Origin of the sequence: Agrobacterium sp. CNPSo 2736, assembly GCF_004005385.1 — a bacterium.
Classification (GTDB): Bacteria; Pseudomonadota; Alphaproteobacteria; order Rhizobiales; family Rhizobiaceae; genus Agrobacterium; species Agrobacterium leguminum.
The window spans coordinates 57,672-103,141 of sequence record NZ_RZTX01000019.1 but is presented as its reverse complement, the minus strand read 5'-3'; the positions used below and the strand labels follow the sequence as shown (position 1 = coordinate 103,141).

The following is a 45,470-nucleotide window of genomic DNA, read 5'->3' as shown; positions in this document are numbered from 1 at the left end:
GGATGTTCGCCGAGGGCTCGAATGCGGACGGCGGGAGCGATCCAGCAAGGCGTCTCCCGCCTGCGCCCGCCGCAGCCAGACATAACCCGTCTGCCGACTGATGCCGAAACGCTTGCACAAAGCCGAAATAGTGGCCCCTTCCAGCAACGCAAGCATCACAAATTCTCGTCGCTGATCCACGACAGACAACTCCCGCCAAGCCATCCCGACCTCCTCTGCCACAAAGGCAAAGTTGTCAGGGATGTCTCCGAACATCTGTCAACTATGTATCAGGGCTGCACACTTGTACCGAGGATCTGAACACGTCGAATACAACCAAGCAGGTAGCAGATCCTCGGGACAGGCCCGAGGATGACGTCGGCGCAATTGGCTTGAATTAAAGACTTGCGCCTTTTCGAGAAATCTAAACCAGACAGTAGCGCAGGCTAAGCCGGCACCGCCTGCCAAAAACGCAGCTTCCGCACTTGCATGGCAGCTATTCGGAAAATAAGGTTGTCTGACAAGGTACGGCCGTAACATATGGCTGTTACCCACCTCAATCACCCCGAATACTCTTTGCCGACGGCAGTCGGATAGCGGTTTTTTCATGCCATCACCCAGGACCGGCTTTCTTTATGCGCTTGTCGCTTTCACGATCTTTGCGGCGCAGGATGGCATATCGAAACATCTGGGCAGCGCCTATCCGCCGGTTTTTATCGCCATGCTGCGATACTGGGCCTTTGCCGTCTTCGTTCTTTTGATGGCCGCAAGGTCGGCGGGCGGCATTCGGGGCGCCGTCATGGCCAACCGTCCCTGGCTGCAGATCGGCCGCGGTGTGCTTCTCGCGGTACAGATCGTCATTTCGATCTTCTCCTTCGCCGTCGTCGGGCTGGCGCACAGCCATTCCATCCTTGCCTCCGCACCGCTGATCGTTGCGGCGCTTTCCATGCCTTTGCTGGGAGAACATGTGGGCTGGCGGCGCTGGAGCGCCATTTTTGTGGGCTTCATCGGCGTTCTCGTCATCCTCAAGCCGGAGGGCGACGGTTTCGACAACCGGCTGATAATCACCTTCGTGGCCACCTTCATGCTGGCGCTCTACAGCGTCCTGACCCGCCTCGGCAGCAAAAGCGATTCGGCGATGACAAGCTTTTTCTACACCGGCGTGGCCGGTGCGGCGGCCCTGACGCTGGTCGGTCCATTTTATTGGGTCAGCATCGAGCCGCAGGATTGGGGCTGGATGCTGGCGCTGTGCATTACCGGCATGAGCGGCCATTATTGCCTGATAAAGGCGTTCGAACTGGCGGATGCAGCCTCCGTGCAGCCCTTTTCCTATTACCAGCTGGTGCTCGTCTCCATCATCGGCGTCACCGTCTATGGCGAAGTGGTGACGTCCAACATGGTCATCGGTGCAGCAATCGTCATTGCCGCCGGCCTATTCACGATCTGGCGGGAGCATGTGGTTGCCCGCAAGAGCCGCCAAACGGCAAATAAGGAAACGGAATAGGCAGCCAGCGCTGGAAATGCCCTAGACGAGCGCCGCCTCACACCGCAGCAGCATCCCGAACAGATCACGCGGCTCATCCGGATCGGCCAGCAGATCAAGCTCCGTATAAAGCCCGGTGGATGGCAGTTTCGAGCGCACGTAACGCAGCGCCGAAAAATCTTCCGTCGCGAAACCGACGCTGTCGAACAGCGTGATCTGCCGCTCGCTTGCCCGCCCCTGCTTTTCACCGGTTATGACCTGCCAAAGCTCGGTGACGGGATAATCCGCCGGCAATTGCTGGATTTCGCCTTCAATGCGCGTCTGTGGCGGATATTCGACGAAAATATCGGATCGAAGCAGAATATCGCGGTGCAACTCCGTCTTGCCGGGGCAATCGCCGCCAACGGCATTGATGTGAATGCCGGGCCCGACCATGTTGTCGGTCAGGATCGTCGCATATTGTTTGTCGGCGGTGACGGTGGTGATGATATCCGCCCCTTCGACCGCTTCCTGTGCGCTCTCACAGATCTTGATGGCAAAACCCTGCCCGGCGAGATTGCGGGCGCATTTTTCGCTGGCGGACGGGTCGATATCGAATAGCCGCAGCGTGTCTATGCCAAGAATCGCCTTGAAGGCGCGCGCCTGGAATTCGCTCTGGGCGCCATTGCCGATGATGGCCATGGAGCGGGAATTCCTGCGGGCGAGATATTTTGCGGCGACGGCGGAGGTAGCGGCGGTGCGCAGCGCCGTCAGGATGGTCATCTCGGTCAGAAGCAGCGGATAGCCGTTGCCGACATCGGAAAGCACGCCGAAAGCCGTCACCGTCTGGCGGCCTTCCTTCATGTTCTTCGGATGGCCGTTGACATATTTGAAGCCGTAAAGCGTGCCATCGCTGGTCGGCATCAGTTCAATGACGCCTTCCTTCGAATGCGAGGCGATGCGCGGCGTCTTGTCGAAGCTTTCCCAGCGGCGAAAATCCTCTTCCACCGCATCGGCAAGCTCACGCAGGAACGTGTCGATGCCCACGCGCAGCACAAGTTTCATCATGTGATCGACGCTGACGAACGGCACGATATTGAGGTTCGGTATCACGGTCATCGCATCACCCCTTTCAGCCGGCCCGTGTCGGGCGGTCCATGACCCGCTTGCCCATCAGGCTGGCGGCGAGATCCACCATCAGCGTCGCGGTTCTGCCGCGCTCGTCGAGAAACGGGTTGAGCTCCACCAGATCGAGGCTGCAGACCAGCCCGCTATCATGCAGCATTTCCATGACCAGATGCGCCTCGCGGAACGTAGCACCTCCCGGAACCGTGGTGCCGACGGCCGGCGCGATGGACGGCTCGAGAAAATCGACATCGAGACTGACATGCAAAAGCCCGTTTGCCGCCTGAACCCGCGCCAGAAACGCCCGCAGCAGAACGGCGACACCATGCTCGTCTATCGAGCGCATGTCGTGCACGGTGATGCCGCTCTTTTCCAGTGCGGCCCTCTCGGCCGGATCCACGCTGCGGATGCCGATCATGCCGATATTGTCTTCCGGAACCGCATGGGAAAGCGGCGGGAAATAACCGGCAAAACCCTCTCGCCCACTGAAATAGGCGACCGGCGTGCCGTGCAGATTGCCGCTGCGCGTCGTCTCAAGCGTATGATAATCGGTATGGGCATCGAGCCAGAGCACAAAAAACGGCCGGCCGGTCTCAGCCACCCGGCGCGCCATGCCGGCAACCGTCCCAGCGGAAATCGCATGGTCGCCGCCGAGAAAGATCGGCACGGCATCCGCGCTTTCACGATAGGCAGCCTCCGTCAGCGCCTCGGTCCAGGCCACGGTTTCGGAGAGATGGTGCACGGCGGGATTGGGATGGTTAAATTCGCGGAAGGTCGCCGGCGTCACATTGCCGGTATCGACAACGCGATGCCCCAGCTCTTCGAGGGCATGCGCAAGCCCCGCGACGCGATAGGCGCTCGGCCCCATTTCGCATCCCAATTGCCCGGCCCCGATCTGCAGCGGCGCACCGATCAACCTGATTTCCATTCCCGTCCTCGCTTTCCTGCCAACAAGCCCAGTTCAACACAGTGATCTGGCGAAATGAACATCAAATATTGGCAATATTATCGAAATAAGCTATCGATCTGGTAAAATTGATTTATCGAATTGGTCATCATGGATAATCTCGACGAACGGCTCATCACCCTTTTGCGACACAATGGCAGGCGAAGCATTTCCGATCTCGCAATCGAGACGGAAACCTCGCGCGCCACGGTGCGCTCACGGATCGAAAGAATGGAGAATGACGGCACGATCATCGGTTACACCGTCATTTTGCGCGCCGACGCGGTTGAGGCGGCGATCCGCGGCATCATGATGATCGAGATCGAAGGCCATGTGACGGACCGCGTCATCCGCACCCTTGGCGGTTTTCCGGAAATATCGGAAATCCACAGCACCAACGGCCGCTGGGATCTTATCGTGGAACTCAACGCTGCCACGCTCAGCGATTTCGACGCGGTGCTCCGCCGCATCCGCCTGGTGCCCGGCATCACCGGCAGCGAGACCAGCCTTTTGCTCTCCACCCCACGCTCCACCCGGGCACGGCTCTGAACCGGGGAGCAAAACGCAAAACAGGGATAAAACGCATTTTTCGATTTTTTCGACTTGCGCCCCGGAATAAATCATCTATATGACGACCCACCAAAGCGAACGCGCCACGCGCTTTCAAGCTTTTGGGGAATAGTTCAATGGTAGAACAGCGGACTCTGACTCCGTCGATCTTGGTTCGAATCCAGGTTCCCCAGCCAACCTTTTTTCAGAAAGAAAAAACAGCGACTTAGGCATAGCCGCGTACCTCAGGATGTACCGCGTTATGTACCTCAGCCTTTAGGTCTCCACTTAAAGGTCGAATCGCCATGCTTACACTCTTCACCATCTGCCCTTGAAATGGCTGGTAGTGGTGAATTTTCTCGAACCCAGCGATATCCAAACTCATGAATTTTGGTTTCGCCACTAGCTCAACAGGCACGGTTGAATATACTGAGCGGGGTATCTTGAGGGTAGTGCAGCACATGAAAACGGCGCCTTGTTTCGCGGTAACTTTTGCGTTCGTTTGTTTCTTGATGAGCAACCCCGCCTCAGCTCTCACATTTTCTGTCGAGCCTGTGGACGCTGGTAAATCTATCATCCTTGTATCGGGGGTGCTCGAGCCTTCCGAGAATTTCGGCCAGTTTTTGCAGTTAGCTAAAAGCGTTGGCGACAAAGCCGCGATAGTCAGCTTCAATTCTCCCGGAGGAAACCCGTCTAAAGCGATGGAACTTGGCCGCCTCATCCGAACCCTTGGCCTGCCCACATTTCAATCGCGGGGCCTTGAGTGCGCTTCCGCGTGCGCTCTGGCATTCATGGGCGGCGTAGTAAGGGCGGCAGAAACTGGATCGATAGGCGTACATAAGTCATCATTCTCGGACGCTGCCGCCATTTCGGTCGATGACGCAGTGTCATACATCCAGCATCAAACAGCCGAGACCATAAGCTATTTGTCTGAGATGGGAGTCGATCCAGCTCTGCTGCAATTGTCTCTTCGGTACGAAAAAGACGATATGCGCTATCTTTCGAAGAGCGAAATGGCTCAGTACCGCGTCACGAACTTGGATTTGGGCAGCGGAACGCCTTCAGACCAAAAGTTGGCGGCGGCCGATAAAGGCGACACGCGGGAAAGCAAGGCGCTGCCTAGCTTTAGGATCGCTGACGACGATGCACGTTTCCAAATCCCCTTGGCTAGAAGCGGTTTTGTGCGCGTTCCTAAAGGTAAAGAGTTCCTGAGGGCAGGAGAGGATCAATCCTCGGAAAAGCTTCTTGGATTGCAGAACCGGGACCGCGTAGAGATTCTGTCGGTTGGTGAGCGTTGGTACAAAGTGAGGACGAAGGGCAAAGAAGGTTATCTGCACCACAATTGGGTTAAGGTGGATCAATTTTTGACCCAGCCCTTTGAGAACCGATACATCCAAATCAAGAGCTTCGATAATTACGCGGAGGCCGCCGCCTTTGTGGCTGCATCTCGCCTCCCTCTAACCGCCTATCTCGCTACGAATAAGTGGTACGCCGTTGCCCTTCAAAAGACCTTACCACCAGATCAGGCGGCGGAATTACTCAAGAAGTTGAAAGAGCAGCAGGCAGTTCCAGATGACGCATTCATGACGGTCGGGAACACGTATGTTAAGAGCGTGTGCTGCGCAGACTAAGGCAACCTCCGCAGATAGTGCAGTCGCCCACTTTATCGTCAAGGGAAAGGCCACGGCGCGCCTCGCCGTGACCCTATTTCTAACCCTCTAGCAAAGGGGCCTCACAGCTAATGGTGTGGGTGTGTGGACGGTAGCTCGCTGCGCTCTATTGTGCAAGATGCTGGTGGTAAGCCCTGCCAGAGATCGGGCCGAGTAGCCCGAGACGAGGATGAGTGTGTCGCGCTTAGGGAGGTAGTGCATCTTCGATGAACGCCTGCCGTTAGACGCCTCAGTCTTTTACTGAAAATCCAGTGAAAGGTCTTCCGCCATCTTCTCGATTTCAGCTCTAACGTTGTTGTGCCGTTTGCCAGTGATCTCCGCGATCTGGCGGTCGTCACCTTCTCCTCATCGTGAGGGAGAAAAAAACCTATCCACGCGTCACAGCGATTTTCAGAACGCTTTCAATCGCCTACCGTCAACCTACTTACATGTGAATTAAGTTATTGAAAAATAATGATTTTAATCTATTGACGGCAGAATCTCGCTGGAGTCTAAGCGTCATCGTTCTGGCCGGAACAGCGCAAATCAACTCCATTTTCGAGACGCCATCACATGAAAATCAAGCTGCCTCTAATCGGTCTTTCCATCGAAATCGTCTGCCGCCTTCCCGGTGCTTTCTACGTCTTCACTCCTAACCACGAATTCGCTTGGGGCCGGGAAGATTGGTACGAGTGGCCGTCTGGGAAATGGAGGCACTGGGTTATCGAGCGTCGAGCGCGGCCTGTTCAAGCGGTAGCGCCAATTGAGAGCGCTACGCCTCCCGCCGCTGTGTGACCACCACGGCCCTGCTCGCGACCAAGCGCGGGGCCTTCTTCCTACCATTCATGGAAACATGCACCATGTCTGAAATCCCTCTTCACATCATCGCGGGAGAGCCGCGTATTCTCGATCTTGATCTAGCCTTTGTCCTCGGCATGCGCCGCCCTATCAATATTCGAACCGGCACCATGAAGCTGCTCCGTAACGTTCTCGCAAATTGTGGCCTCATGCACAGGGACGGCGATGCATACTATCTTAATGAAGATCAGGCTCGCGCTATCTGCCATTTCTCGACAGGCCGTAGAGCTGCGATGGCTGACCGGCTGATGGTCACCATCTTTAGAAAGTATCACCACGAAACACAGCCTCAGACGAGCGTTGCGGAGGCACTGAGGCAAGGCCTTGCGCCTTTCGATGGTAGAGCCGTGGAAGGCAGAGAGGCACTCGTTGTTGATGCTTTGCGGTTGAAGCTTGGGGAGACCGCGAGGCCACGAAAATATGTGTCGAGACGCAGGAGACGTCAGACGCTTCGGCAATTACCACGCATTTACGGGAAGGACCAAAAGCAATCGGCTGTATTGAGATTCAAATACAACCTATAATTACCGCCCACTTTAGGTAGGACGAACGGAATGATACCCCAATTCTGCCCGACCAATTACCCCACCCTTAAGGAGAAGCCCGAAGGGCGGCAGACCAATGAAAGGGAGTAGAGGGGGATTGATGAAATCAGGATGACCCTACATTTCCTTCATGATGGATGATGGTGGAATGACACCCTATAACCACCTCCAATAAAACCTCAGAGACCTTTCTATATAACCTTCAGGTCTCCTTTAATATCCACGCACAGTCTCTTTAGACGCTCAATATCTGAGAGTGCGTTGATCGGCTAGTAGCTGGTCATTGTTCTCGTGGTCGTGGTGGACCTAGGCCCTCTTGTCGCTTCGTTGCTGACGGGAGGGCCTTTCTGTTTCTACCGCCCACAAAACCCAGTCTCCACGACACAATGAGAAATATTTATGCACGATAACGACCTTGACCAAGGCGGCGGCGAAGCTACGCCAACTCCCCCCGCGAGTGGTCCGCACCGCATCAACATCCGGCCCTGCAAACGTGGAATGCGGGGGCAATATTATTCTGTCTCCTTCGCTGGTGCCACGATTATTCCGGCGACCCTAAACCCAACAGGAGCGGCCTGCCGTCATCTTGCCTCTCTCGGATTGAATGGCCCGCTTGAGGTCTGGGACGGTGAGCGGCCATACCCGCGCCTCCTCATCCGTGATCTTGTGAAAGCAGCGGCGATTACCGTTGCTGAGGGAGAAGCCCACGGCCCACGCTTTGTCCGCTACCGCGAGTGGCGCGGATTCTCGCGGAGTGCTGCCTAGTGGGCGCGGGACTGGAAACACGTCACTCCCGCCCCGAGGACGTGACCTATCTAGCCCCCAGACTTCGCCCTGACGATCTTCGAGAGCTGCTTGCCGCTGGTTCCCCCAGTGCCGAGCAGGCTCTTGAGGACGGCCTTAAGCTGTCCCGTCAATGCGTTTCGGTGGTCAATGAAGAGGACAATGCAGTCGCCATGTTTGGCGTCTGTCCCTCCAATGAACCCGAACTGGGCTACATCTGGCTCCTCGGAAGCGATGAGATCAAGACAAACAAAACGAGGTTCCTCAGGCGCTCAAAGCTCTGGGTGGAAACCTTCCATGAAGAATTTCCCGTTCTCGCTAACGCTGTAGACCAGCGCAACACTGTCCACCTCCTGTGGCTTCGTTGGCTTGGCTTCAAGTTTCTGAGAACGATCAACTCGCCCGGGCCGGGAAACCTGCCCTTCTATGAGTTCGCAAGGATTAGGAATGTGTGACCCGCTATCGATGATCGGCTTCGGCATTGCGGCTGCCTCTCAGGTGGTCAATCAGCAAGCGCAAGTCGCAGCCGCCGAGCAACAGAACCAGCTCTACCGCGAGAACGCGGCAAGGGCGAACCAGAATGCCCGCGATCAGATGTTCCAAACGCAACAGCGCATGTTGCAGGAACAGGAGGCAGCAGCCGCCGAGAAGATCGACAACACCCGCGAGGCGAGGGCTGCCAAAGCAACAGCGTCAGCAGCAGCCGGTGAGGCGGGCGTAACCGGCCTGTCGGCCGATGCCCTCCTGAGGGAGTTTGACGGCCGAGCCGCTGAGGCCAACGACCGCATCGACCAGAATACCGAATGGAGCATGACGCAGCTCAACAACGAAATGAAGGGCATCCGCGCCAACACTGAGGACCGCATCAACTCGGTCCAGCGTGCCGCTAAGCCGTCCTTCTGGGACGCTGGCTTGAGGATCGCAGGGCCAGGGCTGAAATCACACAGTGATGCGGCATGGCGTCAGCGCAACGACCCAGACCTTCCCGTCTTACCTCAGTCTTCATTCAGCAAGTTCATGAGCCGTCCGCTTTGGCGTGTCGGTTGATTGCCGCCCTTTAAAATTCCACCAACAACTACGAGAAAAAGCACATGACATACCCACGTATCGTGACCACGACCGTCGATTTCCACAATGGTAAGCCAGCGCTGAAATTCCGCAGCGTCGAAGTTGACGGCATTCCATACATAGTCGCGAAAGACATATGCTCGATTTATGACCTTCCGGCTGATCTAGATGGCGATGCGCGGACAGCGCTAAAGGCACACGGCATTGAGTTCAGGGAAAACGTTATCGACAATCTTGGCGAGATTATCGGCCCCGTTGCCCTCATCACGGAAGCTGACCGAGCAAAGTTACAGGCTGCTGCTATCGAGCGTCTTCAGGGCGACAGGTAACTCTCCGCTCGTTCGGTGGTGCGGTTCCAGAGGCGTTTACGGCTCCCGTGTATGCTTACGCCATCGGGGTATAAACGCTACAAAATCGCACTACCGCTGAACGGGCCGGAGATGCGGCATACTTTGCGGGCGTTGAGCGTACCTCTCCAAACCCTCTTTCTTTCAATAAGCCGGGAATGTTTGGTGAAAAAATCTGAGACCCCAAATCAGATAGGGGGAACCCCACATTCCCCCCTCGGCCCTCGGGCTTTCACAATCAGATGAGGGACTCTTGACCGCGCCGTAAATGGTTGCATCATAACTCCAAATTCAACTGACGGGATTACGTGCCAGATGGAAATGGCTGATAAAGCAGACGCCTTCAGCGTCTTTCAATTGATTGAGACGTTCCGCGAAATACACCCTGAAATGCCGATGCAAATGGCGGCTGTCTTCCTCCTCATTGCAATGAAGCCGGGGATATCACAGGCCGAGCTTTTGCGCGTTATGGACATTAGCCAGCCGGGAATGTCTCGAAACGTCATTGCGCTGACAGCGATCAACCGGCACGGTGCTCCCGGTCTCGATCTTGTCGAACAGCAACCAGCACCGCATGATGCCCGCATAACGGTCCTTCAATTGACCGCGAAAGGGCGCGCATTCCTTGAGCGCTTGCTGGCTGTATGGCGTAGAGGAGACGTCGAGATCAGAGTTTGAGGCGGTGTCATTTAAGTACACCTCACGGGAACCAAACTTTAATTGGTTCGATAAATTCCGTTGACAACTCAAAACGAACCGACAATAAGAGAACCACTTAAAACGAACTCAGGTGGTTTTCATGCATATCCGCGCATACCTTCGAGCCAGCACCAAGGACCAAGACGCCAGCCGCGCAAAGGACGATTTGCTTCGCTTCGTCGAAGAGCGAGGGCTAAAGATCGCAGCGACCTACCTTGAGAATGAAAGTGGGGCATCGCTTAAGCGTCCTGAGCTATTCCGGCTGCTGGGAGATTGTCATCCGGGTGACGTGTTGCTGGTAGAACAGGTTGACCGTTTGAGCCGCTTGAACGCCGAGGACTGGGATAGGCTAAAGACTGAGATACGAACTCGCCGGGTTAGGGTCGTGGCGCTCGATCTGCCTACCTCGTGGATGTTGGCCGATAGCAACAAAGATGACATTCAGAGCCGTATGCTCGACGCCGTCAATGGAATGATGCTCGACATGCTCGCGGCTATTGCCCGCAAAGACTACGAAGACCGTAGGCGGCGGCAGGCTCAGGGCATCGCCAAGGCAAAAGTAGACGGCCTCTATAGAGGTAGACCGGAAGACACTGAACGCAATGCCGCGATTCGGAAGATGCTCGACAGCGGCATGAGCTGGAACAATATCGTGGCAGCTACGGGTTGTTCCCGGTCTACACTGTCTCGGCTTGCAAAAAAATCTTCACCGTCTGTTGCGTGATTTTCATCGTCGCTTTTTGATGGGGTGTATTATGTCTTTTCATCGGTACCGCATTCAGCTTCGAGGCCGTCTTTGATCACAAATGTGCCAACATCGGTTGAGTTCATCGAACGAGCGGACTCACTACTTCATCTTTCTTATTCGATTGTTTCGAAGCTCTACGACAATCAAAGCTCTGATTGGGCGTCCCACGCTGACGATGAACTATTGAGAGACTACTGGGAGAAATGTGCGCCATCTCTCGCCAATGCGTTGGCTCTGCTACAACAAGCACATGAGCTATATCTAAAAGGCAAGATTGCTGAAGTTAGCCCGTATCTCCTGCTTGCACGTGACCCACAGCAATGGCCAAAGGGAAGCATCAGCAAAGATGTAAGCTTTTCAGAGTTTCTAACAGTCGGAGCTTCTGAACTCCCAAGGCTCCATGACATGGTGTGCTCCCCTCGCTTGGACGATGAAACAAAGACATTTCTGAACAGCTTCCGCGAGCGAAGAAACATGTTTGTCCATCAGGGCCATGCCCCTACTTCTAGCGCTGCCGAGCTATTTTTTGCTGTGTTGAAAACGCACAAATGGGCCCACCCATCCATTCATTGGTTCGATGCGCGAGACTCGCATCTTTCTAATGATCACCTATCGACCCTCTTTGACACTGATCACGTCATGAGCAATCTGCACGGTGAGTTCTCCGAGCTAATGAAGGAGCTGACCCCCTCAGCGTTCAAGGACGTTCTCGGATTTAATAAGAAGGGCCGCTGGTACTTTTGCCCGCATTGTAAACTGCAAATGGGCGACTTTAGCGACAGCGCTAGAGCGACAGCGCAACTTGGTATAGACAAGAAAACACCTACCGCAAAATGCTTGGTCTGCTCAAAAGAGATACAGGTGCTACGCCGTAAGTGCCGCGATCCAAATTGCAAATCGACGGTCTATGCAGTTGCTTCGACTGAATGGGACGAACACTGCATGGAGTGCGGGGCAGACGATGATTTTGCAAACCGCGAGAAATCTGAAGGCCCAATTTTTGCTCTCGCTGACCCATTTTCTTGGACCACGAAAGCAGACGATAGTGGTTCAGAAGGGTAGTTTTACGGTTCAAACATAGATGGCAGCAACAGCTTCAAACTTGGTAGAATTGTGTTCGTAATGGCCGCTTCTCCAGCCGCACAGCGGAAAGCCGATGTCGTGAAGCGTCTAAAGGCTGCGGGGAAGACTCCCGAGCAAATAGTTGTGGAATAGGCATCATCCGTTCGAGCATATTTAGGGCGCTCCGGGCGGGATAATCATACGCCCGCTTGGCATGGGGTGATAATGTGTTTTCATCGCGCAAAGGACCTGCCCGCATTTGCCCGCAAGAATCGTAGCGAGACGTTATTGCGCAAGCTGAGCTCTTCATAAAAGGCGCCAGAAGAGCGCGGTCGATGGCGACCTCGCCGCACCAGCAACAATTCCCTTTTCCAACAATTTAGAAGCTGGTCGGCACTCCTGTTTACTTATGGTTGATAAACGTAATGCAATCTATGCGAAACTCAAGCAGTGATTTAGATGTCGATAAAGCCACTTATAGATCCATCAACGGCTTCCAATGCCGGCGGCGTTGCCGGTAGGCGGGGCTTTCGTTTTCAAGACCACGTAGCAGCGCGCTTTTTACTTCAGCTATTGGTGGCCCCTGAACTTCTTCAGGTCGAATGTGAAACCGGCGACGACATCGCCTTGAGGTGGGACTACGGCGCGGGACCAACCGCCGAGTACGTACAAGTCAAAATCACGGACGATGAGTCCAAGTGGTCCATCACTGAACTGTGTAAACGGACGCCCACCAGATCAGTTGGCACATCGATTCTAGAGAAATCTCTCGCCTGCGACGCCTTCCCATTTCAAGCTACGTTTAGGATTATTAGCCAGCGCGATGTGCGTAAGGACCTTCTTTCACTTAAAATGCCCCGTGAGAAGCGTTTCCAGAGCCCCACTGCAGATGACCTAGACGCGCTGGGGCTTCGCCTAGGCAAGAAGCTGACTGGAGCCACATCACCTCAAGGAACCACTGTTGCTGACTGGACACGAGCGACGTTGTGGGAGCATGTGGGAGACATTCAATCCGTCAAGCAAGCGAACATTAACGCGATACTTCGCTTGGCAGAGAACACCGGCGAATGTGTTTTTATCTCCGCTGCCGAAGAAATTTACTCTCAGCTTGTCTGCATAGCGGTGGATGCAGGTGATGCGTGTCGCGTCACCGAACCGGAAAAGAAAACTGTCAGCAAGGATCAACTTAGGACGTGGTGGGAAAACATCGTAATAGAGATTCGCTCCAAAAATAATTCCGTTCTGAAAGTTTACCAGTTCTCGACCCCCAATTTCTTTTCTGAGCTTCACACCGTCGATGAATCTCATATGTCACGAACTTTGGCGGCCTATGATGCCGAATTCGACGGAGGCGAATGGCGCTGTGCCGAGCTAGCCGAATACCTCGTAGATTGGCTTCCCGAGATAACATTGCCGCCACGTGTCCTCGCCAACCACTACAGAATTGTTGGGGCGCGAGCACTTACAAAACAGGCGGTAGAGTCGATCGGAAGCGGCCTCGTAGACTACGAGGCACTCTTGGCGCACCTCCTCCTTCACGTAATTCTCAGGCATTACCACCGCAGCGAACCGATAACCTGCAAGCTCTTCAGTGCATCAAAGACTGATGCTACATTTATGAACTGTCATGTTGTTCCGAAGGCATCCGGCGATCAGTTTTGGCTCGGCCAATCGAAAATCACCGCAACAATGAATTGGAATGACGTGACTAAGGCCATGTCATCTGATCTCGAAAATTTGATTGACCGAGATTTTCTCCGAAAGGAGCGTGACCTAATCTTGCAATATCGCGAGCCTCAGCACCTAAGATCAACGACCCTAGAAAAAGCGCTGTCTCGTCATGCCAAGTTGGACGATTTGACGAAAGTCCTGAACGTCCCTGTCCTTATCGCATACGACAGCGCCATCTTAGCCCGTGGCTATATCGATGACTATGTCCATCAACTGCGCGAGGAGGTTACCGCAGGCTACGAAGCACTGAAAAATCAGCTTTCCAGTGGTCTTAAGGACATAAGGGTTCACGTATTTCTGATTCCTGTACAGGGGGCAGCCAACCTCCTAAACACGTTTAAAAAAAGCATGGGGTGCTGAATGGAAGCCGATCTACTGAGAGAAAAGCTCAAAGGAGGTTTTTCCAGCGACGATGCTGTAACGATACTGTCGGGTATTACCGAACTGGTTAACAACAAGGCTAGCCATGACCTAGGGCGAGAGATGGTGATCCGCAGTCTCGCGGTCAAAAATCAGTTCCCTTCAGGCTTACATGTCTTGTTGGAGGCGCTTGTACAATCGGTAGGCTTATTACCTTACCTCGCTGACAGTCCAGTCCGATCGTTTGAAGATCAACTACTATTAGAGGCGCACAGAATTCCCGTCGAAGGTGATGTGCGCGTATTTCACACCTTACAGCTTCAAATATACAATGAACTGAGAGCGGGCCGAAACGTCGTCCTAAGCGCAACAACCAGCGTCGGCAAGAGTGCGATCGTCGACGCCATCATTGCGTCCGGGGATCATCGACATCTAGCCATTATCGTCCCGACTATTGCCTTGATCGATGAAACCCGGCGTAGAATATCTGGCCTGTTTGGCAGCCAGTTCAAAATTGTCACTCATCCTAGTCAAGAGTCATCATCAGACCAGCCAACTATTTTTGTCCTCACGCAAGAGCGCGCCCTATCACGGCCAGACTTAAAGAATGTAACATTCTTCGTCATCGACGAATTTTACAAACTCGAAATTCGCGATGAAGATGATGATCGCGCAGTCGATTTGAATCTCTGCTTTCACAGACTGGCGTCCAGTGGCGCTCAGTTCTATCTCATCGGCCCTCATGTCGATGCCGTAATAGGCCTGCCCGCGAAGCATGAGTATCTCTTCGTACCGTCACTATTCTCGACAGTCGCGCTTGACATAACGCAATTCCACCTTCCTCGGCACGGCGGTCTGCGAGAACAAAAGCTCGTGGAACTGTGCAACGAGCTCACAACACCGACATTGGTCTATTGTCAGTCACCCGGGACGGCTAGGAAAGCAGCCGAGGCTTTATTGCAGGCACTGTCCACATCTACATCTGCTAAGACCTCAGCTGCAGTAGAGTGGTTAGAGCATGAATTTCCCGAAGACTGGGTTGTTACACGAGCACTCCGAGCTGGCATAGGCATCCATCACGGCAACATGCCGAGAGCACTTCAGCAGTACATGGTGAAAGCGTTTGAGACCGGCGCGATCACGCATCTCATATGCACCTCCACAATAATTGAGGGTGTCAACACGGTGGCAGAAAACGTCATTGTATTTGACAAGCGCATCAATAACGGCGGCATGGACTACTTTACCTTCCGCAACATCGCGGGAAGAGCAGGTCGTATGAGGCGATATTTTGTGGGGAAGGTCTTCGTTCTTGAGGAACAGCCGCAGTCGGAAAATTTTGTGGTTGAGCTAGCAGTAGGCACTCAAACCGAAACAGCCCCACTGTCCTTGCTACTGGATCTAGAAGAAGCTGACCTCTTACCTTCGGCTAAGGAACGCGTCACTGCTACTCGCTCCGAGAGCCCGCTATCGATTGAAACGCTACGCGCTAATCGTCACGTTTCAATCGATGCTCAGCACGAAATCTATTTCGCTATTAAAAGAGACCTGCACTTTTATGAGGACATGCTCTCGTGGACAGGCATGCCACGCAGTCATCAGTTTTTAGGCGTTTGCGACCTAATCGTTCGACACCTCGATGGAACCCTACTCAAGGGATATGGGATATTCTCGGGCGCCGGGCTACAGGCGGCTATCAATCGAATTCAAATGGAGCCTCGCTACCGGAACGTGATCGAGAACTTCGTAGCGCATAGACGCCCGGAACAAAGCGTAAGCGATGCCGTGGAGCTTGGCCTAAGATTCATGCGGAAATATGTGTGCTTTACTTTTCCGAGGCATCTAATGGCAATCTCGAACATCCAGAAAGAGATATTCGAAGCAGTGGGGAGAAAGCCTGGCGACTACAGCTTTTTTGCTGCGAGGTCGGAAAATCTCTTCATGGAGGCCGGACTGTTCGCACTTGACGAATACGGCATCCCTCCGGAGACGTCCCGCCGGCTTGCGAGGGGGCAGTCTGGCTTCGAAACTCTCGAATCTGCGTTGCGCTTTATTTCCTCACCAAACTTAAACACCCAGAGTCTCCTTGATTTCGAACTAGATCTCGTTGCGGACGTTCGCCAGAGCCTGCCGCTCTTCGTGTGAATAGCGACACTGGTGACTAAGAACTGAGCAAGATGGGGCCTACTCGGAACGCTTGAAACTGCTACAGCATATGAAGCATATGGGCTTATAACCTGTTGAAATCGTTTCCCACAGACCGGCTTCCTGACCCCGGCACGGGGCGCTAATTTGTACACTCCAATACCAGACATGAAGGCCTCAAGGTAGCTTCACCGCCTCAACGCATTCAGCCATCTGCTCCATCGTCAGCCCTCCAAGGTAGACGCCCGCAACCACGCTCTGAGGCTTGTGACCGACCACGATCTGGACCGTCAGCTCAGCCTGACCAGCTTGAATGGCCTTAGTTACGAACCACCTTCGGAAGGAATGGAAATTGATCCGATCTCTTCTCTTTCCCTCAACGGCATCCGTAACCCCTATTGTCCTGCGATAGTAAGTAAAGGCCTTGACCGCCGGCATCGAACGCTCCTGCGGCTTGTCAGCGGCGACCGGAGGGCATTCTGGAAAGAGGTCGTCATCTGGCCTCTTTCCATCCATAAGGCGCTCGACGATGGACTTCAGCGCACTGTGTATAGGTACTTCGCGCGATCCCCTTTCTCGCTTCTGAGGTTTAAAGCGGAAGTTCCCGCTATCAGTGATGTCCTTACGTTTCAGGCTGACGATGGCATCAATTCGGGCACCTGTAAGAGCCCCAATGAGCATCACGTCTTTGAGGTAAGACTGGTTAGGCTCACCCGCAAAAAGCTTGATCATCTCTTCGTCGGTAAACGGGCGCTCCTTCTCATCCTCTACAGGCTGAACCTTCGGCAGGGACTGGCGGGACCACGGAGAGCTATCGAGCGCAACATAGCCGCGCTTCTCTAGCCAGAACCAGAATTGGGACAAGCAAGACAGGTATTTGTTGATGGTCCGATTTGTAAGCGGTCTTTCCGTGCTAGCTGCAAGATCTCCGATGAATTGGCCCGCTCTTCTCCGTGTGATGGCCTCGATCACGAACGGTAGACGGCATTTCTTACACCAGTCCTCCAGCGCCGCGATCGCTCTGCTGCTGTCGCTTTTGGTACGAGGCGACCACTTCACCTGAGCATGGAAGAGATCGAGCGGTTCTCGAACTGGCGTTTCCTTTCCGAGAGCTACTCTAAGAAACTGCCCCGCCTTTTCCTCGCTTTGTCGGTCGAAGATCGGGCTGTCTGTCTCCTCGTCTACTGCAACCTCTTTGCCCCTTATCTTCTCGGCAACCTGATAAATGCCCTCGGTTTCCAGTTCGGTTGCCTCGCTGTTTCCTTCCTGCGACTGGAGGCTAGCTCGCAGGTCGAGGGCAAGGCTAGTCAAGTCTTTGCTCGACATGGATGGCGTTGCTGCTATACCGGTGACCACAACCTTCGGAAGCCTCCCAGCTCGGGCCGCTTCGATCATTGCAAGAAACTCTGCCACAACCGCGTGTTTCCGCCGCTCAGCTTCTGCTTGGCTATGGGTCTCAAGAGAACGCTTCAGGCGTGTCTTGCCTATGATCTTGACCATGTCTCGCGGCACAGGGACAGACACCCTCCAACCGCCGTTATTCATCTTCTCAAGGTATGCTGGCGCGCGAGTTCGAGACAAGGAATGTACCTCAAAATGCCCTGTGATATGTACCTTACCCGTATGAAATTGCTTATTCTTTTTCAAGATCAAATCGTTAGGTTCGTACCCCTTGAGGGTCCAGGTTCCCCAGCCAAATTTCTCCAAATGAAATCAGCTTCTTGAGTTTTGAATATTGCACGGCGTGGCGACGTTCCGTGCCTGGCATCGTTCACCCGCGATAAACCACCGCTCCACCCGTCATGCCCGCGCCAGCCGCTGTCAAAAGCAGGGTTTCGTCTTCCGCGAGAGGCCTTTCGGCATTGGTGACGGAGAGCGAAAGCGGAATGGTGGCGGCGGAGGAATTGCCGAAGCTTTCTATGGTGCGCACCGTCTTTTGCCTGTCAATGTCGAGATTGCCGCAGACGGCGTCGAACATGCGGGCATTGGCCTGGTGGGGCACGAAACGGTCGATATCGGCTGCCGTCGTTCCGGCTTCAAGCAGCACCCTTTGCGAGGTCTCGGTCATCAGCGTCACGGCACGGGAGAAGACTTCGCGACCGTCACGCATCGTCATCAGCGCCTCCTCAGTGGATGTATCGGCAGAGAAGGGCTGGCTGCTGCCTCCCGCCGCTATCTGGATCAGATTGTAACCGCCGCCATCCGCAACGAGATCGGCTGACAAAAGCCCGCGTTGCGCCTCGCGGCAAGGCTTGAGTACGACGGCGCCGGCGGCATCGGCGAACAGGACCGCGCTTGCCCTTTCCGCCGGATTGATACGACGGCTCAATATATTGGCGGCAACGATGAGGACAGAGCGCCCGTGGGTGCGGACAAAGCCATCCGCAAGGGTGAGCGCATAAAGAAAGCCGGAACAGGCCCCGGCGAGATCGATCGCGCCGGATCGGGCAAGGCCCAGCCTGTGGGCGAGCAGCGGTGCCGAGGGTGGCAGAAGATGATCCGGCGTGGAAGTCGCAAGCAGCGTCAGCGCGATGTCGTCGGAGCTGATTTCGGCATCTTCCAGCGCCATGTGGCCGGCTCTCGCCGCAAGGCCGCTGAGAGTGTCGCCCTCTTGCGCCCAATAACGCGTGCGGATGCCGGTGCGCCGCTCGATCCAGCCGGCTTCCAGCCCGAGGCTGGCCTCTATCTCGGCATTGTCGACACATCGCGACGGAACGGCATGACCAAAACCGGCCATGCGGGAAGAGCGGGTCTGCATTGTCAGGACTTTCGGAGACGGTTCTGGAACAGGCTGAACATGGCCGCACCCCGTTTTCACGCGATGCCGAGCGCGCGCGATTTTAGCGAAGCGGTTTCGGTGACGATTCCGGCCACCTCATCGATGGCGTCAAAGGCGCTGGCCAGATCTTCCGCCGTCGAACAATAGGGCGGCATCAGGTAAAGCACATTGCCGAGCGGGCGGATGACGAACCCGCGCTCGCGGAACAGTTGCCGCATGCGCGGCCCCGCCTCGGCGAGATACCCGCCGGCGGGCACCACGAGATCGAGGGCCGCGATGGTCCCCATTTGCCGGATGCCGCTGAAACGCCGGTCATCGGCAAATCGCCGGAGATTGTCGCTCAGCACCTGTTGCAATTGCCTGATGCGTTGAAGCACGGGTTCATCCCGCCAGACCTGAAGATTGGCGACGGCCGCAGCGCAGGCAATCGGATTGGCCGTATAGGAACTGGAATGGAAAAAGGTCTTGCGGCGATCCGTTGAAAAATGCGCGTCGAAAATCTCCGCGCTGCACAGCGTTGCCGCCAGCGGCAGGGAGCCGCCGGTCAGGCCCTTGGAGGTGCAGAGAATATCCGGTGAAATGCCGACCTGTTCGCAGGCGAACATGGTTCCGGTTCTGCCCCAGCCCGTCATCACCTCGTCCGCAATGACGAGGCAGCCATGGCGTTCGGCAATCTGTTTCATCCCGGCCAGAACATCCGCGCCGTAAATCCTCATGCCGCCCGCCCCAAGCACCAGCGGCTCGACCAGCAGGGCGGCGACACGGCCTGAACGGCAGAAGTTTTCGAACATGTCCAGCGTGTGCTGTTCGCTGCCCGCTTCTGGAAAAGCCAGCCGGTCGACGCCGAAGAGCAGCGGTTCGTAAGCGGCATTGAAGACACCGCGCTCACCGGTCGACATCGTGCCGATAGTGTCGCCGTGATAGCCATGCTCCATCACCACGATACGGTCGCGCTTTTCTCCGCGATTGTGGAAATATCCCAGCGCCATTTTCAGCGCCACCTCAACCGCCGTTGAGCCACTATCGGAATAAAACACATGGCTTAGCCCAGCGGGCGCAAGCTCGATCAGCCCGCGCGCCAGCGTTTCGGCGGGTTCATGGGAGAACTCGGCGAAAATGACCTGGTCGAAGGCCTCTGTCGCGGCGCGGATGGCTGCCATGATTGCGGGATGCCGGTGCCCGTGGGTGATGACCCACCAGGAGGAAATGGCGTCGAACAGGCGATTGCCGTCCTCATCGACGAGAAATGCGCCTTCCGCTGATACGACGCGTTTCATCGGCGGTTCCAGCCCATGCTGGGTGAAGGGATGCCAGACAGGGGAACGGCTCATGCCGGCGCCTCCAGAAAATCAGCGAGATTGAAGTGTCGGGCAAATGCCCGATGCAGCGCCTCTGATGTCATCTCCGGCAGGCGCGGCAGGCGGCCGAGCGGGCGAACGGCGCCGATATTGGCGATGACGCGCTCATTTTCCCGGTTCTCGTCGCCGATGAAGACCACGCCCTGCACGGGAATGGCGCGGTGCCGCAACGCCTCGAGCGAGAGCAGCGTATGGTTGATGGTGCCGAGAGACGTTCTTGCGCACAGCACAAGCGGAATTTGCCAGCGGGCGAAGATATCGGCGAAGAGCACGGTGTCCGTCAGCGGCACCAGAAGCCCGCCCGCCCCCTCGATCACCAGCGGTCCATCCGTTTGCGGCGGCAGCAGCAGCGTGGGGTCGATCGTTACATTCTCGAGGTGGGCCGATAGATGCGGCGAAGCCGGCATTTTCAGGCGATAGGCCTCCGGCAGGATGCGCGCGGGCGGCACGCCACCCAGCCGTTCCACCGTCTCGCTGTCTGTTTCTTCCTCCAGCCCGGATTGCACGGGTTTCCAGTAACAAGCCTGCAGGGCATGGGTCAGCGCTGCGGAAAAGACCGTCTTGCCGATGCCCGTATCGGTGCCGGAGATGACGAAACGAGGGCTCATCTCCGCTCCTGCGCCAGCGAAAGGGCAAGCAGCCCGATCATATCGGCGATCTGGCTCTCATCCACATTGAGCGTGATGGCGATGCGCAGGCGCGCCGTGCCCTCCGGCACCGTCGGCGGGCGGATCGCGCGTACATCGAAACCGCCCTCCCGCAGATGCGCGGCGATACGAAGCGAGCGGGCGTTGTCACCGATCATCACTGGCAGGATCTGCGAACCGCTGGGCGCAACGCCGAGCCGGGAGCGAAGCTCCTCGCCGGCAAAGTTTGCCAGCTCCGCCAGCCGCAGGCGTCGCCATGGTTCATCGGCAACGATGCGCAGGGCTTCGCGCACCGCCGCCGCCATCAGCGGCGAAGGCGCGGTCGAATAGATGAAACCGCGGGCGCGGTTGACGAGGTAGTCGGCAAGCACCGCCGGCAGGCTCAAAAGCGCACCGGAAAGACCGAGCGCCTTGCCGCAGGTGTGCAACGCCACCACATTGCCCCGGCCTTCCAGCTCCGCGGCAAGGCCGCGCCCGCCGGGGCCGAAAACACCGGTGGCATGGGCCTCATCGACGACAAGGAAGCCTCCGTGTTTCCCGGCAAGATCAGCCAGGGCCGAAAGGGGCGCACGGTCGCCATCCATGGAATAAAGGCTTTCGACGGCGATCCACGGACGGCCCCGGCCACCCTCCTGCCGCCAGCGGATTATTTCCCGTTCGAATGCCTCGACCTGATTATGCGGCACGGCGATCGCCTTCGCCTTGCCGGCCGCGATCCCGTCATGGACGCTGGCATGGATCAGGGCGTCGTGAAGAACGAGGTCTTCCCGCAGCGGCAATGTGGAGAACAGCGCGACATTGGCGGCAAAACCGCTGCCGAAATAGATCGCTTTTTCCGCCCCGAAAAGCGCCGCCGCTTCCGCTTCCAGCGCCTCATGTTCGCGGTGGTTGCCGCGCAGCAGCCGCGAGCCGCCGGCCCCCACCGGCACACCCCTTCCGATAGCGTCGGCAAATGCCGCCTTCAGCCGGGGTGAATCGGCAAGGCCAAGATAGTCATTGGAGGTGAAATCGATCCCCTGTTGAGGAGCGAGCGAGCGCAGCCGCGATTTGCGCTCCAGGCCGGCAAGCTTCGCCTCATAGGGGGAGAACGCCGCGAGGTTCACCGGCACCCTCCCGGCTCCCCAGACTGCAACTCAGTTGGCTGCAGTTCCATCGGCTTCAGCCCCAGACGGCGGAAAAGCGCCGTATCGTGGTCCTCCCCCGGATTATCCGCCGTCAGCAGCGTCTCGCCGATGAAGATGGAATTGGCGCCGGCCAGGAAACAGAGCGCCTGCGTCTCATCGCTCATCTCCGTGCGCCCGGCCGAAAGCCGCACATGCGAACGCGGCATGAGGATGCGCGCCAGCGCGATGGTGCGGATGAAATCGATCGGATCGACGGGATCGGCCTTGGCAAGCTTCGAGCCGGGGATCGGGATCAGCATGTTGATCGGCACGCTTTCCGGCGGCACCGGCAGGTTGGCGAGCGTCACCAGCATCGAGATCCGGTCTTCCACCGTTTCCCCCATGCCGAGAATGCCGCCGGCGCAGACCTTGATGCCAGCATCGCGGACATTGGCGAGCGTTTCCAGCCGGTCCTCGAAGGTGCGGGTGGTGATGATCTGCGAATAGAACCGCTCGGAAGTGTCGACGTTGTGGTTATAGTAGTCGAGACCGGCATCGGCCAGCCGCTCGGATTGCTCCGGCGTCAACATGCCGAGCGTCATGCAGGTTTCCATGCCGAGCGCTTTCACGCCCTCGACCATGGCCACCACGGCCTCCATGTCACGCTCCTTGGGATTGCGCCAGGCAGCACCCATGCAATAACGCGTCGCGCCGCCTTCCTTCGCCTTGCGCGCTTCAGTCAGCACCCGCTCCACTTCCATGAGTTTGGAGGCCTTGAGGCCGGTGGGGTTGCGGGCGGACTGGCTGCAATAACCGCAATCCTCCGGGCAGCCGCCGGTCTTGATGGATAAAAGCCGGCTCATCTGGATGGCATTGGGATCGAAATGACAGCGATGCACCTGCTGGGCGCGGAACAGAAGATCGTTAAACGGCAAATTATAGATAATTTTTGCCTCTTCGAGCGACAAGCCGTCGCCGAAACCCGTAATCTGAGCGGAATTTCTGTCGATTTGCGTGACGATCTGGTCCATCTGTCGATCTTTCCCTCAAAATAAATAGATAGAAGTTCTTTTTATCTATTTTTTTCGAACCGCTTTTTGCAAGCATTTTTTTCGAGAAAAATTTTTCGGAGGGAGAGATGGCGGCATGCGGAGATCGGAATCGCCGGCTTTTGCCGCTGAAATTCATTGAATACGCACGTGCTCACGGAAAAGATCAGGCCGGCCCATGGCGTGAAAAGTCCGCACTTGCTAAGGGTGAGGCATGATCACACTTCGTCCCTCCGAGAGCCGCGACGCTTTCCGCATCCTCGACATATGGAGCAAAGCAGTCGACGCCACCCACGGGTTCCTTCTGCCGGCGGATCGCGCCGCAATCGGGCAGGAAGTCGAAGCTTTTCTGCCGCAGGCGCCGCTCACGCTGGCGGTCGATGTTTCTGACCGCCCCCTCGGTTTCATGTTTCTGCATGAGGGGCATATGGAGGCGCTTTTCATCGATCCTGACCATCATGGCCAGGGAATCGGCAAGGCACTGGTCCAGCGGGCGCTTGCGCTCCACCCCGCCTTGACCACGGACGTCAACGAACAGAACGCCGGGGCCATGGGTTTTTATCGCCGGCTGGGATTCGAACCGACCGGACGCTCCGCCCTCGACGGACAGGGTCGACCCTATCCGCTCGTTCATCTTCGATTTCGCGCAACGGAAAAATAGGCCGCCGGGATCGTCGGGGAGGATCAAGCCACGAACACCATAGTCCGCTTCGCAACCGACGATTTTCTGCCTGAACACCGCTTCGACCAATGGCGCGAAGTGCGTGGCAAAAGCCTGTTTGGTGTGACAATCGAGCTTGCGCGGGACCTTCGCCACAGCTTCAGGGGTTCGTTTCAGGCGCGCGCCGTTGCCGGCGCCGTGGTGACCGAGATGCGCGCCTCCTCTTACCGGGTGAACCGCACCGAAGCCGATATTGCCCGCATTGCCGGCGACAGCCTCTGCATCGGCCTGCAGGTCAAGGGTTCCGGCTTTCTGCATGCTGGCAAAAATCAGGTTCACGCGGTTGGCGGGGGCGATATCACCATCAACTATTCCGACTTGCCCTACGATGCGATACCGGGAAACGAGGCGGATTTTCACTACAGGATGCTAAAGATCCCCGTGGATTACGAGGTCATGCTCGGTCAGGCCACCGATGACCTGTTTGCGACGCGTTATGCGGAAAACAACAGTTTCTCCCTGCCCTTCCGGGCCCTTTTCAACACGCTGAACGCCGACCCCGGCAGGCTCATCGACCCCGCCCGCGATGTCACGCATATCGCCCGGCTCGCCATGACGGCGCGCGGGCGGCTTTCGTCCGCCATGCCGGAGGTGCGCGCCGCGCTAAGGACCGGGCTCTGTTATGCGGCACAGGACATCATGATACGGAAAAAATCCCGGCAGAACCTCACCCCTGCCGCCGTCGCAAGGGAACTGGGCATTTCGCTTCGGCAATTGCATGTGGTTTTCGAGGGTGCGGAACTGTCGTTTTCCCGCACGCTCTCCTCCATGCGGATCGAGGAGGCGAGGCGGTTGCTGCTGGCATTCCCTGCCTTGCCGGTCACGCAGATCGCCTATGGCTGCGGCTTTGACAGCCTCGCTACTTTCTACAGGGTATTTGCCGGCACCTATGGCATGACGCCCGGCGACGCCCGCGCGGCAGATATGCCGCCGGCTTAAAATTTCACCTCTGCGCGCAATGAGAAGACGCGCCATTTCAGCTCCTGTAAGGCCGATTGGATCATCCCATCCCGGAGCGCGGCCCATGACCAATTTTTTCGACTTTGCGATCTCCCGGTTGCCAGCCGCGACAGCCGATTGCCGCAGGCCAGCGCCCGGCGAAATAGAGGCGATGCTGCAAAAAGAGTCCTTCCCGGCGGCGCTGCGTCTGCTGGCGGGAAGTTTCATCGCCCTTTACGAAGGCTCGCCCGAGATGACCGCACTTTTTGCGACGCGCCAGAGCCGGCTTCTGTGTCACGCGCTTCTGGCGCTCTATTTTCAGAAATGCGGCGCCCGTGAAACAGGAGCGGGAGAACCCGCCCTGACGCGGGAAGATTTCGGCAATCTGGCGCTTCGGCATGGGCTCGCCAGCCATAGTGTCGCTTATGCCTTCTTCAAGGAGGCGCTGAAACGCGGAATGACACGCCCGGCAGACCGGTCCGGCGACGGGCCGGACAATGGGCCCGGCAATGGGCCCGGCAAAGGGATCGTGCCGTCAGCCCCGGCGCTGGCGATGCTCGCCCAATGGTACGACGTGCATTTTCAGGCGCTGGATCTGCTGGATGAGGGCTTCAGGGCATCGCGTTTCATCAAGCGGTCGGAGACCATGCTTCCCCATGTCCACCCCCGCGTATCGCAGGCGTTTCTGTCGCATCCGGAGGTGCGCTGCCCCGGCCCGCTTTCCATCATCTTCAACTGGTTCGATGCGGGCGGACTGCTGATGGACCGCCTTATCGCCGGAATCGACTGGGAAAAGCCGACCGAACAGGGCAGGCGCCTGACCGATGTGGAAACCGTGACGCAACTGTCGACATCCCTCTCCCTGTCGCGTATCCACATCGGCCGCAAGCTTGCGGCGGCCGAACTGATCGGCGGCATCGGCTGGAGCGGACGACGCGGCCGTTCCGCGCTCTGGATTTCGCAGGGTTTTTACGAGGAATATGCCCGCATGCAGGCCCGCAAGCTCCTTATTCTCGATGAAGCCTTCATCGACTTCGTGTGAGGTGCGGGCAGGCTGCAGGCCCTGCCATTCCGCTTGCCGGCCCTGCTCCGCGTGAATGCGACATAACGGCTTTCGTCGATGGTTATGAGGGATATCCATTGACAAATCACAGGACTACAGCTTTTCTACGGAACATGCGTGAGATGTTGCGAGCATCGAAATTGCTGGCCCTGTTGTTTAGACTGGTGATGATACTGTCACTGGCTGGCTATAGCGTTTCCACCGTCAATGCCGCAATGCATCCCGCCGAAGCCGGCGGAATGCAGCACGATCAGTCCGCCATGATGGATCACGGCGCGACGATGGACCATGGCGCCTCGGCCATGATGTCCGACAGTCACGATCATAACGATATGGCCGAACAGGACGGCGGCGTCAAAAAGCCCGTCAAGCCGCAATGCTGCGGCGATTTCTGTCTCGGCATGGCGGTTCTGATCAGCCACGACACCATTGGCAGACCCGTCGTCAACAGCATCCGTTCCTTCCTCGACGACAGCAAGGCGCTGGGCCAGACCCCGCTCCTTCACCGCCCCCCGAATATCTGAACAGGCAAAGCCCGCCTTTGGGCAATGACCGTGCGTGAGCGGCTTTAGCGCCGCCGCGCCGTTGCATCTCCTGTTCGGAAAATACCCATGAACCCGATTTACATTGTGGTTGCGGCGCCCCTGCTTCTGGGCGGCTGCACAGCCACATCCCTGATGAACGACGCCGCCTCCTATGACGACGCGGCAAACCCTTCGCTCGGCGCGGCCCCCATCCGCTATCAGACCCCGGTCGCGGGTTACACGCACCGCGCGCCGGCGGACCCGAAGCCCTGGCGTAACCAGAACGATGCGCAGGCTCCGAAAGGAGACGCATCATGACGATACTTACCTTCAAACTCGGAGCGAAACTCGCGACCGCCCTTTGCCTGCCGTTTCTTCTCGGCGGCTGTGTCACGGCCGCCCAATATGCGTCGCGTGACGCCGGTTTCACCAATGTTTCGGCCAGGACATCCGAGGCGATAGGCAAGCAGGCGGTCTGGGTGCAGAACCGGGCCGAGGCGCAGGCGACGCAGACCCGCGTCAAATCGCTGATGGCCGCCGGCAAAAGTCTCGATGTCGAGACGGCGGTGCAGGTTGCGCTCCTGAACAACAAGGGCCTTCAGGCAGCCTATGCCGATCTCGGCGAAGCCGCCGCCACCGCATGGCAATCGACCGTGCTGGTCAATCCCCGGGTCGGCATCGGGCTGACGGGGATCGGCACCCCGGGGCTCAGGGCCTATCAGGCGATTGAGGGTGTCGTCGTCACCAATATTCTGGCGCTGGCTACCCTTAAGAAAAATGTCGAGATCGCCGATACCGGCTTCCGCAAGGCGCAGCTTGGCGCCGCGCTGAAGACGCTGCAACTGGCGGCCGATACCCGCCGCGCCTGGATTACCGCGGTGGCGGCATGGGAAAATGTCGGCCAGCTGGCGCAGGCACAGACCGCGGCGGATGCCGCCTCCGAACTTGCCGTGAAGCTTGGCGAGGCGGGTTCGCTCAACAAGGAGGGCCAGGCCCGCGAGCAGGTCTTTTACGCCGAGTTGACCGGCCAGATCGCTCGGGCGCGGCTTGAGGCCCGTCTTGCCAAGGAGGAACTGACCCGGCTGATGGGACTGTGGGGAGCGGATATCGAATATACCATTCCCAACCGCCTGCCCCCGCTTCCGAAGGCGCTTACCAAACGGGACATGATCGAGGCCGAAGCGCTGCAGCGCCGCGTGGATCTGCAGATGGCGAGGCTCGATCTGGAGGCGACCGCCCGGTCGTTCAAGCTCACCGAAGCCACCCGATACGTGACCGATCTCGAAATCCGTTCCGGCTTCGAGACCGAACGCGAGCTGGAAGACGGCGAAATCCACAAGCAGACCACCGGCAATGCCGAGCTGGAATTCGTCATTCCGATCTTCGATTCCGGTCAGGCACGCATGCGGGAATCCGAACTCGCCTATATGCGCGCGGCGAACCTGCTGGCGGAAAAGGCGGTCAATGTCCGCTCGGAAGCCCGCTCCGCCTATCAGGCCTATCGTTCGAACTACGATATCGCCCGGCATTACCGCAACAGCGTGGTGCCGCTGCGCACCAAAATCGAAGAGCAGTCGCTGCTGACCTATAACGGCATGATCACCAATACCTTCGAGCTTCTGGCCGACAGCCGGGAAAAGGTCAATTCAAGCCTGCTCGCCATCAATGCGAAACGCGACTTCTGGCTCGCCGAGGCCAGCCTCGCTCCTGCCATTTACGGTGGCGGCACGGGTGCTGCGGCAGGCGCGGAGACCGAGGTTGCCGCCGCTGGCGGCGGCGGTGGCGGACACTGAGAAAGGAAACGACCATGTTTAACAGAAGAAACTTTCTGGGTGTCGGCGCTGCAATGGTCTCCTCGGCGGCCTGGGCGAAAACATCCAACACCAGCCTGCCGGAAGCGGCCGTGATGGAAACGGCTGCGACCCAGGCCCCGGTCAAGCCCACCACCGGCCCGGATTACAACCCCGTCGTCACCCTCAACGGCTGGACGCTGCCCTTCCGGATGAACAACGGCGTCAAGGAATTCCACCTTGTCGCCGAACCGGTGGAACGCGAAATGGCGGAGGGCATGACCGCCCGCCTCTGGGGTTATAACGGCCAGTCGCCCGGTCCGACCATCGAGGCCGTCGAAGGCGACCGGGTGCGTATTTTCGTCACCAACAAGCTGCCGGAACATACGACGATCCACTGGCACGGCATGATCCTCCCATCCGGCATGGATGGTGTGGGCGGGTTGTCGCAACCGCATATCCCGGTTGGCAAGACCTTCGTCTACGAGTTCGACCTCGTGAAATCCGGCACCTTCATGTACCACCCGCATTCGGACGAGATGGTGCAGATGGCGATGGGCATGATGGGCTTCTTCGTGATCCATCCGAAGGACCCGGCCTTCATGCCGGTGGACCGCGACTTCGTGTTTCTCATCAACGCCTTCGACATCGATCCCGGCTCCTATGTGCCGAAGATCATGACCATGACCGACTTCAATCTATGGTCATGGAACAGCCGGGTGTTTCCGGGCATCGATCCGCTGGTGGTTTCCAGGGACGACCGGGTGCGCGTGCGCGTCGGCAACCTCACCATGACCAACCATCCGATCCACATGCACGGTTACGATTTCGAAGTGACCTGCACGGACGGCGGCTGGGTGCGGCCCGAGGCGCGCTGGCCGGAGGTGAGCATCGATATCCCCGTGGGTGCGATGCGGGCCTATGAATTCGACGCCAAATATGTCGGCGACTGGGCGATCCATTGCCACAAGTCGCACCACACGATGAATGCGATGGGACATGACGTCCCGACCTTCATCGGCGTCGACAAGAAGACCGTCGCAGAGAAAATCCGCAAGGTGCGGCCGGAATATATGCCGATGGGCACCGCCGGCATGGCCGATATGGGCGCGATGGAAATGGAAATCCCCGAGAATACCGTACCCATGATGACGGGTTGGGGTCCGCACGGCCCCATCGAGATGGGCGGCATGTTCTCCGTGGTGAAGGTTCGCGAAGGCATCTCCGCGGGCGATTACTCAGATCCCGGCTGGTACGAAAACCCGCCCGGAACCCAGGCCTGGGAATGGACCGGCGAGTTGCCGGATACGCCCAAGACCAATGACCCCAAAACGCAGATCACGCCGAAACCGATGAAACACGGCTGATCGCGCAGACCCAACCCCCACAAGAACCCCACCAAAATCAAGGAAATATGGAATGACCAAACTGAAAATTGCACTGCTTCTTGCCGCTCTCGCCACGCCCGCCCTTGCCTCGGGCACCCACGGCGGCGGCCATGAAGCAATGGCGATCGGCGAACCGGGCGACAAGGCCAAGGTGACCCAGACCATTCAGGTGACGATGAAGGAAACGCCTGACGGCAAGATGCTCTTCACCCCCGCCAAGTTCGACTTCAAGAAAGGCAAGACGGTTCGCTTTGTCGTCAAGAATGTCGGCGAACTGGATCATGAATTCATTCTCGACGAACAGAAGGCCAATCTGGAGCACAAGGCCGCCATGGAGAAGGCTCCGGAGATGGAGCACGACAATCCGAACGCGATCAGCCTCGCGCCCGGCGAAGGCGGCGAAATCATCTGGAAATTCACCAATGACGGCATGTTCGAATTCGCCTGCCTGAAACCCGGGCACTACGAGGCCGGCATGCGCGGCGATCTCAAAGTTTCTGCAAAGTAACCCGGCAACAAAGGAATCTGACCATGAATACCATCGTTAAAATCACCGTCGCGGCAGCACTCCTGCTCACCGCTCCCCTCAGTGCATTCGCAGAGGAATTCACCAAGGGAACGGTAAAGAAGGTCGATGCCCCAGCCAGGAAGGTCACCATCATCCATGAAGAACTGAAGAACCTCGACATGCCGGCCATGACGATGGTGTTCCGCGTCAAGGACGATGCGATCCTCGCCAAGCTCAAGGAAGGCGCCAATATCGAGTTCGTCGCCGAACGCGCTGACGGCAAGCTGGTCGTCGCCCAGGTGAAATAAGCCTCCGGTCACTCGGCAGGAAACAGCAAGGGCAGCGGCTTTCCGCTGCCCTTTTGATATTGGGCGGATGGGATTCCCCTCGGCCTTATAGTTCCGCAAATGGCCTTGTTTCCGCGGCGGGCCGCGTCCCGTCGACCCTGCGCGTGAAGGCGGCGTCTATCGCCTGCCGATTGTTCACGAAGGGTCGCTGGAGCAGAAGGAACACCGCGAGCATCAAGGGCCATGCAATCAGGACATCGGAGAGGAAGTGAGCGCCCATTGCCACCCTGTTCAGGGAGACAATCACGATGAATGGCGCCAGTATCGCGATGCCGATCAGGCGAAATTTCTCTGGCAGGAGAATGGTGAAGGCCAGAAGGGCGGCTGCGGAAGCGCTTTCACCGGAAGGAAAAGAGCAATTTCGGGCGCAGCCACCGTCAAGGGAAAAAACCGGTGTAAACAACAGGTCTCCCCCGAACTCGCCAAGATGGCGCGGTCTTGCCCTGCCAAACGCATTTTTCAGTATATGAACCGAGGCGCCCGGTCCCAGAGCAAAAAAGACGCCAATAAGCAGCAGCTTGTGCGGTGGAAAAACCCGGGGCAGGCCGCCAGAAAATGGCATGAGGACAAGCATGCACACCAGCCCGGACAATAAAACCGGCGGAAGCATGCGGTTCAGATCTCGGACGGAAATCAGGAACTCATCCTCGCCAAGGTGGAAACGGTCCGTCCAGAATTGCCGGCTCACCTCAAGATCGATATCCGACCTGATCGTGAAGACGATCATCATCGCAAGAGCGACCAGAAGAGCCAGCAGCGAGGAACTGCCGGAGGCACGTAAAAAAGCCTGACGGGCGACATGGATGGCGCCTGCGCGAAATTTCGACCTCTGGGTCCAATTCCGCTTTTTCCGGTCGGTTTTACTGGCGAGAGGCTGGTGCATGGCCAGTTCTCTTCCGCAGAAATGTCAAGGCTTTGCGGAGAAAGAGACAAGACTGCAAGGAAAGCGGCACCCATAGTGTTTATTCGGGGATGGAGGCTCTTGCCCGATGTTTCGCATCCGCTTAGCGTCCCGGCGTTACCACGGCTTACAGAAGCGGATTTGCGGATCGAGTATGGACAAAGGGCTTATTCTGATCGTCGAAGACGACCCCGATATTATTCAGATTCTGGACGCCTATCTCATTCGCGAAGGATACAGAACCGTCAGGGCGAGCGACGGAGAAATAGCGCTGACGCATTTCTCGATGTTGAGACCGGATCTGGTTCTGCTCGACATTCGCCTGCCGAAGTTCGATGGCATTGAGGTGTTGAACCGCATCCGGCGGGAACGGGATACGCCTGTCATCATGGTCACTTCTCTTGCGGAGGATATGGACAAGCTGACCGGCCTTCGCCTTGGCGCTGACGATTACATCGTCAAACCTTTCAATCCCCACGAATTGATGGCGCGGGTGAATGCCGTGCTGAAACGCACGCGACAGCCGGCCGCCGGTGGGGTCTTGCGCTTCGGGGCCATCGAAGTGGACACCGAAGCCTATGTCGCGGCCGTTTGCGCCGATGGGGGACGGACCGTTCTGCCCCTGACGCTGAGCGAGTTCAGGATACTAGCCCATATGACGCGCCGCCCCACCCACGCCTTTCAGCGCGCCGATATTCTGGATGCCTGCCTGCCGGAAAGCGATGCGCTGGCGCGCACCATCGACACGCACATCGCCAATCTGCGCAAGAAACTGGCGGATCATGGCGCCTGCGGTTATCTGGTCTCGGTGCGCAGCGTCGGTTATCGGCTGGCCGGGGAGCAGAAACCATGAAGCTCCGGCGACTGCGCCTGCGCACGATGACGGCGATCACGATCACCACGATGCTCATCTTTGCCGTTGCATTGGTCTATTTCGGCGTTTCCTGGTATGCGGACAATATTGAAGAACGCATCATCGCCCAGCTTTCGCCCGATGCCTCCAAGGCCTTCTCGGATATCGACCGGGGCGTGATGCCGGATCAGCGCCAGCTTCAGGCCCTTGTCGAGGTTTTGCCGGGCCTGGAAGATGAGGCGGATAACGAGCTTATCAAATCGGTGTTCGTCTTCGGATTGCTTGCCGTCTTCCTGTGCAGCTTGCTCGGTTATTTCATCTCCCGGCGCATTGCGGCACCTCTTGGCGAACTTGCCGATGCGGCGCGGCGCATGGCGACCGGCGACTTTAGCGGAGGCGCGAAGATCAAGGCGAGCCCCATCGCCGAAGTCGCATTTCTGGTCGACAGTTTCGAGAGCCTGACGCGGGAGCTTCAGATGATGGAGCGCCGGCTGAAGTTCAACACGATGGCGGTGGCCCACGAATTGCGCACACCGCTCACAATCCTGCAGGGCCGTTTGCACGGCATCGTGGACGACGTCTTCCCCCTCGACAAGCAGGCCATTCGCCACCTCATCGTCCATGTGGAGGGGCTCGCACGTCTTGTCGATGATTTGCGCACACTTTCCCTGGCGGAAACCAACAGCCTCGTCAAAGACACGCAGCCGCTCGATCTTGCCGCCGAATGCGCGGCCGTGGCTGAAGCGGCGCGGCCGCTGATGGATGAGGCCGGCATCGATATCGATATGTCGCTGGAGCCCGCACCCATTTGCGGCGACCGCCAACGCCTTCGGCAGCTGCTATTGATCCTGATGGACAATGTGCGCCGCTATGCGGCGAGCGGCAAGTTTCTGCGCTGTTCGACCGGGCTTCAGGACGGGCGGCCCTTCGTCACGATCGAGGACAAGGGACCGGGCTTTCCCCCCGGCGTCGAGGCGCACGGCATCGAACTCTTTTGGCGGATGGAACCGTCACGCGCGCGCAAAACCGGTGGCACGGGGCTCGGCCTGTCGATTGCCCGCGCAATCGCACGGGCGCATGACAGCGATCTGCAGATAAAGACACGACCGGACGGCGGAACCATCGTAACGGTTCTATTCGCGCAAACGCCCTGAAAGATTTCCGCGGGCAATCCGTTGCGGCAACGAACCGGTCTTTATGGAAGACAGGCTGTTTCTCGACAGAATCTCGACAATTCCGGCGCATGCCCCGGCTGAACGCTCAATTTCTGCCGGAAGCCCGTGTATGTCGCGCATTCAAGATGCTGCCGTTCTGGCAGAGAAACGCCCGGTCACCGATGAGGTGGTCCAGACGGTTTCGGAAACACCTCATTTTTTGCTGTTCCGGAGAATTATGACCTTTGCCGGACGTGCCCATTGGAAGCGGGCAGTCCTTTTCTGGATGCGTTTTGCAGCCAATCCATTGGTCACCTTTCGGTGGTGGTGGTTTCTGGTCCGGTTTTCAGCGGAGCGAGAATTACCGCTCCCGCATGACGACCTTCTCCAAAAACCGCTGTCGAAATTCCTGATCAATAAAGTTTCCCGGAAGAGACGGCTGGCTTTTCTCATGGACAATTTCGCAATTGCGGACCGGCATTTTCCCAGAAGCACCATGGCCGGGCTGTGGGCGGGAAAAACCATGGACATGGGCACCGTTCGCGGCCGGAACGATGAATATCGGTGCATCCTGGCGTTGGCGGATCGTTGCGGCGGCCGGCACGAGGGCGCTTTGGCTGTCAGGCTCGTGCGCGACCATGACAACGCCGTTTTGTGGACGGCGACTTTTACTTTTCTCGAAGGATGCGAAACGCAGCACCACACGATTGTCGTTGGAGGCATGCAGGGTCCGCGCGCCGCAAAAGAGCAAATGGTGTCGGTGACGCGCGATCTCTCGGGACTTCGCCCCAAGGAAGCAGCGCTGATGGTTCTGCAAGGTCTCGCCTGCGAGGGTGCGCTCAGCTACTTCGCTGTCGCCCAATCCAGACACCCCATCCGCTACCGTCGCGCCCGGCGGCAAAAAATGATGGTTTCAGACATCGATGCTTTCTGGCGGGAACGCTCCGGCGAACCGGACAAGACATTCGGTTTCAAAGTGCCATTCTCCAGCCTTGAGGGGAGAGACAAGCGCAGCCACATGAAATTGTCTTTTTTCAACCTCGGCGAACGCTTCCGCGAGGGTAAGGCAACCGAAAGCGCCTAGCGATATCGCGGAGAAAGTCTTGCGGGGAAGGGTCGGGAGGCTCCGCCCATACCCATATTTTCGCGCCGCGTCGTGGTGCGAAAGTTACAGCTAATAAATATGATAAAAAAAATCATCTTTATCGGCTCGGCCGTCTTGCTGCGCGCGGATGGCCGGTGTTATCCAGAGACCATGCAGCAAATTGACAGCCCGGATCTTCTGGACGCGTTTTTGAATGTGAAGAGCAAGCTTGCCGCGGCGATCTATCACCGCGTGCGTTGCCACGCGACCACCTTCGATCTCGTGCAGGACACGTTCCTGCGATTGTGGGAGCGGCGGAAGCTGCTGGGCCTCACCGGCGATCTTTGCGGTTATGTCATCATCACCGGCAGAAACCTTGCCATAGACCATGAGCGGCGCAAGCGCATCGCCCCGGTCTTTACCGGCATCGAACATCTTGCTTTCGTCGCGGATCCCTCGCCCACGCAGGAAACCTGCATGATCGGGCGGCAGGAGCTGGAACGCCTGCAAATGCTCGTCGACGCCCTGCCGCCGCGCTGCCGGGACGTGTTTCTGCTTTCGCGCATCGAAGGCCTGACCTTCGTGGAAATCGGCCAGCGGCTCCATATTTCGCCAAAAACCGCTTTCGGCCATATGGTCGCCGCTCTTGAAAAGCTGAAGACCGGCATGACGCCGCCGGGCGAGAGATGAAGGTGGCCGCGGGCAAGGATGCGACCGCGGAGACGCCGGCCGGCCGCGAAACCGCAGCCCAGGGTGACGAAGCGGCAATAGCGCATGCGGCGGCAAGCTGGTTTGCGCATTTTCTGGAACCCGGCGCCACCGCAGCCGACGAAAGCGAATTCCGGCGCTGGATCGAGGCGGATGAGCGGCATGCACGCGCCTATGCCGATATCGAGCGCATATGGCTCGGCGCCGGCATGGCGCCGCAGCTTGCACAGGCGCAGCCGCTTGGCCGCCGTCGGTTGCTGAAAAACGGCGCGGCGGGACTTCTGCTAATCGGCGGTGTCGGAGCCGCGGCGTGGCAGGCGACACGCCCGGCGGGTGACTATGAAACCGCGATTGGCGAGACCCGCAGCATCGCACTTTCCGACGGTTCGACCGTCGAGCTTTCCACATCGAGCGCCATTTCCGTGAATTTCACCCCGCAACGGCGGCAGATTACGCTGCTGTCGGGTGAAGCGTTCTTCCGGGTCGCCCCGGATCGGAACCGGCCATTTTCCGTCATTGCGGAAGACCTGGCGACCACGGCGCTCGGCACCGCCTTTTCCGTCTGTCGCGCGGGTTCCTCCGTCTCTGTTTCGGTGGCCGAACATGCCGTCGAGGTGGTCGCCAGACAGTCGCGGCAGGCGGTGGAGGCCGGTTACAGCATCTCCTACCGGGACGGTGTTCTCTCGCGACCCGAAGCAACCGATATCGAGACGCGGCTTGCCTGGCGGCAGGGCAAGCTTGTCTTCATCTCGACGCCCCTCAAAGAGGTCGTCGCGCGACTGGAGCAATGGCGTCGCGGCCGCATGATCGTTCTGGGCGATGCCCTCGGCAGACAGCCGGTGACGATGATCGTCGATGTCAGACGCCGGGAAAAGATCGGGCAGATCCTCGAAGAGGGCCTGCCTGTCACGGTCACCGATTATTCCCCCTGGCTGTCGGTCATCCGCCAGCGCTAGAGCACTTGCAGGAAAAGCGGCGCGCGGTTCTCCGTCTGGAAAAGCGAAAACACTCCAGGGGCATCGCCTGCACACGCGCTTAAAAAAAATTTGTCCGGGGACCGAGGTTTTGCGCAAACGGAATCGTACTCGTGTTTTGAGGCCGTCATTGCGGCAACAGGAGCAGGGGAAGGTATATTACCGTGTCTAAGCGTAAAAATCATTTCAGCAACCGTCATTCAGCAACCGGATCATTTCGTATACTGCTTCTCGCCACCGTCGCCGGCCTTGCCCTGATCGGCCCTCTGCCGGCGGCCGCACAGACGGCGACGCAGGCAAGCGCGCTGCAATTTTCAATCGCGCCGCAGCCGCTCTCGAGCGCGCTGGTGCGTTATTCCTCCATCACCGGTGTCGATGTCGTGTTCAACGGCGAAATTCCGGTAACAGTGAGGACGGCGGGTGTCACAGGCGCGTTCAGCCGCAAGGATGCCCTCACGCGCCTGCTTGCCGGCACCGGCCTTTCCTACACCTTCACCAGCGCCAACACCGTGCGGCTCAGCAGCCCCAGCGCCGCAGCAGCGCCGGTTGCGGGCTCCACCCTGCTCCAGCCCATCGAACTGACAGGCAACAGGGGCGGTGGTGACGACGCCACCGTGGCGGCCAAGAACAGCTCGGGCGCCACCAAGCTCGATACGCCGCTCATCGAGACGCCCCGCTCGGTTGCGGTCGTCACCAAAAAGGAAATGCAGCAGCGCGGCGTGCAGGATATCATCGAGGCCGTGCGCTACTCCGCCGGCGTCACCACCGGCACCGCCGCCGGCTTCGACCCGCGCTTCGACCAGATCTATATTCGCGGTTACGACGCCACCACCATGGGCGATTACAAGGACGGACTGCGTCAGCCCTATTTGAACTACGGCATGTTCCGCACCGATCCCTATTCGCTGGAGCGTGTGGAAATCGTCCGTGGCCCGATCTCGGTGCTTTATGGCGCAGGCACGCCCGCCGGCATCGTCAACAAGACGTCGAAGCTGGCAAACGGCACACGCATCCGCGAGGTCGAGGCGCTTTACGGCACGGAAACCCGCAAGCAGGCCGCCTTCGATATCGGCGACACGATAGACACCGACGGCACATTGTCATATCGCGTGGTCGGACTGGCGCGCGCCGGCGACACCAATTTCGATATTGCCGACGACCGTTATTTCCTTCAGCCGTCCTTTACCTGGAAGCCGTCCGACCAGACCAGCCTCACCGTTTACGGGCTCATCCAGTCTACCGAAACCGACGCTTCGGTCGCGGCACTGACCGATCCCGCCGGCAATGTCCTGCGGCTGCGTGGAAGCGATCCCGACTACGACTATCAGAAGATCCGCCAGCAGCAGGTGGGCTATAATTTCGAGCACGAATTCAACGATACCCTGACCTTCAGGCAGAATCTGCGTTATTCGCATATGGATCTGCGCAGCCGTTATCTCGGCGTATCGAGCTGGACCGGCACCGTCGCCCATCGCGATCCCTGGGCGATCCGCGACGACATGAAGGCCTTCCAGGCCGACAACCAGCTTGAATGGAGCTTCGACACCGGCCCCGTTTCCCATACGCTGCTGACCGGCCTCGATTACAGCAATGTGAAATCTTCATTCGCCTATGGTTATGCATCCGGCGGCTCCGCCTTCGACTTCGATATCGCCAATCCGCGCTACGGTTTCTCAGGACCTACGCCCGCCTATAGCGCCTATCAGTCGGAAGCCGATCTGCGGCAGGTCGGGCTTTATGCCCTCGACCAGATGGAGATCGACAAATGGCGTTTCACCCTCGGCGGACGGCAGACCTGGGTGGACCAGACCCGGCAGGGCCCTGTGACCGAAGACGTGCAGAAGGACGCCTTCACCGTTCAGGCAGGCGCGCTCTATGCCTTTGACAACGGCGTTTCGCCCTTCTTCAGCTACGCCACCTCCTTCGATCCGGTTACCAAGCTTTCCGCCACCGGCGAAACGCTGAAGCCCACCGAAGGCGAACAGTTCGAACTGGGCGTGAAATATCAGCCACCCGGAACCGACATCATGCTTTCGGCGGTCGCCTATCATCTGGCGGAAAAGAACAAGCCCGTGGCGATCGATCCCGCCGGCCTGATATTCCGCTCGCTCGGCGAGGTGACCAACAAGGGCTTCGAACTGGAGGCGAAGGCCAATATCGCCACCGGCTGGGATGTGATCGCCGCCTATAGCTACACCCATTCCAGGATCACGGCGGGCGACGATGCCGGCAATACGCCTTCCTCGGTGCCGACCCATGTGGCCTCTCTCTGGGCGAACTACACCTTCCAGGAAGATACGCCTCTCCATGGCCTCTCGGCCGGAGCGGGTCTGCGCTATGTCGGCGAAAGCTATACCAGCACCAAAAACATCGCGAAGAACGATGCCGCAATCTATCTCGATGCCGCTCTTTCCTACGATTTCGGCGCGCTCGACAAGGATTATGACGGCCTCGTCGCCTCCTTCAACGTCCGCAACATCGCCGACGACCGCAATGTCGCCTGCACGGACGGTTATTGCTATCTCGGTCAGGGCAGGAACATCACGGCGTCCCTGAAATATCGCTGGTAACCGTGGCGACCGCAGGCGGCAACCCGGCGGCGGGGCGCATGGCGAAGACCATGGCGCCCTGCCCGCAATCGGCGCATGAAAGGCTGCCGGACTTCGCGTCCGTCGGCTCTTTCGGCTATTGCACGGACAAGTTCCTGCTTGCACCGTCCTGCGGTGCGGAGGTTCTGCCCTGCCGGCAGCTTGCCTGCGAAGATGTTTTTTGCGACTTGATGACCCGCCACCACGCCGCCCATCCGGACGCCGACCCGAGAGCCACGGCATCGCTCTGGACACTTTATTACTTCAGCCTGCTGACCATCACGCCCACCGTCTGCCGTCTCGTTCACGGCCGCCGCCTGCCTCTGGCTCTCGGCGATCTGAGCGTGATCATCGATCCGGAAAACGCCCTGCCGGTCGCATTCCTGCTCCCCCATGCCGGCGATCAGGCCGGCAAGGCATCCGCGCCCGAAGATCTGCATGGGCTTTTGCGCGATCACCTCGCGGCACTCATTCCCTCCATCGCCAGGGCTGCGAAACTTGCTCCCAAATTGCTGTGGAACAATGCCGCCGTCTATCTGTCGTGGATCATCGGGGAAATCGAGGCGCAGGCCGATCCGGCGCTCGCACGCGCCTGCCGGGCGGTTATCGATGATCCCCTGTGGCCGGATGGCAGCCGCAATCCCATGTCCGGCATGGTGGTCAAGGGCAACAGGCGCGTGTGCTGCCTGCGATACATGATCCCCACCATTGGCGGATGCGGCGCAAGCTGTCCCCTGCCCTGCGGACAAAACCGGGACACGCACGATGCCTGACCATTCGCCCACTCGCCGGCTGCTGATGGCCACGGCACTGACCCTGCCATGGCAGAGCGGGGTGAAAGCGGCGATGCCGAAGGGTGGCATCGTCTCGCTCGATTACGGGCTTGCCTCCACCCTGCTCGCGCTCGGCACCGTGCCGGCTGCAATCGCCGCGCGCGCCGACTGGGACACATGGATGGTGGAGCCTGCCATGCCGGAAGGCGTGGCCGACCTCGGCTTGACCGCCGAAATCAATTTCGAAGTGCTGGCGAGGCTGAAGCCCGACGTCATCCTGTCAACGCCTTTCCTTGCCTCGCTTACCCCGAAATTACAGTCGATCGCTCCGGTGATGGAATTTCCCATCTATACACCGGAGAGCGACGCCCTGACGGCGTCTTACGCCGCGACCCGCAAGCTTGCCGCAGCCCTTAGTAAGGAGCAGCGGGGAGAGGATTTCCTCTCACGGGCCGAAGCCTGCTTTGCCGATTGCCGCCGCCGGCTTGAAAAATTGCAGCCGCCGCCGGTCGCCGTCATCAATTTCATGGATGAGCGCCATGCGCGGGTCTATGGCGGCCCCGGTCTTTATCAGGGCGCCATGGAAAAGATCGGTCTTGCCAATGCCTGGCCGGAAAAGACCAATTATTGGGGGTTCGAAACCATTGCGCTGGAGGCGCTGGCCGTCCTTTCGGCGGATGCCCGGCTCATCGCCTTCGAACCGCTGACGCCGCCCGACATTCTCTCGCGGCTCGATCAAAGCCCGCTCTGGAGCAATCTGCCATTCGTCCGGGCGGGCCGGGTCTCCACCCTTCCCGGCGTGCTGATGTTCGGCATGGTGCAGGAAGCCATGCGGTTTGCCCGTCTGGTGACCGATCATCTGGAAAGCCACGCCTGATGCCGCCGGTCCTCCTGCGCCTCCTCACCCCCGCCGGTGTTGCCGCCAGCCTCTTCCTCCTCGGCGCCATCTTTGCCGTTAGCGATATCTGGCCGGATCTGCATCGATTGAGCGGCGACGGTGCGCAATATGATGTTGAGCGGCTCATGCTGCTCTATTCCACCCTGCCGCGTATGGCGACGGCGCTTCTGGCGGGTGCTGCGCTGGCGCTTGCCGGTGCATTGTTGCAGCAGGCCTTGCGCAACCCCCTCGCCTCGCCCTCGACGCTCGGCATTTCAGCGGGCGCCAATCTTGCCGTTGCCGCAACCATGTTCGCCTTTCCCACCCTGGAAGGCATCAGCCGCGATGTGGTGGCGATGGCGGGCAGCGCATTGGCCGCCCTTGCGGTGTTTTCCATCGGCGCAAGACGCGGATTTTCACCGCTGTCGCTCGTCCTCGCCGGTCTGATGATCGGCATCTGGTGCGCCGCCGCCTCGGCCATTCTGGTCCTCCTCAACGAACGGTATCTGAGCGGCCTGTTCATCTGGGGCGCGGGGTCGCTGTCTCTGCAAAGCTGGGCCGTTCCCGTCACGCTCTTTCCGAAAATTCTGGTCCTGGCCGCCCTTGCCGGGCTGATCATGCGGCCTTTGTCCCTGATGGAACTGGGGGATGTCAGCGCCGGAGCGCTCGGCCTTTCCGTCGTGCGGTTGCGGGTTCTTGCCGTATCGATCGCGGTCTCCTTGGCCGCGCTTGTCACCAGCGCCGTCGGCGTCATCGGTTTCGTCGGCCTTGTCGCGCCCGCCATAGCGCGGCTTGCCGGTGCCCGCCGCATCGCCCAGCAAATCCTCTGGTCGCCGCTCATCGGCGCAGGGCTGCTGTTTCTGACGGATGAAATCGTCAAACGCCTTTCGGATATCACCGGCGGGCTGATACCGACCGGGGCCATGACGGCCCTGTTCGGCGCGCCGCTGGTGCTGTTTCTGCTGCCCCGCCTGAAAGCCATGCAGAGGGAATTGCCCGCTCCGCCGCCGGGCATCGTTAAACAGCGTCGCCTTTCCCCCATCATGGTCCTGTCTTTCGTTGGCCTGCTGGTTGCAGGCGTAACGGCCGCCATTCTTTTCGGCCGTGCGCCGGATGGAAGCTGGGGGTTGCTGCCTGTCGGTGAATGGAGCGAAATCCTGCCCTATCGCTGGCCGCGGGTGGTCGCGGCCTTCGCAGCCGGGAGCCTGCTTGGCGCAGCCGGCGCCATTCTCCAGCGTCTGACCGGCAACGAGATAGCAAGCCCGGAAGTGCTTGGCGTTTCAGCCGGTGCAACGCTGGGCATGGCCGTCGCGCTTTTCGCCTTCACCGCTTCCGGGCCGATGCTGCAACTGGGTTTTGCGAGCGCCGGCGCTGCCGCGGTTCTTTTCGCCATCCTGTCACTCGGCCTCAGGTCAGGCTTCACGCCCGAGCGTGTTCTTCTGACCGGCGTGGTGCTGACGGCCATGCTCGACGCGGTGATCGGCGTGCTGGCCGCCGGCGGCGACCCGCGCGCCATGATGATCATTCGCTGGATGGGAGGCTCGACCTATCTCGTCGATGGTTTCACCGCCCGGATCGCGGTCGTCTTCGCAGTGGTTTTCGCAACCATGGCCATTCTGGCGCATCGGTGGCTTACCCTGCTGCCGCTCGGCGCGGGTGCAGCGCGGGAACTCGGCGTCCATGTTCCGTCGGCACGGGCTGCACTGTTCATTCTGGCGGCCGCCATGACGGCGGCGGCGACGCTCATCATCGGCCCCTTGAGTTTTGCCGGGCTGATGGGGCCGCACCTTGCCCGCGAAATCGGATTTCGGCGCGCCGGCCCGCATCTCATCGTGGCGGCACTCGCCGCCGGCTGCCTGATGGTGCTTGCCGACTGGGTGGGGCGAATGGCAGCCTTTCCCTACCAATTGCCCGCCGGCCTGGTCTCCGCTCTCGTCGGCGCACCGCTGCTCATGGTCCTGCTGGGGCGGAGGAAATAGCCTTCCCTTTTGCAGCCGTCGCCCTAACCTTGGGCAGGCTTTCGCGCCGGGCCGAAGATCGTGAAGCTGATGGCGGCGAGCAGCCAGACGCTGATGCCGGCATAGAGCATGACGAGGCCGAAGCCATCCGCAAGCGCCCGATGGACAAGTTCTTCCGAAACGCCCCGCGCCGAGGCGCCGGCAGTTCCCGCCGCGATCTTTTCCGCCAGCGACTGCAATTCATGCACATCCGCACCGGACAACAGGTTCGCCCGAAGCGAAGCCCGGACGCCCTCCACCAGAATAAAGCCCATGATCGGGATGTTGATGGCGAGCGAAATCATCCGTGCGCTCATGTCGATGCCCGAGGCCATGCCGGAACGGGCGGGGGAAACCGCTCCCGTGGTGGTGTTGGTAACAGGCGTATTGGTCAGCCCGAGCCCGATACCGGCGAGGATGCAGCCGGGCAGCATGGTGAGCCAATTCGCATTTTCGACGTCGCTTCCCAATTTCATCAGCATGAAACCAAGGCCGATGGTGAACAGGCCGGCTGGAATGACGAGGCGCGGCTGATAGCGCAGCGACAGGCGCTCCGCCAGCGGCGGCATCACCAGCGCCGGCAGCGTATAGGCAAGCAGGCCGAGGCCGGCGGTGACGCTGTCATAACCGAGGCCCGCCTGAAACCAGATCGGCAGATAGATCATAAATGGCCAGAAGCTGATATTCATCGCCGCAGAACCGATGATCGCCCCGGAAAAAGGCCGGATGCGAAACACGGAGAAGTCGAACATCGGTCTTGAACTAAGCTTTTCAGCGATCACGAAGGCAATGAAGCTCGCAGCCGCGACGCCAAGGATCAGAAGCGCCGCCGGGCTCACAAAACCGAGCGCGGGTCCCTGCGTGATGAAAAAGGCAAGGCAAAAAACGGCGACCGAAAGGGTGACCATGCCGGCAAGATCGAGACGCGCCGCCTCCGGATCGCGCGATTCTCCGACGCCGCCGGCGGCAAGCAGCCATGTTCCCGCGCCAAGCACGATGTGAACGAGGAACACCCATTCCCAGCTCCACAACGCAACGATGGCGCCGCCGATGATCGGGCCGAAACCCAGCCCCACCCCCGAGACGATGCCCCACCAGCCGAACGCCATGCCGCGTTCGCGGGCCGTGCGGAACTGATGCGACAGGATGGCGATCTGGCACACCAGCATCGCCCCGCCGCTCAGCCCCTGAAGGAAACGGGCGCCGATCAGCACCGAGACGTTTTCCGTCATTCCGCAGGCCAGAGAGGAAAGCGCGAAAGCGACGATACTGGCGATGAAGACACGTTTACGGCCGAAGCGATCTGCAAGCGCGCCCGTCGCCATCAACACCATCGTCACGCCGATGGTATAGGCATTCATGATCCACTGAAGCTGACGGAAATCCGCGTGCAGCACCTGTTCCAGTGTTGGCAGGATCGCCGGAACGCTGGAGATTTCCAGTCCGAACATCAGGGCGGAGAGACAAACGGCAGCGAGCGCCATGGCGCTTCTGCTGCCCGCTGGGGCGGTAACGGCAAGGGTCATTCTTCAGCCTTTCATGGGTCGGTTCGCCACTGCGAAAACCGATCTTTGGAGGAGGCACGCTAGACAAAGCTTGACCATAACTGAATTGGATGATTGGCTATTTCAGAGACAACAAATTGGAATAATCGATATGAGCACGCTGGATGTGGAGGCCGTCGAAGCCTTCGTCACCATCGCCGATATGCAAAGCTTCACCCGTGCTGCCGAAGCGCTCGGCACCACCCAGGGCGCCATCAGCGTCAAGCTCAAACGACTGGAAGACAGGCTCGGCCAGCGGCTGCTCGAACGCACACCGCGTTCGGTGCGGCTTTCAGCGCAGGGTGCGGTGTTTCTGGCGCCCGCCCGCGAGTTTCTCGCCGCGCATGACCGGGCACTGGCGGGCCTTTCCTCCCCACGCCGCCGCTTCGGCCTTGGCATCGCCGCCCATGTGGCGGGACCGGAGGTTCCGACCCTGCTTGCACGCCTCAACGACCACGACCCCGGGCTTACGATCGAAGTGCGCATGGATCATTCCCGATCCCTGCTTGATGCCTTCGACCGTGGGGAGATCGATGCGGCAATCATCCGGCGCGAGGATGATCGGCGCGATGGCGAGGTGCTCGGGCCGGAACATTTCGGCTGGTATGCAACCCCTCAATTCGAACATCGTCAGGGTGAACCGCTGCGGCTGGCGGCACTCTCGCCCGCCTGTGGCGTGCGCGACATCGCCACCCGCGCCCTGGATGCGGCTGCGATTGCGTGGACGGAGGTGTTTCTTGGCGGCACATCGTCGATGGTGACCGCCGCCGTCTCGGCCGGGCTCGCGGTTTCCGCCTTCTCCTCCCGTCTCGCGCCGCCCGGCACAGTGGAGGTCAGCCAGCGTTTTGGCCTGCCGCCCCTGCCCTCCACGGAAATCATCATGTTCTCCACCCTGACAGACAGCAGATCCCGGGAGGCCTTACGCACGCTCGCCGCCGCCTTTCGCGAACATCGGCCGGGATAGTGGCGCAATCCCGCCTGACACCGGCTAAACGCCGAACGCTTCCGGCGTCAGTTTTCCGCCCCTCAGGAGATGTTGCAGCGTATAGGAAACCGAAAGCGCATCATCGAGCGCATCGTGCCCCTGCAATGGCGGATGCTCGACGCCGTAATAATCGGCCAGCCTGTTGCTCGGCGTTTTTGCCAGATCCTCCACCGGCATTCCCGCTGCAAGCAGAAGTTTGACGGCATTGTCGAAACGCCCGGCAGGGATGGGTGGCTGTATGCCGGCGACATAACAGCTGATCGCCACCATATTCAGTTCGTCCTTGCCCCATGACCAGCATTGGGCACCTTCCGAGAAACTGTCGAAGCTTGAAAGGGCCTCCTGCAAGGGAACGCCTTCCGTTTCGATGATCTCCCCGGTGATCCCCGTCAGTCGGGTGAAGAACGGATCGATCACATATCTTCCGCCATGACGGTCGACCGGACATATATAGGCCTTATAGGTCCCCAGAAGCGGAAAATCGCCCTCCAGCCCAAGCCTGACGGCGCCAATCTGCGCAATGACCGGATCGGGATCATGAGCCGCACACCAAAACCTGCGCTGGGAACCTTCCAGGCAGAGGAACTCGCAGTCGAATATGATTGCTTTTTTCATGAACCAACCTCTCAATTCGCGCGGGCCACATCTTGAAAGCACAAATGAAGTGCTTTATATATTTCACATGAGCACGAAACTTTTGTCCAACGTTGTCCTGGCACTGAATCTCTCGGAGGGGAACCGCTCTTCTCTGGAAGAGACG

General features: G+C 58.8%; 44 protein-coding genes and 1 tRNA gene (1 of these 45 only partly in view). 33 read left to right on the top strand and 12 right to left on the bottom strand.

Translation table 11 applies throughout. From position 1 onward, the window contains the following. On the bottom strand, nt 1-204 hold a 204-nt coding region (locus EM858_RS23670; RefSeq protein WP_164865502.1), incomplete at its 3' end, for a helix-turn-helix domain-containing protein. Between the two features lie 382 nt (nt 205-586). On the opposite strand from EM858_RS23670, the gene EM858_RS23665 reads away from it, so the two are divergent. After that, nucleotides 587-1,483: a DMT family transporter gene (locus EM858_RS23665; RefSeq protein WP_127758166.1), complete on the top strand. Its 897-nt coding sequence runs from the start codon at nt 587-589 to the stop codon at nt 1,481-1,483. Between the two features lie 21 nt (nt 1,484-1,504). Here EM858_RS23665 and EM858_RS23660 read toward each other — a convergent pair whose 3' ends face one another. Beyond that, nucleotides 1,505-2,560: an ornithine cyclodeaminase gene (locus EM858_RS23660; RefSeq protein WP_080819874.1), complete on the bottom strand. Its 1,056-nt coding sequence runs from the start codon at nt 2,558-2,560 to the stop codon at nt 1,505-1,507. A gap of 13 nt (nt 2,561-2,573) precedes the next feature. Then, entirely contained in the window at nt 2,574-3,494 is a 921-nt protein-coding gene (gene rocF / locus EM858_RS23655) for an arginase (protein WP_035264543.1), read from the bottom strand. 129 nt (nt 3,495-3,623) lie between these two features. Here rocF and EM858_RS23650 point away from each other — a divergent pair, with 129 nt between their 5' ends. The 12 genes from EM858_RS23650 to EM858_RS23595 all read left to right on the top strand — a co-directional run bounded on the left by EM858_RS23650 (nt 3,624) and on the right by EM858_RS23595 (nt 16,056). Continuing rightward, nucleotides 3,624-4,061 (top strand): Lrp/AsnC family transcriptional regulator, encoded by a 438-nt coding sequence (locus tag EM858_RS23650; RefSeq protein ID WP_003508428.1) that lies wholly within the window; start codon nt 3,624-3,626, stop codon nt 4,059-4,061. 123 nt (nt 4,062-4,184) lie between these two features. After that, nucleotides 4,185-4,258: transfer RNA gene (locus tag EM858_RS23645), tRNA-Gln, on the top strand. A 186-nt stretch (nt 4,259-4,444) separates the two neighbouring features. Continuing rightward, a complete protein-coding gene (locus EM858_RS23640; RefSeq protein ID WP_127758165.1) occupies nt 4,445-5,692 on the top strand; it encodes an SH3 domain-containing protein in 1,248 nt (415 codons plus the stop codon). 878 nt (nt 5,693-6,570) lie between these two features. Then, nucleotides 6,571-7,092 carry a hypothetical protein gene (locus EM858_RS23635; protein ID WP_127758164.1) on the top strand — a complete coding sequence of 174 codons (522 nt, stop codon included), beginning with the start codon at nt 6,571-6,573 and terminating at the stop codon, nt 7,090-7,092. A 785-nt stretch (nt 7,093-7,877) separates the two neighbouring features. Continuing rightward, complete coding sequence (locus tag EM858_RS23630; protein ID WP_127758163.1) at nt 7,878-8,351, top strand: hypothetical protein; 474 nt, start codon at nt 7,878-7,880, stop codon at nt 8,349-8,351. After that, a complete protein-coding gene (locus EM858_RS23625) occupies nt 8,344-8,943 on the top strand; it encodes a hypothetical protein (RefSeq protein WP_127758162.1) in 600 nt (199 codons plus the stop codon). Before EM858_RS23630 ends, EM858_RS23625 begins: the two co-directional genes overlap by 8 nt. Nucleotides 8,944-8,987: 44 nt before the next feature. Further along, nucleotides 8,988-9,293, top strand: coding sequence for a hypothetical protein (locus EM858_RS23620; RefSeq protein ID WP_112752330.1), 306 nt, complete (start codon nt 8,988-8,990; stop codon nt 9,291-9,293). Nucleotides 9,294-9,626: 333 nt separating this feature from the next. Further along, on the top strand, nt 9,627-9,989 hold the full coding sequence (locus EM858_RS23615) for a MarR family winged helix-turn-helix transcriptional regulator (RefSeq protein WP_127758161.1): 363 nt from the start codon (nt 9,627-9,629) through the stop codon (nt 9,987-9,989). A 121-nt stretch (nt 9,990-10,110) separates the two neighbouring features. Beyond that, on the top strand, nt 10,111-10,734 hold the full coding sequence (locus EM858_RS23610) for a recombinase family protein (protein ID WP_127758160.1): 624 nt from the start codon (nt 10,111-10,113) through the stop codon (nt 10,732-10,734). 72 nt (nt 10,735-10,806) lie between these two features. Then, nucleotides 10,807-11,820 carry a hypothetical protein gene (locus EM858_RS23605; protein WP_127758159.1) on the top strand — a complete coding sequence of 338 codons (1,014 nt, stop codon included), beginning with the start codon at nt 10,807-10,809 and terminating at the stop codon, nt 11,818-11,820. 459 nt (nt 11,821-12,279) lie between these two features. After that, complete coding sequence (locus EM858_RS23600) at nt 12,280-13,911, top strand: Hachiman antiphage defense system protein HamA (protein ID WP_127758158.1); 1,632 nt, start codon at nt 12,280-12,282, stop codon at nt 13,909-13,911. Next, a complete protein-coding gene (locus EM858_RS23595; RefSeq protein WP_127758157.1) occupies nt 13,912-16,056 on the top strand; it encodes a DEAD/DEAH box helicase in 2,145 nt (714 codons plus the stop codon). 177 nt (nt 16,057-16,233) lie between these two features. Here the strand turns inward: EM858_RS23595 and EM858_RS23590 are convergent, their stop codons facing one another. The 6 genes from EM858_RS23590 to bioB all read right to left on the bottom strand — a co-directional run bounded on the left by EM858_RS23590 (nt 16,234) and on the right by bioB (nt 22,974). Beyond that, on the bottom strand, nt 16,234-17,601 hold the full coding sequence (locus EM858_RS23590) for a DUF6538 domain-containing protein (RefSeq protein ID WP_348628181.1): 1,368 nt from the start codon (nt 17,599-17,601) through the stop codon (nt 16,234-16,236). Nucleotides 17,602-17,827: 226 nt separating this feature from the next. Next, nucleotides 17,828-18,814: a beta-ketoacyl-ACP synthase III gene (locus tag EM858_RS23585; protein ID WP_127758155.1), complete on the bottom strand. Its 987-nt coding sequence runs from the start codon at nt 18,812-18,814 to the stop codon at nt 17,828-17,830. Between the two features lie 56 nt (nt 18,815-18,870). Further along, on the bottom strand, nt 18,871-20,166 hold the full coding sequence (locus EM858_RS23580; protein ID WP_127758154.1) for an adenosylmethionine--8-amino-7-oxononanoate transaminase: 1,296 nt from the start codon (nt 20,164-20,166) through the stop codon (nt 18,871-18,873). Beyond that, nucleotides 20,163-20,801, bottom strand: a complete 639-nt coding sequence (bioD, locus tag EM858_RS23575) for a dethiobiotin synthase (RefSeq protein ID WP_127758153.1) — start codon at nt 20,799-20,801, stop codon at nt 20,163-20,165. The genes EM858_RS23580 and bioD overlap by 4 nt, the downstream gene beginning before the upstream one ends. Beyond that, a complete protein-coding gene (locus EM858_RS23570; protein ID WP_127758152.1) occupies nt 20,798-21,943 on the bottom strand; it encodes an 8-amino-7-oxononanoate synthase in 1,146 nt (381 codons plus the stop codon). Before EM858_RS23570 ends, bioD begins: the two co-directional genes overlap by 4 nt. Next, the gene (bioB, locus tag EM858_RS23565; protein ID WP_127758151.1) at nt 21,940-22,974 is read right to left on the bottom strand and encodes a biotin synthase BioB; all 1,035 of its coding nucleotides are present in this window, start codon (nt 22,972-22,974) and stop codon (nt 21,940-21,942) included. The genes EM858_RS23570 and bioB overlap by 4 nt, the downstream gene beginning before the upstream one ends. A gap of 232 nt (nt 22,975-23,206) precedes the next feature. Here bioB and EM858_RS23560 point away from each other — a divergent pair, with 232 nt between their 5' ends. The 9 genes from EM858_RS23560 (at nt 23,207) to EM858_RS23520 (ending at nt 30,233) form a co-directional block, all read left to right on the top strand. Beyond that, entirely contained in the window at nt 23,207-23,653 is a 447-nt protein-coding gene (locus EM858_RS23560; RefSeq protein ID WP_127758150.1) for an acetyltransferase, read from the top strand. Between the two features lie 99 nt (nt 23,654-23,752). Beyond that, nucleotides 23,753-24,652: an AraC family transcriptional regulator gene (locus EM858_RS23555; protein WP_164865542.1), complete on the top strand. Its 900-nt coding sequence runs from the start codon at nt 23,753-23,755 to the stop codon at nt 24,650-24,652. An 85-nt stretch (nt 24,653-24,737) separates the two neighbouring features. Then, the gene (locus EM858_RS23550; RefSeq protein ID WP_127758149.1) at nt 24,738-25,694 is read left to right on the top strand and encodes a hypothetical protein; all 957 of its coding nucleotides are present in this window, start codon (nt 24,738-24,740) and stop codon (nt 25,692-25,694) included. Nucleotides 25,695-25,828: 134 nt separating this feature from the next. Beyond that, the gene (locus tag EM858_RS23545) at nt 25,829-26,239 is read left to right on the top strand and encodes a hypothetical protein (protein ID WP_078053696.1); all 411 of its coding nucleotides are present in this window, start codon (nt 25,829-25,831) and stop codon (nt 26,237-26,239) included. Between the two features lie 87 nt (nt 26,240-26,326). Next, a complete protein-coding gene (locus EM858_RS23540) occupies nt 26,327-26,557 on the top strand; it encodes a hypothetical protein (RefSeq protein ID WP_127758148.1) in 231 nt (76 codons plus the stop codon). After that, entirely contained in the window at nt 26,554-28,032 is a 1,479-nt protein-coding gene (locus EM858_RS23535; RefSeq protein ID WP_127758147.1) for a TolC family protein, read from the top strand. Before EM858_RS23540 ends, EM858_RS23535 begins: the two co-directional genes overlap by 4 nt. Before the next feature lie 14 nt (nt 28,033-28,046). Continuing rightward, entirely contained in the window at nt 28,047-29,396 is a 1,350-nt protein-coding gene (locus tag EM858_RS23530; protein WP_127758146.1) for a copper oxidase, read from the top strand. Between the two features lie 52 nt (nt 29,397-29,448). Beyond that, nucleotides 29,449-29,925, top strand: coding sequence for a plastocyanin/azurin family copper-binding protein (locus EM858_RS23525; protein WP_127758145.1), 477 nt, complete (start codon nt 29,449-29,451; stop codon nt 29,923-29,925). A gap of 23 nt (nt 29,926-29,948) precedes the next feature. After that, nucleotides 29,949-30,233 carry a copper-binding protein gene (locus tag EM858_RS23520; protein ID WP_127758144.1) on the top strand — a complete coding sequence of 95 codons (285 nt, stop codon included), beginning with the start codon at nt 29,949-29,951 and terminating at the stop codon, nt 30,231-30,233. A gap of 85 nt (nt 30,234-30,318) precedes the next feature. On the opposite strand, the gene EM858_RS23515 is transcribed toward EM858_RS23520, so the two are convergent. Continuing rightward, nucleotides 30,319-30,882, bottom strand: a complete 564-nt coding sequence (locus tag EM858_RS23515) for a phosphatase PAP2 family protein (protein ID WP_245483041.1) — start codon at nt 30,880-30,882, stop codon at nt 30,319-30,321. Between the two features lie 445 nt (nt 30,883-31,327). On the opposite strand from EM858_RS23515, the gene EM858_RS23510 reads away from it, so the two are divergent. From EM858_RS23510 to fhuB, 9 genes are all read left to right on the top strand, one after another. Beyond that, on the top strand, nt 31,328-32,026 hold the full coding sequence (locus EM858_RS23510; protein WP_127758142.1) for a response regulator: 699 nt from the start codon (nt 31,328-31,330) through the stop codon (nt 32,024-32,026). After that, entirely contained in the window at nt 32,023-33,180 is a 1,158-nt protein-coding gene (locus tag EM858_RS23505; RefSeq protein ID WP_127758141.1) for an ATP-binding protein, read from the top strand. The genes EM858_RS23510 and EM858_RS23505 overlap by 4 nt, the downstream gene beginning before the upstream one ends. Nucleotides 33,181-33,310: 130 nt before the next feature. Further along, nucleotides 33,311-34,264 carry a DUF535 family protein gene (locus tag EM858_RS23500; RefSeq protein ID WP_127758140.1) on the top strand — a complete coding sequence of 318 codons (954 nt, stop codon included), beginning with the start codon at nt 33,311-33,313 and terminating at the stop codon, nt 34,262-34,264. Nucleotides 34,265-34,435: 171 nt separating this feature from the next. Beyond that, nucleotides 34,436-34,954 carry an RNA polymerase sigma factor gene (locus EM858_RS23495; RefSeq protein ID WP_245483040.1) on the top strand — a complete coding sequence of 173 codons (519 nt, stop codon included), beginning with the start codon at nt 34,436-34,438 and terminating at the stop codon, nt 34,952-34,954. Continuing rightward, nucleotides 34,951-35,928 carry a FecR domain-containing protein gene (locus EM858_RS23490; RefSeq protein WP_127758138.1) on the top strand — a complete coding sequence of 326 codons (978 nt, stop codon included), beginning with the start codon at nt 34,951-34,953 and terminating at the stop codon, nt 35,926-35,928. The genes EM858_RS23495 and EM858_RS23490 overlap by 4 nt, the downstream gene beginning before the upstream one ends. A gap of 182 nt (nt 35,929-36,110) precedes the next feature. After that, nucleotides 36,111-38,516, top strand: a complete 2,406-nt coding sequence (locus tag EM858_RS23485) for a TonB-dependent siderophore receptor (protein WP_127758137.1) — start codon at nt 36,111-36,113, stop codon at nt 38,514-38,516. Nucleotides 38,517-38,554: 38 nt separating this feature from the next. Continuing rightward, complete coding sequence (gene fhuF, locus EM858_RS23480) at nt 38,555-39,307, top strand: siderophore-iron reductase FhuF (protein WP_245483039.1); 753 nt, start codon at nt 38,555-38,557, stop codon at nt 39,305-39,307. Next, entirely contained in the window at nt 39,300-40,184 is an 885-nt protein-coding gene (locus EM858_RS23475) for an iron-siderophore ABC transporter substrate-binding protein (protein WP_245483038.1), read from the top strand. Before fhuF ends, EM858_RS23475 begins: the two co-directional genes overlap by 8 nt. Beyond that, nucleotides 40,184-42,163: a Fe(3+)-hydroxamate ABC transporter permease FhuB gene (gene fhuB / locus EM858_RS23470; RefSeq protein ID WP_127758135.1), complete on the top strand. Its 1,980-nt coding sequence runs from the start codon at nt 40,184-40,186 to the stop codon at nt 42,161-42,163. Before EM858_RS23475 ends, fhuB begins: the two co-directional genes overlap by 1 nt. A 23-nt stretch (nt 42,164-42,186) precedes the next feature. Here fhuB and EM858_RS23465 read toward each other — a convergent pair whose 3' ends face one another. Continuing rightward, the gene (locus EM858_RS23465; protein ID WP_127758134.1) at nt 42,187-43,707 is read right to left on the bottom strand and encodes an MFS transporter; all 1,521 of its coding nucleotides are present in this window, start codon (nt 43,705-43,707) and stop codon (nt 42,187-42,189) included. A gap of 130 nt (nt 43,708-43,837) precedes the next feature. Here EM858_RS23465 and EM858_RS23460 point away from each other — a divergent pair, with 130 nt between their 5' ends. Beyond that, nucleotides 43,838-44,689, top strand: a complete 852-nt coding sequence (locus EM858_RS23460; RefSeq protein ID WP_162936893.1) for a LysR substrate-binding domain-containing protein — start codon at nt 43,838-43,840, stop codon at nt 44,687-44,689. A 24-nt stretch (nt 44,690-44,713) separates the two neighbouring features. Here the strand turns inward: EM858_RS23460 and EM858_RS23455 are convergent, their stop codons facing one another. Then, nucleotides 44,714-45,325 carry a 3'-5' exonuclease gene (locus EM858_RS23455; protein ID WP_080819808.1) on the bottom strand — a complete coding sequence of 204 codons (612 nt, stop codon included), beginning with the start codon at nt 45,323-45,325 and terminating at the stop codon, nt 44,714-44,716. Nucleotides 45,326-45,407: 82 nt separating this feature from the next. On the opposite strand from EM858_RS23455, the gene EM858_RS23450 reads away from it, so the two are divergent. Then, on the top strand, nt 45,408-45,470 hold the 5' end (the start) of the coding sequence (locus EM858_RS23450; RefSeq protein ID WP_127758133.1) for a PspA/IM30 family protein. The gene runs 1,032 nt beyond the window's last position; the window shows 63 of its 1,095 coding nt (coding positions 1-63); the start codon lies at nt 45,408-45,410; the stop codon falls past the right edge of the window.

Coding starts and splice junctions, on each gene's coding strand:
- EM858_RS23550 (WP_127758149.1), top strand. CDS start 24,738: ATGACCAATTTTTTCGACTTTGCGATCTCCCGGTTGCCAGCCGCGACA.
- bioB (WP_127758151.1), bottom strand. CDS start 22,974: ATGGACCAGATCGTCACGCAAATCGACAGAAATTCCGCTCAGATTACG.
- EM858_RS23490 (WP_127758138.1), top strand. CDS start 34,951: ATGAAGGTGGCCGCGGGCAAGGATGCGACCGCGGAGACGCCGGCCGGC.
- EM858_RS23500 (WP_127758140.1), top strand. CDS start 33,311: ATGTCGCGCATTCAAGATGCTGCCGTTCTGGCAGAGAAACGCCCGGTC.
- EM858_RS23520 (WP_127758144.1), top strand. CDS start 29,949: ATGAATACCATCGTTAAAATCACCGTCGCGGCAGCACTCCTGCTCACC.
- EM858_RS23510 (WP_127758142.1), top strand. CDS start 31,328: ATGGACAAAGGGCTTATTCTGATCGTCGAAGACGACCCCGATATTATT.
- EM858_RS23595 (WP_127758157.1), top strand. CDS start 13,912: ATGGAAGCCGATCTACTGAGAGAAAAGCTCAAAGGAGGTTTTTCCAGC.
- EM858_RS23525 (WP_127758145.1), top strand. CDS start 29,449: ATGACCAAACTGAAAATTGCACTGCTTCTTGCCGCTCTCGCCACGCCC.
- EM858_RS23460 (WP_162936893.1), top strand. CDS start 43,838: ATGAGCACGCTGGATGTGGAGGCCGTCGAAGCCTTCGTCACCATCGCC.
- EM858_RS23580 (WP_127758154.1), bottom strand. CDS start 20,166: ATGAGCCGTTCCCCTGTCTGGCATCCCTTCACCCAGCATGGGCTGGAA.
- EM858_RS23590 (WP_348628181.1), bottom strand. CDS start 17,601: ATGAATAACGGCGGTTGGAGGGTGTCTGTCCCTGTGCCGCGAGACATG.
- EM858_RS23495 (WP_245483040.1), top strand. CDS start 34,436: ATGCAGCAAATTGACAGCCCGGATCTTCTGGACGCGTTTTTGAATGTG.
- EM858_RS23620 (WP_112752330.1), top strand. CDS start 8,988: ATGACATACCCACGTATCGTGACCACGACCGTCGATTTCCACAATGGT.
- EM858_RS23455 (WP_080819808.1), bottom strand. CDS start 45,325: ATGAAAAAAGCAATCATATTCGACTGCGAGTTCCTCTGCCTGGAAGGT.
- EM858_RS23640 (WP_127758165.1), top strand. CDS start 4,445: ATGAATTTTGGTTTCGCCACTAGCTCAACAGGCACGGTTGAATATACT.
- bioD (WP_127758153.1), bottom strand. CDS start 20,801: ATGAGCCCTCGTTTCGTCATCTCCGGCACCGATACGGGCATCGGCAAG.
- EM858_RS23585 (WP_127758155.1), bottom strand. CDS start 18,814: ATGCAGACCCGCTCTTCCCGCATGGCCGGTTTTGGTCATGCCGTTCCG.
- EM858_RS23610 (WP_127758160.1), top strand. CDS start 10,111: ATGCATATCCGCGCATACCTTCGAGCCAGCACCAAGGACCAAGACGCC.
- EM858_RS23505 (WP_127758141.1), top strand. CDS start 32,023: ATGAAGCTCCGGCGACTGCGCCTGCGCACGATGACGGCGATCACGATC.
- EM858_RS23635 (WP_127758164.1), top strand. CDS start 6,571: ATGTCTGAAATCCCTCTTCACATCATCGCGGGAGAGCCGCGTATTCTC.
- EM858_RS23665 (WP_127758166.1), top strand. CDS start 587: ATGCCATCACCCAGGACCGGCTTTCTTTATGCGCTTGTCGCTTTCACG.
- EM858_RS23600 (WP_127758158.1), top strand. CDS start 12,280: ATGTCGATAAAGCCACTTATAGATCCATCAACGGCTTCCAATGCCGGC.
- EM858_RS23615 (WP_127758161.1), top strand. CDS start 9,627: ATGGAAATGGCTGATAAAGCAGACGCCTTCAGCGTCTTTCAATTGATT.
- fhuB (WP_127758135.1), top strand. CDS start 40,184: ATGCCGCCGGTCCTCCTGCGCCTCCTCACCCCCGCCGGTGTTGCCGCC.
- EM858_RS23475 (WP_245483038.1), top strand. CDS start 39,300: ATGCCTGACCATTCGCCCACTCGCCGGCTGCTGATGGCCACGGCACTG.
- EM858_RS23535 (WP_127758147.1), top strand. CDS start 26,554: ATGACGATACTTACCTTCAAACTCGGAGCGAAACTCGCGACCGCCCTT.
- EM858_RS23650 (WP_003508428.1), top strand. CDS start 3,624: ATGGATAATCTCGACGAACGGCTCATCACCCTTTTGCGACACAATGGC.
- EM858_RS23530 (WP_127758146.1), top strand. CDS start 28,047: ATGTTTAACAGAAGAAACTTTCTGGGTGTCGGCGCTGCAATGGTCTCC.
- EM858_RS23660 (WP_080819874.1), bottom strand. CDS start 2,560: ATGACCGTGATACCGAACCTCAATATCGTGCCGTTCGTCAGCGTCGAT.
- EM858_RS23465 (WP_127758134.1), bottom strand. CDS start 43,707: ATGACCCTTGCCGTTACCGCCCCAGCGGGCAGCAGAAGCGCCATGGCG.
- EM858_RS23515 (WP_245483041.1), bottom strand. CDS start 30,882: ATGCTTCCGCCGGTTTTATTGTCCGGGCTGGTGTGCATGCTTGTCCTC.
- rocF (WP_035264543.1), bottom strand. CDS start 3,494: ATGGAAATCAGGTTGATCGGTGCGCCGCTGCAGATCGGGGCCGGGCAA.
- EM858_RS23560 (WP_127758150.1), top strand. CDS start 23,207: ATGATCACACTTCGTCCCTCCGAGAGCCGCGACGCTTTCCGCATCCTC.
- EM858_RS23545 (WP_078053696.1), top strand. CDS start 25,829: ATGCGTGAGATGTTGCGAGCATCGAAATTGCTGGCCCTGTTGTTTAGA.
- EM858_RS23540 (WP_127758148.1), top strand. CDS start 26,327: ATGAACCCGATTTACATTGTGGTTGCGGCGCCCCTGCTTCTGGGCGGC.
- EM858_RS23625 (WP_127758162.1), top strand. CDS start 8,344: ATGTGTGACCCGCTATCGATGATCGGCTTCGGCATTGCGGCTGCCTCT.
- fhuF (WP_245483039.1), top strand. CDS start 38,555: ATGGCGAAGACCATGGCGCCCTGCCCGCAATCGGCGCATGAAAGGCTG.